General features: G+C 73.4%; 53 protein-coding genes (1 of these 53 only partly in view). 21 read left to right on the forward strand and 32 right to left on the reverse strand.

Going from position 1 to position 57003, the window contains the following annotated elements; genetic code table 11:
* The 3 genes from C569_RS30970 to C569_RS0124215 form a co-directional block, all read left to right on the forward strand.
* The coding region (locus C569_RS30970; RefSeq protein ID WP_018788325.1) for a glycosyltransferase family 4 protein at positions 1 to 1212 on the forward strand (1212 nt) is incomplete at its 5' end.
* Between the two features lie 70 nt (positions 1213 to 1282).
* On the forward strand, positions 1283 to 3640 hold the full coding sequence (locus C569_RS0124210; protein ID WP_026268586.1) for a serine/threonine-protein kinase: 2358 nt from the start codon (positions 1283 to 1285) through the stop codon (positions 3638 to 3640).
* A gap of 117 nt (positions 3641 to 3757) precedes the next feature.
* Positions 3758 to 4567 carry a metal-dependent hydrolase gene (locus C569_RS0124215; protein ID WP_018788327.1) on the forward strand — a complete coding sequence of 270 codons (810 nt, stop codon included), beginning with the start codon at positions 3758 to 3760 and terminating at the stop codon, positions 4565 to 4567.
* A gap of 1 nt (position 4568) precedes the next feature.
* On the opposite strand, the gene C569_RS0124220 is transcribed toward C569_RS0124215, so the two are convergent.
* Complete coding sequence (locus C569_RS0124220) at positions 4569 to 4904, reverse strand: hypothetical protein (RefSeq protein ID WP_018788328.1); 336 nt, start codon at positions 4902 to 4904, stop codon at positions 4569 to 4571.
* A 390-nt stretch (positions 4905 to 5294) separates the two neighbouring features.
* Here C569_RS0124220 and C569_RS0124225 point away from each other — a divergent pair, with 390 nt between their 5' ends.
* The 7 genes from C569_RS0124225 to C569_RS0124255 are packed head-to-tail and all read left to right on the forward strand — an operon-like array spanning position 5295 to position 12700.
* Entirely contained in the window at positions 5295 to 6341 is a 1047-nt protein-coding gene (locus C569_RS0124225; RefSeq protein ID WP_026268587.1) for a LacI family DNA-binding transcriptional regulator, read from the forward strand.
* Between the two features lie 40 nt (positions 6342 to 6381).
* A complete protein-coding gene (locus tag C569_RS0124230; protein ID WP_018788330.1) occupies positions 6382 to 7977 on the forward strand; it encodes an FAD-dependent oxidoreductase in 1596 nt (531 codons plus the stop codon).
* 21 nt (positions 7978 to 7998) lie between these two features.
* Complete coding sequence (locus C569_RS0124235) at positions 7999 to 9282, forward strand: ABC transporter substrate-binding protein (RefSeq protein WP_026268588.1); 1284 nt, start codon at positions 7999 to 8001, stop codon at positions 9280 to 9282.
* A gap of 11 nt (positions 9283 to 9293) precedes the next feature.
* Complete coding sequence (locus tag C569_RS0124240; protein WP_018788332.1) at positions 9294 to 10241, forward strand: carbohydrate ABC transporter permease; 948 nt, start codon at positions 9294 to 9296, stop codon at positions 10239 to 10241.
* Positions 10231 to 11073 (forward strand): carbohydrate ABC transporter permease, encoded by an 843-nt coding sequence (locus C569_RS0124245; protein WP_018788333.1) that lies wholly within the window; start codon positions 10231 to 10233, stop codon positions 11071 to 11073. The genes C569_RS0124240 and C569_RS0124245 overlap by 11 nt, the downstream gene beginning before the upstream one ends.
* A complete protein-coding gene (locus C569_RS0124250; RefSeq protein WP_018788334.1) occupies positions 11070 to 11990 on the forward strand; it encodes an ROK family protein in 921 nt (306 codons plus the stop codon). The genes C569_RS0124245 and C569_RS0124250 overlap by 4 nt, the downstream gene beginning before the upstream one ends.
* The gene (locus C569_RS0124255; protein ID WP_018788335.1) at positions 11987 to 12700 is read left to right on the forward strand and encodes an N-acetylmannosamine-6-phosphate 2-epimerase; all 714 of its coding nucleotides are present in this window, start codon (positions 11987 to 11989) and stop codon (positions 12698 to 12700) included. The genes C569_RS0124250 and C569_RS0124255 overlap by 4 nt, the downstream gene beginning before the upstream one ends.
* A gap of 151 nt (positions 12701 to 12851) precedes the next feature.
* Here the strand turns inward: C569_RS0124255 and C569_RS35120 are convergent, their stop codons facing one another.
* The 10 genes from C569_RS35120 to C569_RS0124305 all read right to left on the reverse strand — a co-directional run bounded on the left by C569_RS35120 (position 12852) and on the right by C569_RS0124305 (position 21638).
* Entirely contained in the window at positions 12852 to 13127 is a 276-nt protein-coding gene (locus C569_RS35120; RefSeq protein ID WP_369754035.1) for a VOC family protein, read from the reverse strand.
* Complete coding sequence (locus C569_RS30975) at positions 13034 to 13567, reverse strand: VOC family protein (protein ID WP_369754021.1); 534 nt, start codon at positions 13565 to 13567, stop codon at positions 13034 to 13036. Before C569_RS30975 ends, C569_RS35120 begins: the two co-directional genes overlap by 94 nt.
* 94 nt (positions 13568 to 13661) lie before the next feature.
* Positions 13662 to 13994, reverse strand: a complete 333-nt coding sequence (locus C569_RS0124270) for a TfoX/Sxy family protein (protein WP_018788337.1) — start codon at positions 13992 to 13994, stop codon at positions 13662 to 13664.
* 39 nt (positions 13995 to 14033) lie between these two features.
* Entirely contained in the window at positions 14034 to 14627 is a 594-nt protein-coding gene (locus tag C569_RS0124275) for an NTP transferase domain-containing protein (RefSeq protein ID WP_018788338.1), read from the reverse strand.
* A 140-nt stretch (positions 14628 to 14767) separates the two neighbouring features.
* Complete coding sequence (locus C569_RS0124280) at positions 14768 to 16441, reverse strand: bifunctional 3'-5' exonuclease/DNA polymerase (protein WP_018788339.1); 1674 nt, start codon at positions 16439 to 16441, stop codon at positions 14768 to 14770.
* A gap of 133 nt (positions 16442 to 16574) precedes the next feature.
* Positions 16575 to 17375 (reverse strand): carbohydrate ABC transporter permease, encoded by an 801-nt coding sequence (locus tag C569_RS0124285; RefSeq protein ID WP_231394883.1) that lies wholly within the window; start codon positions 17373 to 17375, stop codon positions 16575 to 16577.
* Between the two features lie 169 nt (positions 17376 to 17544).
* Positions 17545 to 18486 carry a carbohydrate ABC transporter permease gene (locus C569_RS0124290; RefSeq protein WP_018788341.1) on the reverse strand — a complete coding sequence of 314 codons (942 nt, stop codon included), beginning with the start codon at positions 18484 to 18486 and terminating at the stop codon, positions 17545 to 17547.
* 22 nt (positions 18487 to 18508) lie between these two features.
* Positions 18509 to 19921 (reverse strand): N-acetylglucosamine/diacetylchitobiose ABC transporter substrate-binding protein, encoded by a 1413-nt coding sequence (gene ngcE / locus C569_RS0124295; protein ID WP_018788342.1) that lies wholly within the window; start codon positions 19919 to 19921, stop codon positions 18509 to 18511.
* A gap of 23 nt (positions 19922 to 19944) precedes the next feature.
* Positions 19945 to 20694 carry an SIS domain-containing protein gene (locus C569_RS0124300; protein WP_018788343.1) on the reverse strand — a complete coding sequence of 250 codons (750 nt, stop codon included), beginning with the start codon at positions 20692 to 20694 and terminating at the stop codon, positions 19945 to 19947.
* Positions 20691 to 21638 (reverse strand): MurR/RpiR family transcriptional regulator, encoded by a 948-nt coding sequence (locus tag C569_RS0124305; protein WP_018788344.1) that lies wholly within the window; start codon positions 21636 to 21638, stop codon positions 20691 to 20693. Before C569_RS0124305 ends, C569_RS0124300 begins: the two co-directional genes overlap by 4 nt.
* A gap of 156 nt (positions 21639 to 21794) precedes the next feature.
* Here C569_RS0124305 and C569_RS0124310 point away from each other — a divergent pair, with 156 nt between their 5' ends.
* Positions 21795 to 22784, forward strand: coding sequence for an N-acetylglucosamine kinase (locus tag C569_RS0124310; RefSeq protein ID WP_018788345.1), 990 nt, complete (start codon positions 21795 to 21797; stop codon positions 22782 to 22784).
* Positions 22785 to 23138: 354 nt separating this feature from the next.
* On the opposite strand, the gene C569_RS0124315 is transcribed toward C569_RS0124310, so the two are convergent.
* Positions 23139 to 24434: an aspartate aminotransferase family protein gene (locus C569_RS0124315; protein ID WP_018788347.1), complete on the reverse strand. Its 1296-nt coding sequence runs from the start codon at positions 24432 to 24434 to the stop codon at positions 23139 to 23141.
* A 137-nt stretch (positions 24435 to 24571) separates the two neighbouring features.
* Between C569_RS0124315 and C569_RS0124320 the strand changes: the two genes are divergently transcribed.
* Positions 24572 to 25534 (forward strand): hypothetical protein, encoded by a 963-nt coding sequence (locus tag C569_RS0124320; RefSeq protein ID WP_018788348.1) that lies wholly within the window; start codon positions 24572 to 24574, stop codon positions 25532 to 25534.
* A 26-nt stretch (positions 25535 to 25560) separates the two neighbouring features.
* Here C569_RS0124320 and murD read toward each other — a convergent pair whose 3' ends face one another.
* A complete protein-coding gene (gene murD, locus C569_RS0124325; protein ID WP_018788349.1) occupies positions 25561 to 26907 on the reverse strand; it encodes a UDP-N-acetylmuramoyl-L-alanine--D-glutamate ligase in 1347 nt (448 codons plus the stop codon).
* Between the two features lie 87 nt (positions 26908 to 26994).
* On the opposite strand from murD, the gene C569_RS0124330 reads away from it, so the two are divergent.
* On the forward strand, positions 26995 to 28344 hold the full coding sequence (locus tag C569_RS0124330; protein ID WP_018788350.1) for a hypothetical protein: 1350 nt from the start codon (positions 26995 to 26997) through the stop codon (positions 28342 to 28344).
* Positions 28345 to 28372: 28 nt separating this feature from the next.
* Here the strand turns inward: C569_RS0124330 and C569_RS0124335 are convergent, their stop codons facing one another.
* From C569_RS0124335 to C569_RS0124345, 3 genes are all read right to left on the reverse strand, one after another.
* A complete protein-coding gene (locus C569_RS0124335; RefSeq protein WP_026268589.1) occupies positions 28373 to 30178 on the reverse strand; it encodes a PucR family transcriptional regulator in 1806 nt (601 codons plus the stop codon).
* 124 nt (positions 30179 to 30302) lie between these two features.
* On the reverse strand, positions 30303 to 31754 hold the full coding sequence (gene argG, locus C569_RS0124340; protein ID WP_018788352.1) for an argininosuccinate synthase: 1452 nt from the start codon (positions 31752 to 31754) through the stop codon (positions 30303 to 30305).
* A 44-nt stretch (positions 31755 to 31798) separates the two neighbouring features.
* Complete coding sequence (locus C569_RS0124345) at positions 31799 to 32728, reverse strand: TrmH family RNA methyltransferase (RefSeq protein WP_369754024.1); 930 nt, start codon at positions 32726 to 32728, stop codon at positions 31799 to 31801.
* Between C569_RS0124345 and C569_RS0124350 the strand changes: the two genes are divergently transcribed.
* The gene (locus C569_RS0124350) at positions 32714 to 34546 is read left to right on the forward strand and encodes a thiamine pyrophosphate-requiring protein (RefSeq protein ID WP_018788354.1); all 1833 of its coding nucleotides are present in this window, start codon (positions 32714 to 32716) and stop codon (positions 34544 to 34546) included. The genes C569_RS0124345 and C569_RS0124350 overlap by 15 nt on opposite strands.
* A gap of 4 nt (positions 34547 to 34550) precedes the next feature.
* Here the strand turns inward: C569_RS0124350 and C569_RS0124355 are convergent, their stop codons facing one another.
* The 5 genes from C569_RS0124355 to C569_RS0124375 form a co-directional block, all read right to left on the reverse strand.
* Complete coding sequence (locus C569_RS0124355) at positions 34551 to 35111, reverse strand: dihydrofolate reductase family protein (protein WP_018788355.1); 561 nt, start codon at positions 35109 to 35111, stop codon at positions 34551 to 34553.
* 149 nt (positions 35112 to 35260) lie between these two features.
* A complete protein-coding gene (locus tag C569_RS0124360) occupies positions 35261 to 37453 on the reverse strand; it encodes a transglycosylase domain-containing protein (protein ID WP_018788356.1) in 2193 nt (730 codons plus the stop codon).
* A gap of 91 nt (positions 37454 to 37544) precedes the next feature.
* A complete protein-coding gene (locus C569_RS0124365) occupies positions 37545 to 38348 on the reverse strand; it encodes a hypothetical protein (RefSeq protein WP_018788357.1) in 804 nt (267 codons plus the stop codon).
* Positions 38349 to 38477: 129 nt separating this feature from the next.
* The gene (locus C569_RS0124370; protein WP_018788358.1) at positions 38478 to 39584 is read right to left on the reverse strand and encodes an SPFH domain-containing protein; all 1107 of its coding nucleotides are present in this window, start codon (positions 39582 to 39584) and stop codon (positions 38478 to 38480) included.
* Positions 39585 to 39589: 5 nt separating this feature from the next.
* Complete coding sequence (locus tag C569_RS0124375) at positions 39590 to 40063, reverse strand: NfeD family protein (RefSeq protein WP_018788359.1); 474 nt, start codon at positions 40061 to 40063, stop codon at positions 39590 to 39592.
* A 98-nt stretch (positions 40064 to 40161) separates the two neighbouring features.
* Between C569_RS0124375 and C569_RS0124380 the strand changes: the two genes are divergently transcribed.
* On the forward strand, positions 40162 to 41472 hold the full coding sequence (locus C569_RS0124380; protein ID WP_018788360.1) for a serine hydrolase: 1311 nt from the start codon (positions 40162 to 40164) through the stop codon (positions 41470 to 41472).
* Positions 41473 to 41571: 99 nt separating this feature from the next.
* Here the strand turns inward: C569_RS0124380 and C569_RS0124385 are convergent, their stop codons facing one another.
* Positions 41572 to 42384 carry a DUF3097 domain-containing protein gene (locus tag C569_RS0124385; RefSeq protein ID WP_036346812.1) on the reverse strand — a complete coding sequence of 271 codons (813 nt, stop codon included), beginning with the start codon at positions 42382 to 42384 and terminating at the stop codon, positions 41572 to 41574.
* Between the two features lie 161 nt (positions 42385 to 42545).
* Between C569_RS0124385 and C569_RS0124390 the strand changes: the two genes are divergently transcribed.
* Positions 42546 to 43340: a hypothetical protein gene (locus C569_RS0124390; protein WP_018788362.1), complete on the forward strand. Its 795-nt coding sequence runs from the start codon at positions 42546 to 42548 to the stop codon at positions 43338 to 43340.
* Positions 43341 to 43361: 21 nt separating this feature from the next.
* Here C569_RS0124390 and C569_RS0124395 read toward each other — a convergent pair whose 3' ends face one another.
* The 7 genes from C569_RS0124395 to C569_RS0124430 form a co-directional block, all read right to left on the reverse strand.
* The gene (locus C569_RS0124395) at positions 43362 to 44141 is read right to left on the reverse strand and encodes an HAD-IIA family hydrolase (protein WP_018788363.1); all 780 of its coding nucleotides are present in this window, start codon (positions 44139 to 44141) and stop codon (positions 43362 to 43364) included.
* A gap of 33 nt (positions 44142 to 44174) precedes the next feature.
* A complete protein-coding gene (locus tag C569_RS0124400; RefSeq protein ID WP_018788364.1) occupies positions 44175 to 45206 on the reverse strand; it encodes a ferrochelatase in 1032 nt (343 codons plus the stop codon).
* Positions 45207 to 45341: 135 nt separating this feature from the next.
* Positions 45342 to 46109 (reverse strand): enoyl-ACP reductase FabI, encoded by a 768-nt coding sequence (fabI, locus tag C569_RS0124405; protein ID WP_018788365.1) that lies wholly within the window; start codon positions 46107 to 46109, stop codon positions 45342 to 45344.
* A gap of 23 nt (positions 46110 to 46132) precedes the next feature.
* On the reverse strand, positions 46133 to 46888 hold the full coding sequence (gene fabG, locus C569_RS0124410; RefSeq protein WP_018788366.1) for a 3-oxoacyl-ACP reductase FabG: 756 nt from the start codon (positions 46886 to 46888) through the stop codon (positions 46133 to 46135).
* A gap of 557 nt (positions 46889 to 47445) precedes the next feature.
* Positions 47446 to 48396 carry a VWA domain-containing protein gene (locus C569_RS0124420; RefSeq protein WP_018788367.1) on the reverse strand — a complete coding sequence of 317 codons (951 nt, stop codon included), beginning with the start codon at positions 48394 to 48396 and terminating at the stop codon, positions 47446 to 47448.
* Entirely contained in the window at positions 48393 to 49340 is a 948-nt protein-coding gene (locus tag C569_RS0124425; RefSeq protein ID WP_018788368.1) for a DUF58 domain-containing protein, read from the reverse strand. The genes C569_RS0124420 and C569_RS0124425 overlap by 4 nt, the downstream gene beginning before the upstream one ends.
* Positions 49319 to 50422 (reverse strand): MoxR family ATPase, encoded by a 1104-nt coding sequence (locus C569_RS0124430; protein WP_018788369.1) that lies wholly within the window; start codon positions 50420 to 50422, stop codon positions 49319 to 49321. Before C569_RS0124430 ends, C569_RS0124425 begins: the two co-directional genes overlap by 22 nt.
* A gap of 254 nt (positions 50423 to 50676) precedes the next feature.
* On the opposite strand from C569_RS0124430, the gene C569_RS0124435 reads away from it, so the two are divergent.
* The 3 genes from C569_RS0124435 (at position 50677) to C569_RS30980 (ending at position 53208) form a co-directional block, all read left to right on the forward strand.
* Positions 50677 to 50886, forward strand: coding sequence for a hypothetical protein (locus tag C569_RS0124435; protein ID WP_018788370.1), 210 nt, complete (start codon positions 50677 to 50679; stop codon positions 50884 to 50886).
* 73 nt (positions 50887 to 50959) lie between these two features.
* The gene (locus C569_RS0124440) at positions 50960 to 51487 is read left to right on the forward strand and encodes a PH domain-containing protein (protein ID WP_018788371.1); all 528 of its coding nucleotides are present in this window, start codon (positions 50960 to 50962) and stop codon (positions 51485 to 51487) included.
* Between the two features lie 356 nt (positions 51488 to 51843).
* Positions 51844 to 53208 carry a PH domain-containing protein gene (locus C569_RS30980; protein ID WP_051090531.1) on the forward strand — a complete coding sequence of 455 codons (1365 nt, stop codon included), beginning with the start codon at positions 51844 to 51846 and terminating at the stop codon, positions 53206 to 53208.
* 98 nt (positions 53209 to 53306) lie between these two features.
* Here C569_RS30980 and C569_RS0124450 read toward each other — a convergent pair whose 3' ends face one another.
* Positions 53307 to 54377 carry a phosphatase PAP2 family protein gene (locus C569_RS0124450; protein WP_018788373.1) on the reverse strand — a complete coding sequence of 357 codons (1071 nt, stop codon included), beginning with the start codon at positions 54375 to 54377 and terminating at the stop codon, positions 53307 to 53309.
* Between the two features lie 100 nt (positions 54378 to 54477).
* Between C569_RS0124450 and C569_RS0124455 the strand changes: the two genes are divergently transcribed.
* A complete protein-coding gene (locus tag C569_RS0124455; RefSeq protein ID WP_018788374.1) occupies positions 54478 to 54882 on the forward strand; it encodes a thioesterase family protein in 405 nt (134 codons plus the stop codon).
* Complete coding sequence (locus tag C569_RS0124460) at positions 54879 to 55706, forward strand: MBL fold metallo-hydrolase (protein WP_018788375.1); 828 nt, start codon at positions 54879 to 54881, stop codon at positions 55704 to 55706. Before C569_RS0124455 ends, C569_RS0124460 begins: the two co-directional genes overlap by 4 nt.
* A gap of 13 nt (positions 55707 to 55719) precedes the next feature.
* On the opposite strand, the gene C569_RS0124465 is transcribed toward C569_RS0124460, so the two are convergent.
* Together C569_RS0124465 and C569_RS0124470 are read right to left on the reverse strand one after the other, a co-directional pair.
* A complete protein-coding gene (locus C569_RS0124465; protein ID WP_018788376.1) occupies positions 55720 to 56622 on the reverse strand; it encodes an aminoglycoside phosphotransferase family protein in 903 nt (300 codons plus the stop codon).
* 7 nt (positions 56623 to 56629) lie between these two features.
* Positions 56630 to 57003: the 3' portion of a MarR family winged helix-turn-helix transcriptional regulator gene (locus C569_RS0124470; protein WP_018788377.1), read on the reverse strand. The gene runs 133 nt beyond the window's last position; only the last 374 of its 507 coding nucleotides appear in the window; its start codon lies beyond the right edge, outside the window; its stop codon occupies positions 56630 to 56632.

Raw genomic sequence — 57003 nt, forward strand, 5'->3', positions numbered from 1 at the left:
GCCCTGTCGGTCGCCCTGGCCGCCGCCGGACACGAGGTCACAGTCGTCACCCGCCACGCCGAGGGCGCCCCCCTCGAGGAGTACGCCGACGGCGTCCGCATCGTCCGCGCCGCCGAGGACCCCGTCACGTTCCCCCTCGCCACCTCATCCCTGCTGGCCTGGACCATGGCGTTCAACCACACCCTCACCCGGGCCGCACTACGCGCCACCGAAACCGGCACCTACGACGTCATCCACGCCCACGACTGGCTCGTCGCACACACCGCGATGACACTGCGCGAACACCTGGACGTGCCACTGGTCACCACCATCCACGCCACCGAGGCAGGCCGGCACCAGGGCTGGCTGCCGGAAGAGATGAACCGCACCATCCACGGCGTCGAACACTGGCTCGCCAGCGAGTCCGGCCGCGTGATCGCCTGCTCCGGCTACATGCGCGACCAGGTGGCCCGGCTGTTCGGCGTACCGGCCGGGCGCATCGACGTGGTCGCCAACGGCGTCGACGACCGGGCCTGGCGGGCGCGGCCGCACGCCGTCGCCTCCGCCCGGGCACGCTTCGCCGCGGGCGGGCCGCTCGTCGGGTACGCCGGCCGCCTGGTCTACGAGAAGGGCGTGCAGCACCTGGTGCACGCCGTGCCGCACCTGGCGAAGCGGCACCCCGGCCTGCGGGTGGTGATCGCCGGGGACGGGCCGTACCGCGACGAGTTGGTGGACCAGGCGCGGCGGCTGCACCTCGGGGACACGATCCGGTTCGCCGGTTTCATGGACGCCACCCAGCTGCCCGCGGTGCTCGCCGCCACCGACGCCACGGTGATCCCCAGCCTCTACGAGCCGTTCGGCATGATCGCACTGGAGGCGGCGGCGGCCGGTGCGCCGCTGGCGGTGGCGCGTACCGGCGGGCTGGCCGAGATCGTCGAGCCCGGCGTCACCGGGGTGACGTTCCCGCACGGCGACCCGGACGCGCTGGCCGGCGCCGTCGACCGGCTGCTCGGCGACGAGGTCTTCGCCCGGCGGGTGGCGCGCACGGCCCGGACCATGGTCAGCCGGCGGTACACCTGGTCCGCGATCGCCGCCCGGACCGCCGGCAGCTACGCCGCCGCCCGCCGCGACCACGACGCGTTCCAGGCCCGCCGGGCCGCCGCCCTGCTGGCCGGCGACCGGTCCCCGATCCCGGTCCCGGAGGGCAACCTGCTCGCCGGCGCGGCGAGTTAGCGCTGACATGCGATAGGTACCGTCCGATCCGTTGGCTATTGTGGACCACTGACCAGCGGTGAGGAGTGCGGTGCGGGAGGTAGTGATCGCGGGGCGGTACCGCCTGCTCGAACTGGTCGGCCGCGGCGGGATGGGCCAGGTCTGGCGGGCGCGCGACGAGGAGCTGCAACGCGAGGTCGCGGTGAAGCAGGTCGTGCCGCCGAACTGGCTCGCCGAGAACGAGCAGGACGAGCTGCGCGCCCGTACGCTGCGCGAGGCACGAACCTCCGCGCGGCTCAACCACCCCAACGTGGTCCGGGTCTACGACGTGGTCCGGGTCCAGGGCGAACCCTGGCTGATCATGGAGTACGTCCCGTCCCGCTCGCTCCAGGAGATCATCGAGACCGACGGGCCGCTGCCGCCCGGCCGGGCTGCCGAGATCGGCCTGTCGGTGCTCGCCGCGCTGCGCGCCGCGCACGACGCCGGGGTGCTGCACCGGGACGTGAAGCCCGCGAACGTGCTGCTGGCCCGCGACGGACGGGTGCTGCTCACCGACTTCGGACTGGCCGTGTTCCAGGGCGGCGACGGCGCGATGACCCGGCCCGGCCTGGTCCTCGGCTCCCCCCAGTACGTGGCACCGGAGCGGGCCGCCGAGGGTGTGTCGAGCGTCGAGGCGGACATGTGGTCGCTGGGCGCCACGCTGCACGCCGCGGTGGAGGGCCGCTCGCCGTACGCCCGCAGCACCGCGATGGCCACGCTCGCCGCGCTCGCCACCCGGCCGCCCGACCCGGCCCCGCACGCCGGTCCGCTGATGCCGGTGCTGGCCGGACTGCTGCGGCGCGATCCGCGTGACCGGCTCGGGCACCGCGAGACGGCCCGCCTGCTCGGCGTCGCAGCGGTGTCGGAGGCCGACGCGGAGGCCGCCGGTTCCGCGGGGCGGGCCACCGCCGTGTCGTCCGGCCGGCCGGTCGGGGGGCGCGACGCCGACGTGCCGGCGGGTGACGAGCCGGGGTCACCGGCGGCTGCGGGCGGCGTCTACCCGGACCTGATGCCGCCGGCCGCCGCGGCCCGCGCGTGGAGCCGGGCGGCGAAGCGCAACGAGTGGGCCCCGCCCGCCGAGGGCGACCGCGCGCCACCGTCCGGGGACACGGCCGGCGCCGCCGGTCCGGTCCGTCTGCCCGGCCCAGCCGGTCCTTCCGGTACGGCCGGCCGTTCCGTACCGGCCATCCGCGCGGAGGCTGGGAGTCGATCGTCCCCGGCCGGCCGCTCGGAGGCGGTCGGGCGCGTGGACGCAGGCCGCCCCTCGTCCCCCGCGGGCCGGTCGGATGCGACCCGCCGTCCGGACGCGGCCGGCGACTCGGGTGCTGTCATCGGTGGCCCGCCACCGGGCGGCGGCCCGAAGGCAGGCGGCGGCGCGACCGCCGCCGGCGGCCCGGCCGGGATCAGTGGCTCGGGTCCGGCCGGTGGCTCGGGTACGGCCGGTGGCTCGGGTACGGCCGGTGGCTCGGGTCCGGTCAGCCTCGGTCCGACTGTCCTCACCAGCTTCGTCGACCCGGGCAGCCCGGCCGGCCCCGAGTCGGCCCCCCGCGCCGACGCCCTCAGCCCGGTGCACATCATCGGCGCCGCGCCGGTCACCAAGCCTCCCCCGGTCGCCCACAGCGGGCCGGTCGACGGCGGCGCGGTGCACCCCGCGCCGCCCCGGCCCGCCGGGGTCCCCCGTCCTGCCGATCCCCTGCTCACCTCCGGCGACGGCAACCCGCTGCAGCGCTGGGGGCTGATCCTGGGAGCCGTTCTGCTGGCCGTGGCGACGGGTGTGGGCACCGCGCTGGCGATCACCGGTGCTCGCGACGAGACGCCGCAGCCGGGCGGTTCCACCGAGGCCGTCGCCCGCCCTGGGGACCGCCCGCCCGGGCCGGGCGCGCCACCTCCGCCGTTCCCCTGCGTCCGGCCCGACGTGGCCGGCACACCGGTCCGCAAGGGGCCGCCCCCGGACGACCCGCCGGTGACCGTCCCGACCGGCTGGGTCTGGCCCGCCGACACCGGCGGCTTCCGCATCGCCCTGCCCGCCGGCTGGCTGCAACTGCGCTCCGGCGACACCACCTGCTTCCAGGACCCCGCGACGCGGCGGATCCTGGGCGTCGAGCCGTACCCGGGCGGTGATCCGGTGGGCCGGCTGAAGTCGTCCGAGCGGGACCTGACCTCGTCCGGCCGGCTGCTGGAATACCAGCAGGTCCGGCTGGAGTCCGACGGTCCGGGCGCGGTGTGGGAGTGCCGCTGGACCGCAGACCACGGGGAGCGGATGCGTGCGCTGCGCGTCCTGCCCGGTGAGCGGGCCGGCTGGACGCTCGGCTGGACCACCTCCGACGCCGACTGGCCCGCCGCCTCGAAGCAGTTCGCCGTCATCCGCGCGAGCCTCGGGCAGGTCCGGCCCACCCGTACCGCGGGCTGAACCGGGCCGTGCGGCAGCCCTTCCCCAGTGGACCGTCCGGCTGATGCCCCGCTGTCGTACGGGCTGACTACAGTGGCGTAGTTTGTGGATCAAGATCTTCGGGAAGGGCGAGCCGAGATGATGGGACCGTCCCACGCGCTCTCGGGCGCGGCGGCGTGGCTGACCGGCTCCTGGGCGATGGCCCAGTTCGCGGACTACCACCAGACACCGCTGGCCCTGGCGGTGGGCACCGCGGTCTGCGCCGGTGGGGCGCTCTTCCCCGACCTCGACCTGTCCGGGAAGGTCACCCGCAACCAGGGCGGCGCGACCGTGGCCCGCACGTTCGGTGTGGTCAGCCTGTTCGTCGCCGAGGTGATGGAGAAGATCTCGCTCGGCGTCTACTACGCCACCAAGCTCAGCAAGGATCCCCGCCGCAGCAACGGGCACCGCACGCTGACCCACACCATCCCGTTCACCGTGCTCGTCGGGTGGGGCACCACCGCGCTCTGCGCCCACTACGGCAAGTGGGCGGTGGTCGGCATCCTCTTCTTCATGATCGGCCTGGCGCTGCGCGGGCTGTTCGACAAGTGGGCCGAGCGGGCCGGCTGGGTGGTGGTCACGCTGGTGTCCGCCGCCGCGGCCTGGTTCACGTTCGCGAACCTGCCCGGCGACCGGGGCTATCCGATGATCGGGCTCGCGGTCGGCGTGGGCTGTTTCGTGCACATCCTCGGCGACATGATCACCCGGGCCGGGGTGCCGATCCTGTGGCCCATCCCGATCAGACGCCGGATGTGGACGATGGTCGGCCTGCCCAACAAGATCGCCCTGCGCACCGGCAGCAAGACCGAGACGGTGGTGCTGCGCACCGCGATGACGGTCCTGGCCGTGCTGGCCGCGGTGGGCCTGGTCGCGCCCTCGGTGCTGCAACGCTTCGACATCCAGGTGTAGGTCAGCCCGCCTCCGCGCGCACCGCACGGGTGCCGGCCACCCGGTGCCGGATCAGCCGGGCCGGCCACCCCACGCCGCGGGCGGTGGACGCGTACGCCACGGTCGGCGGGAGGACCAGCAGCGCGGCGATCCCGGCCACCAGCGGCACCCGGGTGCCCGGTACGTCAGTGGCGGCCGCCACCGTGGCGGCGTATCCGGTGGCCAGCGGGCCGCCCGGGTCGGCGCGGGTGACCAGCGCGTACGCCAGCAGGCCGAGGTAGCCGACGCCCGCCTCCGCGACGACGACGAGCCAGGCGGCAGCGGCTCCCGCGAGATGACGAGCGACAGTGGTGCCCACGTTGTCCCCTCCCCGTGTGGACGACGCCACGACCGTCCTGTCGGAACGGTAGCGCCTCGCGTCGTCGGGGCGGCGGCGGGCAGAGCCGAGACCGGGCGTCACTGTCCGTAGGGAACTAGGTGTCGGCACTGGCCGGGGCAGGCGAGCCACTACCCGCTAATGCGCATTAGCGCCGCGACTCGCCTACTGTCGCGCGCCCCTGGTCGCCTTGTCAAGATCCCGCGAGCAATGACTAGCAAGGACTGGCGCAATCGGCGGCTAATGCGCATTACTCCAGGGGGTTCATCGAACGGAAATCTTCCGTCCACCCCTTGACAGGAGGTCGGGGAAGAAGCGAGGCTCCTTGCCAACCGATCGCTAATACGCATTAGCGGCAGCGGAAGGACGGACGTGACCCCTCCCCCCAGGCGAGTCACCCAGCGTGACATCGCACGAATGGCCGGCGTCAGCCAGGCGACCGTCTCACTGGTGCTCAACAACCGCACCGACGCCGACGTCCGGATCGCGCCGGAGACACGGGACCGGGTGTTGCAGGTCATCGCCGAGACGGGATACGCCGCCGACCCGGCCGCCCGCCGCCTCGCCTCCGGGTTCAACCGGATCATCGGCGTCTTCACCTACGAGCCGGCCTTCCCCAGCGGCAGCCGGGACTTCTTCCACCCCTTCCTGCTCGGCATCGAGGAGTACGCCGAACGGGTCGGCTGCGACCTGCTGCTGTTCACCAGCGCCCCGGTGGTGGACGGCCGGCGGCGCATCTTCCACCAGGACAACCGGCTGCGCCTGGCCGACGGATGCATCCTGCTCGGCCGGGAGATCGACGGCGCGGAACTGCTCCGGCTCAACCGCGACAGATTCCCCTACGTCGCCGTCGGGCGCCGCGACGACGCCGGCGGGCCGGTGCCCTACGTCGGCGCCGACTACGCCAGCGCGGTCCACCGGCTGGCGGAACGGGCGCTGGACCTGGGGCACCGGCGCCTGACGTACGTCGGCATGGGCACCGCGGCCGAGTCCTCGCACGACCGGCGCAGCGGCTTCCACGCCGGCACGGCCGGTGCGGAGAGCGCCCGCCAGATCACCGCGACGGCCCTTACCGCCGACGCCACCGTGGACGACCTGCGGGCCGACGGCAGCACCGTCGTCTTCGTGGAGGACTTCGCCACCGCTGTCGCGTTGGAGTCGGCCGCCCGGCGCAGCGGGCTGACGGTGCCCGGGGGCCTGTCCGTCGTGACCCTCGGCGACCCGACCGTCCCGGTGCCCACCGACATCACGTTCACCGGGTTCCGCATCCCGCGCGAGGAGATGGGCCGCCAGGCCGTCGAGGTGCTCACCGGCGTCATCGACGGCAGCGCCGGCGGCCTCCAGCAACGGCTTCTGCCCTGCGAACTCGTCGAGGGCGACACCCTCGGCGTCCCTGGATCGGCGGTCGACCGGCGCTGACGCGCCCGGCCGCGCAACTGGAAGGAAGCAAGTGGTACTAATGCGTGCGGACGTCCTCGTCGTCGGGGGCGGACTGGGCGGTGTCGCCGCGGCGCTGGCCGCGGCCCGTGCCGGGCGGTCCGTCATCCTGAGCGAGGAGTTCGACTGGCTCGGCGGGCAACTCACCAGCCAGGCGGTCCCGCCGGACGAGCACTCCTGGATCGAGCAGTTCGGCGCCACCGCGAGCTACCGGGAACTGCGCGACGGCATCCGTGACTACTACCGCCGCCACTACCCGCTGACCGAGCGGTCCCGGGCGTGGACCGACCTTAACCCCGGCGCCGGCTGGGTGAGCCGGCTCTGCCACGAGCCCCGGGTCGCGGTCGCCGTCCTGGAGCAGATGCTCGCGCCGTACCGGGGGTCCGGGCGGCTGACGGTGCTCCAGCCGTACCGGCCGGTCGCGGCCGAGACCGACGGCGACCGGGTCACCGGCGTCACGCTCGCCCACCGGGACCGCGACGAGCGGATCGAGGTCGAGGCGCCGTACGTCCTGGACGCCACCGAGACCGGCGAACTGCTGCCGCTGACCGGCACCGAGTACGTGACCGGATTCGAGTCGCAGGCGCAAACCGGTGAGCCGAGCGCGCCCGCCGAGGCGCAGCCGCTGAACATGCAGGCGGTGTCCGTCTGCTTCGCGCTGGACCACGTCGACGGCGACCACACCATCGACCGGCCCGCCGGTTACGACTTCTGGCGCGACTACAAGCCGGACTTCTGGGGCGACCGGCTGCTGTCCTGGCGGTCGCCGCACCCGCGCACGCTGGAGATCGTCGAGCGCAGTTTCACGCCGAACCCGGACGACGACCCGCTGGGCGTCAACGCCGACCAGCGACTCAACCCGGGCGACGGCAACCTGTGGACGTTCCGACGCATCGCGGCGCGGCGCAACTTCACCGACGGGGCGTACGGCAGCGACATCACCCTCGTCAACTGGCCGATGATCGACTACTTCGAGGGTCCGGTCATCGACGTACCCAACGCGTCCTGGCACCTGTCCCAGGCGCGCGAGCTGTCGTACTCCGTCCTGTACTGGCTCCAGACCGAGGCGCCGCGCCCCGACGGCGGCACCGGCTTCCCCGGGCTGCGGCTGCGCGGCGACGTGACCGGCAGCACCGACGGGCTGGCGCAGGCGCCCTACATCCGGGAGTCGCGCCGCATCCGCGCCGAGTACACGGTGGTCGAGCAGGACCTCTCCCTGGCGGTACGCGGCGAGCACGGCGCGGTGAACTACCGCGACTCGATCGGCGTGGGCATGTACCGCATCGACCTGCACCCGTCGACCGGCGGCGACAACTACATCGACGTCGGCTCCTGCCCGTTCGAGATCCCGCTCGGCGCGCTCATCCCGCAGCGGATGGAGAACCTGCTGCCTGCCGGCAAGAACATCGGCACCACGCACATCACAAACGGCAGCTACCGGCTGCACCCGGTCGAGTGGAACGTCGGTGAGGTCGCCGGCCTGCTGGCCGACTTCTGCCTTGCGCGGGGCGAGTCCCCGCGCGCGGTCCGCGGCAACCCCCGCCTGCTGGCCGAATTCACGGACCGCATCTCGGCCGCCGGCGTGGAACGCCGCTGGCCGCAGATCGCGGGCTACTGAACCCCCGGTGAGGAGAAGAAAGTGAGATACGGAAGACTGTCCGGCCTGCTCGCGGCGACCATGACCGGTGTGCTCGCCCTGACCGCGTGCGGCGGTGGCGGCGATGCAGAGAACGACGGTCCGGCGAGCCTGCGGATGACCGTCTGGTCGGCCAACGAGGCGCACCTGAAGCTGTTCAACGAGATCGCCGACGAGTACCGCAAGAACAACCCGGACGTCGCGGAGATCAAGTTCGATCCGCTGCCGTTCGAGAACTACACCACGACGCTGACCACGCAGATCGCCGGCGGCAACGCGCCGGACCTCGCATGGATCTTCGAGAACTCGGCTCCGGACTTCGTCGCCTCCGGCGCGCTGAGCCCGCTCGACGACACGCTCAAGGAGACCGACGGCTACCAGTACGACGACCTCTCCCCCGCCACGCTGAAGCTCTGGCGCAACGACGGCGAGCTCTTCGCGTACCCGTTCTCGACCTCGCCGTTCGGCGTGTTCGTCAACAACGACATGCTCAAGCAGGCCGGGCAGAAGACCCCGGCCGAGCTGATCGCGGCCGGGCAGTGGAACTGGGACACCGCGCTCGCCGTGGCCGGCGCGGCAGCGGCGGAGTCGGGCAAGGCCGGGCTCGTGGTCCGCGACTTCGACTACAAGGGCTGGGACAACCTGGCCACGTTCTGGACCGGCTGGGGCGCCCAGGCGTGGAGCGAGGACGGCCGCAGCTGCGGGTTCAACAGCCCGGAGATGGTCGAGGCGATGACCACGTTGCACAAGGCGATCTTCACCGGCAAGGCGCTGCCCGGCCCGGGTACGACCGCCGACTTCTTCGCCGGTGACGCGGCCATGACCGTCACCCAGATCTCCCGTGCCTCGCTGCTGAAGGAGAACGGCTTCGACTGGGATCTGGTCCCGCTGCCGGCCGGCCCGAAGGGCCCGTACGCGGTGGTCGGCCAGGCCGGCCTCGGCGTGATGAAGAAGAGCCCGCACGCCGAGCAGGCCGCCGACTTCCTGGCCTTCTTCACCAACCCCGCCAACTCGGCGAAGCTGGCCCAGTTCTTCCCGCCGCCACGGCAGTCCCAGCTGACCGCCGAGACGCTGGCGAAGACGAACCCGAAGCTCAAGCCGGAGCAGCTGCAGAAGGTCGTCATCGACGGCATCACGAACGGCACGGTCAAGCCCAGCCACGCCGGGCAGGCCGAGCTGAGCCAGCAGGTGCGCGCCGCGCTCGACCCGCTGTGGAAGGCGGACGCGGACGTCAAGGGCGTACTCGACGGCGTCTGCTCCAAGATCCAGCCGCTGCTGGCGAAGTAGGGCCGAGGATCATGACCCAGACGGACACCAGGGTGGGCCCGGCCGCTGCCGGGCCCACCCCGGGCCGGGCCCGGCCGTTCTGGACCACCCGCCGCCGGGACCAGCTCACCGGATACCTGTTCATCACCCCGCAGTTGCTCGGCAGCGCGGTCTTCGTGATCCTGCCGCTGGTCCTCGTGGTCTGGTACAGCCTGCACGAGTGGAACGTGCTGGCCGGCAGCTTCGACTTCATCGGCGCCGACAACTACGCCGCGCTCGCCGACGACCCCAACCTGGGCCCGGTGCTGCGGTCGACGGGCCTGTTCTCGATCGGCCTGGTGGTGCTCAACCTCGGCCTGGCGTTGCTGCTGGCCGTCCTGCTCAACCAGAAGCTGCGCGGGACCATCGTCTTCCGCACCCTGTTCTTCTCCCCCGTGGTGGTCTCGCTCGTCGCGTGGACCATCGTCTGGGGCTTCCTGCTGCAGGACAACGGCGGCGTCAACGGTCTGCTCGACACGCTCGGCGTGGACGGCCCCAACTGGTTGCGCGGCGAGGGCACGGCGATGCTGTCGGTGATCGTCGTGCAGGTGTTCAAGAACGTCGGCCTGAACATGGTGCTGTTCCTGGCCGCCCTCCAGGGCGTGCCCACCGACCTGTACGAGGCCGCCGAGGTGGACGGCGCGAGCCGGATGCGCCAGTTCTGGCGCATCACCGTGCCCCTGATCAGCCCGACGATCATGCTCACGTCGATCATCACGGTGGTCGGCTCGTTGCAGGTCTTCGCGCAGATCGCGGTGCTGACCCAGGGCGGGCCCGGCACCTCGACCACGGTGCTCGTCTACTACCTCTACCAGCAGGCCTTCCAGTTCCATCACTTCGGCTACGGCGCGACGCTGTCGATCCTGCTGTTCGTCATCGTGCTCGCGCTGACCGTGCTGCAGTGGCAGATGCGCAAGAGGTGGGTCTTCCATGAGTCGTGACCTGTCCCGGCGGACCAAGCTGGTGCTCTACGGGGTGCTGATGGTCCTGGCCGTTCCGTTCGTGTTCCCCACCTGGTGGATGGTCACCTCGTCGCTGAAGCCGGTGGCGGACATCTTCTCCTTCCCGCCGCAGTTGCTGCCGACCGACCCACGGCTGGACGCGTACCAGCGGGTGTTCGAGCTGCAGCCGTTCGGGCAGCAGTACCTCAACAGCCTCTACATCGCGCTGCTGGTCACCGTCGGCACGCTGGCCGTGGCGTCGCTGGCCGGGTACGCGTTCGCTCGCATCCGGTTCCGGGGGCAGAACGTGCTGTTCCTGGTCGTCCTCGCGGGCCTGCTCATCCCGAGCGAGGTGACGATCGTGCCGCTGTTCCAGATGTTCTTCAAGCTCGACCTGATCGACACGCACTGGCCGCTGATCCTGGTGCCGATCTTCGGGGCGCCGAGCGTGCTGGCGACGTTCATCATGCGGCAGTTCTTCATCAGCCTCCCCGGTGAGCTGGAGGAGGCGGCCCGGGTGGACGGGCTGGGACGCTTCGCCACCTTCTGGAAGATCGCGCTGCCGCTGTCCCGGCCCGCGCTCGGCGCGGTGGCCATCTTCACGTTCCTGCACAGCTGGAATCTCTACCTGGAACCGATCGTGTTCCTGTCCTCGCCGGACAAGTTCACCCTGCCGCAGGCGCTCACCCAGTTCGTCGACGCGTACGGCGGTCCGATGTGGGATGTCCAGCTCGCGGCGGCGTCGATGACCGCGCTGCCGGTGCTGGCGGTGTTCGTCATCGCGCAGAAGCAGTTCGTCGAGGGTCTCGCACACACCGGCCTGAAGGGATGACCGCGCCGGTCGTCGGGATCGACATCGGCGGAACCAAGACCGCCGCCGCCCTCGTCGATCCCGGCGCGCGGGTGCTCGGCCGCCGCGAGGCGCCCACCCCCGCGCGCGCCGGGCCGGCCGCGGTACTGGACACCGCCGCCGGCCTGGCCGCCGGCCTGCTCGCCGCAGCCGGCCCCGGGCCGGTCGGGGTGGGCACCGCGGGCACCGTCGACCCGGTCACCGGCGCCATCCGGTACGCGACCGGCAGCCTGCCCGGATGGGCCGGCACCCCGGTGGCCGACGAGCTGGCCGCGCGGCTGGCCCGGCCGGTACGCGTCACGAACGACGTCGCCGCGGCGGCGCTCGGTGAGTGCTGGGCCGGCGCCGGACGGGGCCTGGGGCACGTGCTGCTCGCTGCCGTCGGCACCGGGCTGGGTGGCGCTGTCGTCCGCGACGGACGGATCGCCGGTGGCGCCCGGGGCGCGGCCGGTCAGCTCGGGCACCTGCCGGCACCGGGGGCGAACCGGCTGCGCTGCGGCTGCGGCCGGTACGGGCACCTGGAGGCGATCGCCTCCGGCACCGGCCTGGCCGCCGCGTACGCGCTCACCGGCGGAGAGCCGGTCACCGGCCGGGAGGTGGCGCGGCGCGCGGCGGCCGGTGACGCGACCGCCCGGCAGGTCGTCGAGCGGGCCGGTACTGCGCTCGGCGCGTCCCTGGCCGGGCTGGTCGCCCTGCTCGACCCCGAGGCGGTGGTGGTCGCCGGTGGCGCCGCCGGCACCCTGCTCCCCGCCGCGACGACCGCCTACCGGGCGGAACTACCAGGCGGCTGGGCGCACGTGCCACTGCTTCCGGCGGCCCTGGGCGCCGACGCGGTAGTGGTCGGCGCCGCCCGGCTCGCCACCGCACCGATCCACAACGACGGAGGAACAAGCACGTGAGTGTCCTGGACGAACTCGCAGGCGGGCTGGTCGTGTCCTGCCAGCCCCTGCCCGACGACCCGGACGACCCGATGCGCGACCCGTACGTCCAGGCCCACGTGGCGGCCGCCGTGGTGCGCGGCGGCGCGGTGGCGGTCCGGGTCAACGGCCCCGACGACGTGCGGGCGGTACGCGCCGCCGTCGGCGTGCCGGTGATCGGGCTGTACAAGCACGGCACGCAGGGCGTGTTCATCACCCCGACCGCCGGGCACGCCCTCGAAGCGGCGCGCGCCGGGTCGCACGTCGTCGCGGCGGACGCCACCGACCGTCCACGGCCCGACGGCCGGAGCTTCGCCGACACCGTCCGCGCGGTCCACGAGCAGACCGGCGCGCTGGTCCTGGCCGACGTCTCCACTGTGGCCGAGGGCGTCGCCGCCGTCGAGGCCGGCGCGGATGCGGTCGCCACCACACTGTCCGGCTACACCCCGGCCAGCCCACAGATCGACGGGCCCGACCTCGGGCTCGTGGCGCGACTCGCCGCGCTGCTACCCGTGCCGGTGATCGCCGAAGGGCGCTACCGGACCACGGAGCAGATCAGCCGGGCCTTCGAGGCGGGCGCCCACGCGGTGGTGACGGGCAACGCCGTCACCTCACCGCTGTGGATCACCCGCCGACTGGTACCGGCCACCCCTCGGGCGGCGAGCGCGCCGGAGAAGAAGGAGCATCGATGAGGAGAGGACGCAAGACGTTCACCGCGACGCTGGACCGGGTCACCGCGGTACGGGTCGAGGTTTCGTGGGACCGGCTGTTCGAGGTCACGCTGGAGCCGAGCCTGCGGCTGCGTTGACCGGTGCGGGTGCGGTCCCGGGGGCCGCACCCGCCTCAGCGGGGCGTCAGCAGGCAGAACCCGGTGCCGTCCGGGTCGGCGAGCACCACGTCGTCGGCGGTGTGCCGGCCCGCACCGGCCCAGGTCGCGCCGAGCGCGAGCAGCCGGTCGATCTCCGCGTCCCGGTCACCGGCCGCGACCAGGTCCAGGTGCAGGCGGTCCCGGCCTCCGTCGGGCATCAGCGGCGGGCCGCTCCAGGTGACCTTCGCGCCTCCGCGCGGCGACTGGATCGCGGTCTCCTCGCCCTGGTCCCAGACCAGCGGCCAGCCCAGCGCCTCGCTCCAGAAGCAGCCGGCCGCCCGCGTACCGTCGCAGTTGACAGCGCCGACCGGGCCGCAGCCGGCGAGGAATTGTTGCCCGCCCCGATGACGCAGAACTCGTTGCCCTCCGGGTCGGCGAGCACCACCTGGTCGTCGTCCGGGCCCTGACCGATGTCGATGTGCCGTCCGCCCAGCGCCAGCGCCCGGGAGACGGTGTCCCGCTGGGCCTGCGGCGACGCGCTGGTCAGGTCGAAGTGGATCCGGTTCTGCACCGTCTTCGGCGCGTCGCTGGGCAGGAACCGGATACGGAAGTCGCTGTGGACGTCGCCGCCCAGCGCCACGCCCTCGTGCGGGTCGTCGATGACCTCCCGGCTCAGCACGCCGGACCAGAACCGCGCGAGCCGGCGTGGGTCGCCCGCGTCGAGGCTGACCGCGTAGACGTGAACCGCCATCCGCCCGTCTCCGATCCCCGCCGCCGACCGTCGGCAGGTCCGGAGCGTAGGCCGGGCGGGTCCGGCCGCGCAGCCGGATTTCCTCGCTGTCGCGTTACCTCGCCGGTAGGGTGCGCGCGAAGCGGACGCCCCGGTCGACCCAGCGGGCCAGGTCCGGGTCGCGCTCGCAGGCATCGGGCGACACGGTGACCCAGCCCCGCATCTCCCGGCCCCACATGACCGTCGCCTCGACGCCGGGCTCGGCCAGCACGCGGCCGGCCTCGGCCGGGTCGACCCGGACCATCAGGCCGCCCGCGCCGCGCACGACCACCGCCATGTTGCCGCGCAGCATCATCGCCAGACCATCGACCATGCGTCGTTCGGTGGTGCCGGGCTCGCGCCCGAGGCGTTCCCGGGCCCGGTTCGCCAGGTCCTCGTCGTAGGCCATGACGGAATCGTGGCATCCGGGTCCGACAGCGGGCGCGCGTCAGGCGCCGACGCGCTGTTCGGGGATGGACAGGCCGTAGAGCGCCATCAGCTCCGGGCTGTCGATCCGGCTGCCGTCGGCCACCGAGTCGCAGGCGATGTCGACGATCTGGTCCTTGTGCGCCAGCAGGTACGGCCGCGCCCCCACGTCCGCGCTGGCCAGGGTGGCGATGCCGGACCAGTGGCGGCGGCCGAACAGCATCGGGTAGCCGCGCAGCCCGTCGTAGGTGGCGCAGACCAGCACGTCCGGGTACGGCAGTGCGGTCACCCGGCGGACCGCTGTCGCGGTGAGCCCGGGCATGTCCACCGGCACCACGACGACCGCCTCGATGTCGTCGTCGGTCAGCGCGGCGAGCCCGGCCCGGATAGAGGAGCCGACGCCGGTGCCCCAGGCACGGTTGACCACGACTGTGGCGCCGCTCAGGTCGGTACTCCGTCGCACCTGCTCGGCCGCCGCGCCCAGGACGACCACGACCTGTGCGCAGCCCGCCTCGGCCATCGTGTCGATCATCTGGCTGACCAGCGGCTTCTCCCCCTGGTGCAGCAGCGCTTCGGGTCCGCCGATGCGGCGGCCGCCACCGGCGGCGATGATCATTGCAGCGATCCGGTTCAGCGGTGCCCCCTCGATCAGGGGACGGACCGGGCACAGCCGCCCGGTCCGTCCCGTCGTACGCACACCGGGCCCAACGAGCGCGACCGAGAGCGGGTAGCGGGGCAAAACGGAAAATTGCGTGACTATGCCGCGTCCGCGTAGCAGTCCACTGCGGACAGGTCGAGCGGGAACCGCACCGGCGTGTCGCCGAACAGCAGCCGGGTGGCCCGCGCGCCGGCGGCGGTGATCGCCTCGGCGACGGCCGCTGCCTGCCCGGCCGGGCAGTGCACCATCACCTCGTCGTGCTGGAAGAACACCAGCTCCGCCTCCGTACCGGCCAGCTCGGTCCGCAGCGTGGCCAGCAGCGTGGAGGCCCACTCGGCGGCGGTGGCCTGGATGACGAAGTTGCGGGTGAAGCGCCCCCGCGAGCGGGCCGCCCGAGCCGACGGGCTGTGCGGATCGGCCCCGCCGTCCGGCATCGGCTCCTCGCCCTCGGCGAACCCCGCCGACCCGGGCGGGCAGGTGCGGCCCAGCCACGACCGGACCAGCCCGCCCGCCTCACCGGTGCGCGCCGCCGCCTCCACGTAGCCGAACGCGGTCGGATAGTTCTTCCGCAGCACCGCAAGCGCCGGCACCGCCGCCCCGCCGGTCTGCCCGTACATCGCCCCGAGCAGGGCCACCTTGGCCTTCGCCCGGTCGCCGGCGAACGCATCCCGGGCCAGCGCCGCGTACAGGTCACCGGCGCCGCCCGCCGCGGCAAGCCGCTCGTCGCCGGAGACCGCCGCGAGCACGCGCGGTTCGAGCTGACCCGCGTCGGCCACCACGAACGTCCAGCCCGGGTCCGCCACCACCGCCCGCCGGATCACCTTCGGGATCTGCAGCGCCCCGCCCCCGCGCGTCGCCCAGCGGCCCGAGACCACACCGCCTGGTACGTACTCCGGGTGGAACCGGCCGCCCGAGACCCAGGCGTCGCGCCAGGCCCAGCCGTGCGCCGTCCAGATCCGGTACAGCTCCTTGTATTCCAGGACCAGCGGCGCCGCCGGGTGCTCCACCCCGCGCAGCACCCAGGCGCGCGTGTTGGGCAGATCCACGCCCACGCGGGCGAACGCCCGCAACAGCTCCGCGGGCGAGTCGGCGTGCACCTGGCGTACGCCGAACGCGTCAGCGATCCGGGCCTGCAACTCGGCCAGCCGGCGCGGCGGCCCGCCGACCGGCGACGGCTCGCCGAGCAGGTCGGCCAGAATCGCGTCGTGCACGTCGGCACGCCACGGCAGCCCGGCCGCACCCATCTCGGCGGCCACCAGCGCGCCCGCCGACTCGGCGGCCACCAGCAGCCGGAACCGGCCGAATTGGGTGGTCGCGGCGATCCGGGCGAGCTGGTCGGCGTACACCCGGGTCAACGCCGTGATGCCCGGACCGGGCGGGCCGGACGGCGGCGCGAACAGCGCGGCCTGGGTGTGGCCCGGCGGCTCGGGCGGGCGGGGCGCCGGGTCCGGCGGGACCGGCGCGTCCGTCACGCGGGCCCAGGCGGCGGGTAGCGCGCGGGGCTCACCCCACCGGCCCGCGTGCCCGAGCAGCAGCGCCTCGGTCAGCTCGACGTCGTGACAGCGGTCGAGGCGCACCCCGGCACGCAGCAGCGCCGGGTAGACGCCCGCCCAGGCGGCCCACAGCCAGCGGGGGTGCCCGGCGGCCTCCCGGGCGGCCACCGCGGCGGCCAGGTCGGCCACCTCCTCGGCCGGGCCGGACGGGGTGCCGTCGGCGTGCAGCGATTGCAGCACGCCGCCGCCCCGCTCGTCCGCCTCCACCGCCACCAGCACGGACTCGATTCTGCCCGGTGCCCCTGACACGCTCCGCGTGGAAGGAAGGGCCCCCTGTTAACGCCTGCGGTAGAGGAAGGGCCCCTTGTTAACGCCCAGCGTTAACAAGGGGCCCTTCCTTACGTCCGGGGGGTTACTTGCTGACTCCGGCGGTGAGGCCGGACTGCACCTGACGCTGGAAGACGATGTACACGATCAGCACCGGAAGCATCGCCATGGTGACGCCGGCGAACAGTCCGGACCAGTCGGACTTGTAGCCCTGGTTGACCGACAGCTCGATCAGCCCCTGGGCGATCACCTGGTTCTTCGGCTCGCCGGAGACCGACTGCATGAGCAGCGTCGGCAGGTACCACTGGTTCCACTGACCGAGCACGTTGAAGATGCCGATGCTGATCAGGCCCGGCTTGGCCATCGGCAGCATCACGCTGAAGAACGTGCGGGTGTGCGAGGCACCGTCGACCTGGGCGGCCTCGGCGATCGAGTCGGGCAGCGTCCGGAAGAACGAGTGCATGAAGAAGATCGTGAACGACAGCGACCAGGCCACGTAGACCAGGATCAGCATGAGGTGCTTGTTCGGGCCGAGCAGCGGGAGGCTCACCCCGGTGTTGTAGACGCCCTTGAACAGCGGTACCGCGGCCAGGTAGATCGGCAGCGTCAGCCCGGACAGGAACATCCAGTAGATCAGGCGGTTGCCGCGGAACCCGTAGCGCGCCAGGGCGTACGCGGCCATCGAGCCCAGCAGCATCGTCAGCGTCACGCTGAACACGAGCACGAGCAGCGTGTTCAGGAAGAAGCTGTCGATCCCGGCGGTCCAGGCGCGGGCGAAGTTGTCCCACTGCAAGGCGTCGGGGAGCAGCGACAGCGGCTCGCGGATCACCTCGGAGTCGGTCTTGAGCGCCGACATCACCACCCACAGCAGCGGGTAGACCACCATGATCGCCCAGACCGCGAGGAACAGGTGTGAGAAGCCGTTGAAGATCCGGCCGCCGAAGCCGTTGCCGACGTCCTTCGCGCTCCGATCCGTCGGCGGCCGGTCCGGCGGCGCCGTGTCGGACCGGGCCGGGCCGGAGGTGTGGGTCACCGTGCTCATCGTCCAGACCTCCTCAGAACTCGATCCGCTCACGGCGGGTGATCCTCAGCTGGAGCGCGGCCAGCAGGATGGTGAAGATGGCCAGCGCGACGGCGATCGCGCAGGCGTAACCGAACTGGCCCTTCTGGAACGCGTTGAACTGGATCACCGAGGCGAAGATCTCGCTGGCGTGGTTCGGTCCGCCCTGACTCGGCGTCATGACGAAGACCAGCGCGTACATGTCCAGCGCGATGAAGCCCAGATAGACCCAGGCGACCGAGACGCTGTCCCGCAGCAGCGGCAGCGTCACCCTGAAGAACGTGTGGAACCGGCCCGCGCCGTCGAGGATCGCGGCCTCGTAGATGTCCTTCGGGATCGACTGCATCGCGGCGGAGAACAGCACCATGTAGAAGCCGGCGCCGCTCCACACCGCGATGAACAGCAGCCACCAGAGCACCGCCGGCACGCCGAGGAACGGCTCCGGGTCGGCGGTGAAGGCGATCGGGTTGTCCGCGTCGACCAGCCCGATCTTGATGAGCAGGCCGTTGATCAGGCCCTGCCCGTCGGTGCGGTAGATCTGCTGCCACATGACGGCGATGACCACCAGCGACAGCACCTGCGGGAAGAAGAAGATGACCTTGTACATCCCGGAGCCGAACACCCCGCGGATGCCGGCCCTGTCCTCGCGTCCGCCCACGTTGAGCAGGAACGCGAGGAACAGGGCCAGCGCGATCGTGAACAGCGGCACGGTGACCAGGAAGAACACGTTGTGCCAGAACGCCTTCCGGATCAGCTCGTCGGAGAACAACCGGACGTAGTTGTCCAGCCCGACGAAGCGCTGGGAATCGGAGTACCCGCCCCAGTCGGTCAGCGAGTATCCCGCCGCCTGGGCGAACGGCCACACCACGTAGAACAGGTACAGCGCGACGGGCAGGGCCAGGAAGCCCGTGACGAAACGCGCGACTCCGTGCCGCATTGGACTCACTTCCTCGCGGTGATCAGGCGGTGCGGGTCTGCTTCTTGATCGACGAGTCCTTGGCGACCTTGTCGGCGGCCGCCTGCATCTTGTCGACGAACTGCTGCGCGGTCAGGCGGCCGGCCATCAGCTCCTCGGAGAGGTTCTGGCTCTCCTTGTCCAGGTCGGCGTAGAAGTCCGGGAACTTCACCGAGATCAGGTCCGAGCTGCCGTTCTTCATCAGCGAGTTCGCCGACGCCAGCGCGCTGTCCTGGACGTTGTCACCGGAGCCCTTGGTGGAGGCCAGCGACTTGGTCAGCTCGGCGAACTTCGCCGAACCGGCCTTGGACAGGATGGCCCGCAGGAACTCCTTCGCGGCCTCCTTGTTAGGCGCCTTGCTCGGCACCACGAAGCCCTCGCCGGAGGAGGCGAAGACGTCCTTGGCCGCCTTGTCCCCGCTCTTGCTCCAGTAGTCGGAGATGGTCATCTCGAAGCCCGGCGGGATGGTCGCGGCCATCTCGTTCTTCAGCCAGGTACCGACCTGGATGAAGGCCGCCTTGCCGTCCAGGAACGCCTGCTGCGACTGGGTGTGGTCGAGCTTGCCCGGCAGCAGCAGCCTGTCCTTGACCAGCTTCTCCCACGGCTCCAGCGCCGCGACGATGCCGTCGGCCTTCCAGGCACCGTCCTTCAGGTTGTCGATGTCGACGACGGCCTGCTTGCCGACCGCCTTCCAGATGCTGGCGAACAGCGCCCAGCGCGGGTAGTAGCCGTGCACCGCGTCGTGCACGTACGGCGCCATGCCCTTGGCCTTGATCTTCGGCGCGAGCGCGAAGAAATCGTCCCAGGTGGTCGGCGCCGTCCACCCCTCCTTGGAGAACAGCGCGGCGTTGTACCAGTTGCCCCAGACCGTGTACGCGACGTTGACCACGTAGAACTTGCCGTTCTGCGTACCGTCGGCGACGGTACCCGGCAGCAGGCTGTCGGCGACCGTCCCCTCGCTGTCCCAGGCCGGCGCGGTGAGCAGGTCGTCCAGCGACTCGATCGCGCCCTCGTTGATCAGCGTGCTGCGGTCCATCATGTCGGCGCCCGAGTTCATCACCAGGTCGCTCGGCTGCGTCGCCATCTTGGGTTGCTCTTCGGTCTTGATCTTCTGGGTCGAAGACATGTTGACCGTGACGTTCGGGTGCTTGGCGTTGAAGATGACCTTGTCTTCCTTGGCCCACTGGTCGCCCAGGCCACCGTTGAAGACGACCACCTTGACCGCGCTGCCGTCCTTGACGCCGAACGGGTTGTCCTTGCTCTTGGCCGCGCCGCCGCCGTCGGACTTGCTCGGCTCGCTGCCGGCGCACGCGCTCAGCAGACCCGCCGCCGGTGCGGCCAGCAGACCGGCCGCTGCAGCCCGCCGCAGCAGGGTCCGCCGGCTGACGTCGCCGAACTTCTCGGGGGAAACCGACATCTTGTCTCTCCTTGTGGGTCGGGTCAGGCGGTCCGCCGGAGACGCCCGGCGTACCGCGACTCGAGGGCGAGGTTGTGCTCGTCCCCACCGGGGACGTTGGCGGAGAGGTAGACAGGGGGTACCTCTCCGGCCTGGTGGAACCGTCGTACGACCTCGGCGGTCAGCAGCTGCGCCAGCAGCGCCGCGGTGACCGACGAGACCGCACAGACCGCGCCGCCGCCCTCGAGCGGCAGCAGTGCGTCGCCGTACGGCGCGCCGTTGTCCAGCACGACGTCGGCGAGGTCGGCGAGCCGGTGCCCGGAGGGGTGCCGAGGAGCTACCCGGGCGGTGTGCTCGACCGAGGTGACCGCGATCAGCGGATGGCCGCCGCGCTTGACCAGCGTCGCCAGCTCGACCACCGAGCCGTTGATGCCGGACTGCGAGGCGACCACGAACACGTCCTCCGGCTGTGGCGCCGCCAGGGCGTAGAGCTGGTGCGCCACGGCCGGGTCGCGTTCCAGCTTCGGGTCGGCGAGCACGTCGCGGGGCGCGTCGCCGTGCAGCACGAGGTCGTGCAGGGAGAGCCGGTTGGCCGGGACCAGGCCGCCGGCCCGGGCGACCAGCTCGGCGGCGAACGCCTCCGAGTGGCCGGCGCCGAACGCCTGGAGGACGCCGCCCGCGCGCAGGCCGGAGGCGATCAGGTCGGCCGCCCGGTCCACCGCCACGGCCTGGCTGTCCACCAGCCGGTCGAGCACCGGGCGGACCGCGTCGGCGTACCGCTGGGCACTGATCATGAGAGGGCCCCCTTGGCGGCCTTGTGCCCGTCGACGGCCTGGGCGGTACGCCGGAAGGCCGCGTGGGCGCGGTCGTGGGTGCGCTGCGCCACCGCGATGTAGAGCAGGTCGAGCACGACGAGCTGGGGGTGCCGGGCGGAGAGCGCGTCCGGCCGGAACGTGGTGGCCTGGCTGGCGGTGACCAGGACGATGTCGGCCAGCTCGGCCAGCGGCGAGCGGGGGAAGCCGGTCAGCGCGACCGTGGTGGCCCCGCGGCTGCCGGCCTCGGCGAGCAGCTCGATCGTCTCCCGGGTCTGCCCGGTGTGCGAGATGCCGAGCGCGACGTCCCCGGCGCCGAGCAGCGCGGCGCTGGCCAGTCCCTCGTGCACGTCGCTCCAGGCCCACGCGGCGACGCCGATGCGGTGCAGGCTGAACTGCATCTCCTCGCCGACGAGCGCGCTGCCGCTGGCGCCGAAGATGTTCACCCGGCTGGCCCCGGCGATGGCGACCGCAGCCCGTTCCACCTCGGTCAGGTCCAGCAGCGCGGCGGTGTCGTGCATGGCCCGCGTGTCGGCGGCCATGATCTGGTCGAGCACCCGGGACAGCGGGTCGCCGGGCTGGATTTCCCGTCCGATGTCGACGGTCCAGCCGGCCGAGCGGGCCCGCCCGGTCTCGGCGGCGATGCCGAGCCGCAGGTCCGCGTACCCCTCGAAGCCCATGGCCCGGCAGAACCGGGTGATGGTCGCCGGCGACGTGCCGCTGCGCTCGGCCAGCTCGACGATGGTCGCCCGGGCGGCTGCCTCCGGGTCGCTGAGCACGTGCTCGGCGACCCGGCGCAGCGCGCCGGTCAACTCCCCCGTACCGGCCCGCACCCGGGCCAGCACCCCGTCGGCGCCCAGCCGGTCGGCCGGAACGGCATCGACCACCGCGGTCGCCGCGGAAGTCTCCACCTCGTGCTCGGCCATCGGCGGAAGCCTTTCGGAAAGAGTGTTAACTGTTAGTGGTAAAAGTTCTTACTGAAGGCCCCTCCGTGTCAAGGGCATGGGCGAAGTTTTCAAACTGTTACCTGGCGCACCGGCGCGATCTTGCGCCTGGCGACGCGGCCGACCAGCATGAGAACTATGTCGGACACCGTCGTGCTCGGCCTCGATGTCGGGGGCACGTCCACCCGCGCGACCGCGCTGAGCCTCGACGGCACGCGCCTGGGCGCCGGTCGGGCCGGCGGCGGCAACCCCACCAGCCACGGCGCCGAGCGGGCCGCCGCCGAACTGCTCGCCGCCCTGCGCGCGGCGCTCGCCGACGTCGACCCGGGTCGGGTACGCACCGGCGTCATCGGCCTCGCCGGGGCCGGCCGCCTCCTGGCCGACCCGCACGGCCGCGACGCGTTCGACAGCGCGTGGGCGCAGGCGGGGCTGCGGTGCCCGTACGCGGTGCACGGCGACGCGCTCGTCGCCTACGCCTCCGGCACCGCCGCCCCGGACGGCACGGTGCTCGTCGCCGGCACCGGCGCGATCGCCGCCCAGGTAAGCGATCTGCGGCTGGACCGCACCGCCGACGGCCACGGCTGGCTGCTCGGCGACGCGGGCTCCGGGTTCTGGCTCGGCCGGGAGGCGGTTCGCCGGTTGCTGACCGACCTGGACCGCGCGGACACCCCCGGTGAGCTGGGACGCCTGGTGCTGGCGGAGCTGACCGGCACGACCGAGGTGCACGCTCGGCCGCGCGCCACCGCGGGAGCCGTGGTGCAGGCGGTGACGCGTCGGCAGCCGGTGGAACTGGCCCGGCTCGCCCCGCTCGTGGTGTCGGCGGCCCGCGAGGGGGAACCGACGGCAGTCTCGCTGATCGCCGAGGCCGCTGCGCTGCTGGCGGAGAGCGTCTGCCGCATCCGCCCGCCCGGCGCGACCGATCCGGTGGTGCTCGGCGGCGGGCTGCTCACCGGCGACACCCCGCTGGCCGGGGCGGTCCGCGCGGAACTGGCCGAACGGTGGCCGGGCGCACCGTTGCACGGCGCCGGAGACGGGGCGGCCGCCGCGGCCTGGCTGGCCGCCCGGGACCTGCCCGAGGTGACCGACCCGGCGGCCTTGCACGCCCGCCTGGTCCCCCCACCCACCTGACCCGACCGCCGCGCCGCCCCGGCCGCGCCGCTCGCCCGCCCTGCGCAGTGCTGCGGCGCTCGGCCGTTGGGTGGAACGCCATGGGTGTCAGAACGCCGGTTTGACACCCATGACGTTCCACCCGCCGCTGCCGGGCGCTGTTGGCGTGCGCTCGGGCTCACCCCGGGTCAGCTCGACCCTTCCCACTGCCCCGTGAGCAGCCCGGCGGCGGGGGTGGCCAGCAGACCGGCGGCGGTGAGCACCCTGTCGCCTGTCTTCACAAGACTCATTTCTAATGAAGAATTTCTACGACAGCGCGACGGGGACCACAAGACCTCACGACCGATCCGTTATCCGTACCGGCCAGGTCGACGCTCACGCCCGGATCGAGGCGCGGATCGCCTCGACCGTGATCGCCAGGCCCTCCCGGGCCTCGTCCTCGGTGAGCGTCAGCGGCGGGCCCATCCGGATCACGTTGCCGTAGAGGCCGCCCCTACCCACCAGCAGGCCACCGGCCCGGCACGCCTCGAAGACGCGGGTGGTCAGCGCCGCGTCCGGTTCCACGGTTCCCGGGTGGACGAACTCGACGGCGAGCATCAGGCCCTTGCCGCGTACCTCGGCGACCTGGTCCAGCCCGGCGGTGGCCGCGCGCAGGCCGTCGCCCAGGATCGCGCCGACCCGGGCGGCGTTGCCCTGGAGGTCGTGGTCGAGCAGGTAGTCGAGCACCGCGTTGCCGGCGGCGGTGGAGACCGGGTTGCCGCCGAACGTGGAGAAGCTGATCGCCGGCACCGACTCCAGCACCTCGGCCCGGCCGACCACCCCGGCCAGGGCGAAGCCGTTTCCGACGCCCTTGGCGAAGGTGAGCAGATCCGGCGTCACGCCGTGCGCCTGGTAGCCCCAGAAGTGCTCACCGGTACGGCCCCACCCGGTCTGCACCTCGTCGCTGATCAGCAGGATGCCGTGCTCGTCGAGCACCTTCTTCCAGGCGGCGAAGAGCCCGTCCGGGCCGTGCACGAAGCCACCCACGCCCTGCACCGGCTCGGCGATCAGGCAGGCCACGTCGCCGGCGGTCTGGGTGGCGAGCACCTCGCACAGGTCCTCGACCGCCGCGTCGACCCGGTCGGCGGCGTCGAGCCGGGCCAGCAGCCCGCGCAGCCGTTCGCCGGAGTGCAGCCAGGCCACCTGCAACGGGTTGAGCGCGCTGGCCGACCAGCCGCGGTTGCCGGTGACCCCCATCGTCGCGTACGACCGGCCGTGATAGCTGTTGCGGACCGCGAGGATCTGGTGTGAGCGCCGGTGGTTCGTGGCGACCAGCAGCGCGGCCTCGTTCGCCTCGGTGCCGGAGTTGGTGAAGAAGACGCGGGCGTCCGCAATGCCGGAGAGCCGGGCGACCCTCTCGGCCAGCTCGACCTGCCCGCGGATCAGGTAGAGCGTGGAGGTGTGCACGAGGCCCGTCCGCAGTTGCCGTTCGACCGCCTCCCGGATCTCCGGGATGTCGTGACCGACCATCGTGGTCAGCACCCCGCCGAAGAAGTCCAGATAGGTCCGGCCGGCCGCGTCGGTGACCCGGCGGCCGGAACCTGCGACCAGTTCCAGCGGTTCGGCGTAGTAGAGCGGCATCCAGGACGGGAGCACGGCCCGGTGCCGGGCCAGCAGGTCGTCGGAGGTCATCGGCGCACCCTTCAGCGGAGGTGGATCCCCGCACGTTCCCACCACGGCCGGGGCGGGGACAAGACCCGCCGTGAGCCGCGTCCCGCCAGGTCCGGCCGGCGCCCGGCGGTAACATCCGCCCCGTGCGGACGGATCAGGTGCGGCTGCCGGACGGCGCGGCGGGGACGACGCGGGAGCGACTCCTGGCCGGGATCAGGTCCTGGGTGGAGTCGCCGCCGGTGCGGCGCCTCGTGGCGCACTTCGGCGGCGACTGGCCCGGCGGCGACCTGGCGGCGATACTGGCCGGGCTGGACGCGTTCTCCGCCCGCCGCTGGGACTTCCGGCAGGGGCGGGAACGCCCGGACGCCCGGGAGCCGGCCTTCGACCCGGCCACCGCCGGGCTGGTGCGCAGCGCCGCCGCCGCGCTGGGCCTGGTCCGCGCCGTCGCGCCGGCCCGATCCGGGTACGCGCACCTGCTGGTGCTCGGCGGACTGGCGCACGCCTGCCTGCGGCGTACCGCGTACGCGGCGGCGCTGACCCGCGCGGCGGCCGAGGTGACCGGCGAGGTGGCCGTGCTGGGCAGTTTCCGGCCGCTCTCCACGGCCGAGTGCCGCACGCTCGACGCGGCCGGCCTGCCCGGCTGCGCCACCGAGGTGGACGTCCTCGACGCCGGGGTGCGGCTGGCGTTCGGGGTGGACGAGCCGGACGACGAGCGTGGCGACCCGGCCGGCCATCCGCACCGGGCCTGGTCCTCGCGCACCTACCGGCCGGACGGGCTGCCCCCGGTACGGGTGCTCGCCGCGCCGTCCGGCGAACCGGACCGCCGTCGCGCGCACACCGCCGACACGCAGCGGTTCTGGGCCGAGCACGTGCGGCTGCGCGCGGACGATCCGGTGCTGATGGTGACCGCCCCGATCTACGTACCGTTCCAGCACTGCGACGCGCTGCGGACGCTCGCCGTGCCGTACGGCTGCGGCATCGAGACGGTCGGGGTGGACCCGGCCGCGCGCGCCGCTGTCGCCGTACCGGAGCCCACCCTGACGCCGGGCCGCTACCTCCAGGAGATCCGGTCGGCGCTGCGGTCGATGCGCGCGCTGCACGCGACGCTGACGGCCGGCTGAAACCGGCGTGCGGTGCCGAAGCTCACTCAGCGGGCGGTATCCGCGACCGCCTGCGCGAACACCTCGGAGCGGTGCTCGAAGTTGCGGAACCGGCCGTAGCTCGGCGCGGCCGGGGACAGCAGCACCACCCCGCCGGCCGGGGTGAGCTTGCGGGACAGCCCGACGGCGGCGACCAGGTCGTCGGCCAGCTCGGTACGCACCGACGGCAGCCCGGACAGCGCCTCCACGATGCGAGGGCCGCTGTCCGGCACGCCGATCACGGTGATCTCCCGGCCGGCCAGGTGCGCGCGCAGCGGGCTGTAGTCCAGCCCCCGGTCGGCGCCGCCGACGATCACGGTCAGCGGCCGTCCCTCGTACGCGTCGATCGCGTGGATGGCCGCGTACGGGCTGGTGGCGAGCGTGTCGTCGACGAACGTGAGCCCGGACGGGTCGGCGATCTCGGTGAGCCGGTGCGCCAGACCCTGGAACTCGGCGACCGCCACGGCGAGGCTGTCCCTGCGCGTCACCACGTCGACGCCGAGCGCGTCCAGCACGGCGAGCGCGACGCAGAGGTTGCTCTCGTTGTGCCGCCCGACCAGCGGCAGCACGGCGCGCGGGAACAGCGGCGTGTCCCGCAGGTGGAACCACTGCGTGCCGTCCGGCCCGGTGGCCACGTGCGTGGTGTCCGGCGAGCCGGCCCGGACCGCCGCCCGGTCGCCCAGCTCCGCCGCCAGGCGCGGGTCGGCACCGTTGACCACGACGGCGTGCGGGCCGTGGGCGATCAGGTTCAGCTTGTCCCGGTAGTACTCCCGCTCGCCGCCGTGCGCGTCCAGGTGCTCGGGGAACAGCGCGGTCACCACCGCCACCCGGGGCGAGTCGGTCAGGTCGGAGCACTGGTAGCTGGACAGCTCCAGCACGTACAGCTCCGCCTCGGGCAGGTCCAGCAGCGGCACCCCGATGTTGCCGCCGAACACGTTCGGCCGGTCCATCGCGGTGAGCAGGTGACTGATCAGGCTGGACGTGGTGCTCTTGCCCTTGCTGCCGGTCACCCCGACGGTCCGGTCCGCGTGGTCGGCCATCCACAGCGCGCTGCCCTGCGTGACCGGCACCGACCGGCGGCGCAGTTCCACCATCCACGGGTGGGTGTTCGGCACACCCGGCGAGCGGACCACCACGTCGGCGGCGGCGAGGCGCTCGAAGCCCTCCTCGCCGGTGACCAGTGGCGCCGCGGCGGCGAGCGGACCGTCCCAGGGCAGCGTGAGGAAGTTCGCGCTGTCGTCGACCACCACCAGGCCGGCCGGCCCGTGCGCGGCGATCGCTGTCACCGCGGCCCGGCCCTCGCGGCCGGCGCCCCAGACGGCGACATGACGTCCGCGCAGATCAGACAGGCGCACGGGCACTCCTCGGACTCGGTCGACGCACGGCGGGCAGGGTCCGGCCCAGCCGGACACGGACGGACGAACCAGGGCCTAGTATGGCGTGTGCCCAACGAGCAGCTGCGGCGGATGGACGCCTTCACCTTCCCGTCCTACTCGATCGACTTCGCCACCGGCGAGGTCCTGTTCGACTACGCCCTGACCGGTCCCGACGGCGAACAGCGGTTCACCGAGGTGATCACGCTTCCGCTGCCGGCTGAGCCGGTCCCCGACGCCACCGCGGCCACCCTGGCCCGGGTGCTGGAGCTGCTGCACGTGGTCGCCGGTGTCAGCTACTACAAGGCCGCCGCGCCGTCCCGGCTGGTGCTGCCCGCACCGCTGGGCGCCGCCGCCGTCGAGCTGGTCACCGCGGTCTACACCAAGGGCCTCGCCGAGTACGCGTACCGCAACGAGCTGCCGCACGTGCTGGAACTGCGTCCCGAGGTGCCGTCCGGCACCGTGGACCCGGCGGCGCCGGTGGACAACTCCGACCGCCGTCCGCTGTCGGCGGTGGGTGGCGGCAAGGACTCCATCGTCACGCTGGAGGCGCTGCGCCGCGCCGGCCTCGACCCGGTGCCGTTCTCGGTCAACCCGAACCACGTGATCGTGTCGGTGAACGAGGCGTCCGACCTGGTGCCGCTGGCCGCCCGCCGACGGCTGGACCCGGTGCTGTTCGAGCTGAACGCCGCCGGCGCGCGCAACGGGCACATCCCGGTCACCGCGATCAACTCGCTGATCGCCGTGGCCACCGCCGTCCTGCACGGGCTCGGCCCGGTGGTGATGTCCAACGAGCGCTCCGCGTCCGACCCGAACCTGATCTGGAACGGCCACGAGATCAACCACCAGTGGTCGAAGGGTGTCGAGGCCGAAGGGCTGCTGCGCGCGGCGCTGGCCGAGCACGCCGGGCTCACCGAGCCGTACTTCTCGTTGCTGCGCTCCCTGTCCGAGCTGCACATCGCCCGGCTGTTCGCCGAGATCGACCGGTACGACGCGGTGGTGACCAGCTGCAACGCCGCGTTCAAGCTGCGCGACGCGAGCGAGCGCTGGTGCCGCGACTGCCCGAAGTGCCGGTTCGTGTTCCTGGCGATGGCGCCGTTCATGCCGCGGGCGCGGCTGACCGGCATCTTCGGCGGTGACCTGCTGGCCGACGAGTCCCAGATCCCCGGCTACCGGGAGCTGCTCGGCATCGACGGCCACAAGCCGTTCGAGTGCGTGGGCGAGGTGGAGGAGTCGGTGGTTGCGCTGAGCCTGCTCGCCCAGCAGGAGCAGTGGCGGGACGCCCCTGTGGTACGCGCCCTGGTGGCGGCGCTGCCCGACACCGCCTGGCAGGCGGCGGCGACCTCCGACGTGTTCACCCCCGGCGGCGACAACCACGTCCCCGCCCTCTACGCCAAAGCCCTCACCGCCCTGACCTGACCACCTCCCCCGCCCGCCCCGGCTCCCATCAGGGGGTGCGGATGGCGTCCAGGGCCAGCAGGGCCACGTGCAGGGACAGGCACCTGTCGACCGAGTCGAGGTCGGCGTCGAGGATGCGGCCGATCCGGGCCAGCCGCTCGTAGAACGCCGGCCGGGACAGGTGCGCGGCGGCGGCACCGGCCGACTTGTTCCGCCCCTGCTCCAGGTAGGCCCGCAGCGTGCCGAGCAACTGCTCCCGCGGGTGCTGGGCGTCATAGGCGAGCAGCGGCCCGAGTTCACGCTCGACGAACGTCTGCAACCGGGGCTCGTCGCGCAACAGGTGCAGCAGCCCGGCCAGGCCCACGTGCGGCAACCGGTAGCAGGGCAGATCCCGGGGATCCCGCCGGGCCGCCTCGGCGACCTGCCGCGCCTCGATCAGCGACCGGCGCGCCTCGCGCAGGCTGCCGACGCCGGACCCGGCCGCCACCACGATCGCGGCCCGGGGCGGCGCGTCGGCCGGTCGCGCGCTCACCGACGCCACGGCCCGTCCGGCGGGACGGTCAGGCGGCTCCGACAGGCGGGACGCCGACGGGCGGGCGGGGGCGGCGTCGAGGCGTACCCGGCGCAACGCCGCGGCGAACGCGGCCAGCGCCTTCTCCTCGGCGGCCGGGTCGGGAAGCGCGAGCAGCGCGCCCACGGCCTGGTCGTCGAGCGGGCTGGTCAGCGCGGTGAGCTTGGCGTCGCGGACGGCCTGGCTGACCGCTTCGGCGAGGTCCCGCAGCCGGGCCGGTCCGGCTTCCGGGCCCTCGGCGTCGGCCTCGCGGTGTCCGCCGCGCCGGGCGGCGGGCTCGTCGTCGGGGGCGCCCGCGTCACCGGACGGCTCGTCGGCGCGGTACCGGACCACCACACCGACCAGGTGCCGGCGGTCCAGGACGACGCCGAGCGCCTTGGCGCGCAGCGCCACCTCGTCCACCGGGCGGGTGTGGTCGATCAGGGCGGTCAGCAGCGTACGGTGGATCTGCCGTTCCAGGCCCTCGGCGTCGCGGCGGATCAGCCGGCCCAGGGCGAGCGTGGAGGCGGCCCGTTCGACCAGGATGGTCAGCCGGGTCGGCGGGGTGGACTCGGTCGCCGGCCAGCGCAGCAGCAGCCGTCCCCAGTCCTGTCCCCGCGCGCCCACGGTGGTGACGAGCCATCCGCTGTCCGGGTCGTACGCGGTGCGCCCGGCGGGGCGGATCTGCCGCGAGTGCCGCTCCCAGCCGTCCAGTAGCAGTTGGGCGTTCTCCCCCGCCGGGTCGTACGCGAGCACCTGCCGGGACAGGTTCTCCAGCACCATCGGGCAGCCGGCCAGCTCGGCGGCCTGCCGCAGCACCTCGCCGGGTTCGGCGCCCTCCACCGACAGCTCGGTGAACCGCTGGTGGATCTCCTCGGTGGCGCGCAGCTCGGTGAGCTGGGCGTCCACGATCAGCGCGTGCACCGCCTCGGTGATGCGGACGAACGGGGTTCCCCGGCGCAGCTCGATCAGAGGCAGGCCGCGGCGTTCGGCGGCGGCGACCATCACCCGGGGCACTCCGCTGACGTAGCGGCGGCCCAGTTCGACCGCCAGCCCGGAGACGCCGACGTCGGCCAGTGCGCCGATGAACTCGCGGAGCCCGGCGTCGTCGCCCGGCAGGCCGATGCCGGTGGTGAGGACCAGTTCCCCGCCGCCGAGCAGGGTGGCGATGTCGGGCACCTCGGCGATGTGCACCCAGCGCACCGGCCGGTCCAGCCCGGCGGTCCCGGCGACCAGGCGCGGCGCGCCGTTGCGCACGGGCACCAGGTCCAGCACCTCACGCACGGTAGGGAACACGGGCGACACGCTACCCTGCGTCACCACCGTTGCCGAAGCCCGGACCGCCCGCGCCACGGGGCCGGCGGACGAGCCGCGGACCGCCGCCCGGAGGGGGCCGGCGGTCCGCGGACGTCCAGGCGGGAGGCGACTGTCAGTCGACGCCGAACTCCATCGCGGCCCGGTCGAGTGCCTCGTCCTCGGCGGTGGGTACGCCCCGCGACGCGATGGCCTCCGCGCCGCCCTGCGGCATGGCGCCGATGAGCCCGGTCGAGGCCGCCTGGGCGGCGCCGACGACCCGCTGCGGTACGCCGCCGCCGACCATGCCGACGGAGGCGTACTGCTCCAGCTTGGCCCGGGAGTCGGCGATGTCGAGGTTGCGCATGGTGAGCTGGCCGATCCGGTCGGCCGGGCCGAACGCCGAGTCCTGGGTGCGCTCCATCGACAGCTTGTCCGGGTGGTAGCTGAACGCCGGGCCGGTGGTGTCGAGGATCGAGTAGTCCTCGCCCCGGCGCAGCCGCAGCGTGACCTCGCCGGTGACCGCCGTGCCAACCCAGCGCTGCAGCGACTCGCGCAGCATCAGCGCCTGCGGGTCCAGCCAGCGGCCCTCGTACATGAGGCGGCCGAGGCGGCGGCCCTCGTTGTGGTAGTTCGCGAGCGTGTCCTCGTTGTGGATGGCGTTGACGAGCCGCTCGTAGGCGGCGTGCAGCAGCGCCATGCCGGGGGCCTCGTAGATGCCCCGGCTCTTGGCCTCGATGATCCGGTTCTCGATCTGGTCGGACATGCCCAGGCCGTGCCGACCGCCAATGGCGTTCGCCTCCAGCACCAGGTCGACGGCGCTGCCGAACTCCTTGCCGTTGATCGTCACCGGGCGGCCCTGGTCGAAGCCGATGGTGACGTCCTCGGCGGGGATCTCCACGGACGGGTCCCAGAACTTGACGCCCATGATCGGCTCGACCGTCTCGATGCCGGTGTCCAGGTGTTCGAGCGTCTTGGCCTCGTGGGTGGCGCCCCAGATGTTGGCGTCGGTGGAGTACGCCTTCTCGGTGCTGTCCCGGTAGGGCAGGCCGCGTTCGAGCAGCCACTGCGACATCTCGGTGCGGCCGCCCAGCTCGGTGACGAAGTCGGTGTCCAGCCACGGCTTGTAGATCCGCAGCTGCGGGTTGGCCAGCAGGCCGTACCGGTAGAACCGCTCGATGTCGTTGCCCTTGAACGTCGAGCCGTCGCCCCAGATCTGCACGTCGTCGGCGATCATCGCGCGGACGAGCAGCGTGCCGGTGACGGCGCGGCCCAGCGGCGTGGTGTTGAAGTAGGCCCGTCCGCCGGAGCGGATGTGGAAGGCGCCGCAGGTCAGCGCCGCCAGCCCTTCCTCGACCAGCGCGGCGCGGCAGTCGACGAGGCGGGCGACCTCGGCGCCGTAGCTGAGCGCGCGGCCGGGCACCGAGGCGATGTCGGGCTCGTCGTACTGGCCGATGTCGGCGGTGTAGGCGCAGGGGACGGCGCCCTTGTCGCGCATCCACGCGACGGCCACCGAGGTGTCGAGGCCGCCGGAGAAGGCGATGCCGACACGTTCGCCGATGGGCAGGGAGGTGAGAACCTTGGACACAAGAAAGATTATGCACGGCATCGCATGGTCATGCAAGCCGCTCGTCAGATCAAATCCTCGCGCCCCAGCTCCCAGAACGCCACCGCCGCGGCGGCGGCCACGTTCAGCGAGTCCACGCCGCGCCGCATCGGGATCACCACCCGCACGTCGCTGGCCGCCTGCGCCGCCGCGGTCAGGCCCGGCCCCTCCGCACCCAGCAGCAACGCCGCCCGCTCCCGCTGCGCCGGGGCCAGCCGCTGCATCGGTACGGCATCCGGCGCGGGCGTCATCGCGAGCACGGTGAACCCGGCCGCCCGAACCTGGTCCAGCCCTTCCGGCCAGCGGTCGAGCTTGGCGTACGGCACCGCGAACACCTCGCCCATGCTGACCCGTACGCTGCGCCGGTACAGCGGGTCGGCGCAGGTGGGCGACAGCAGCACCGCGTCGAGGCCGAGCGCGGCCGCGCCCCGGAAGATCGCCCCCAGATTGGTGTGGTTGTTGACGTCCTCCAGGATCACCACCCGCCGGGCCGCCGCCAGCACCTCGTCGGCGGAGCGCAGCGGCTTGCGGTGGAACGACGCGAGCACGCCCCGGTGCACGTGGAAGCCGGTGGCGCGCTGCAGCACGTCGGGCGTGGCCGCGTACACCGGCGCGTCACCGGTGTCCAGGTCGGCGAGCTGGTCGACCCGCTTGGCGTCGACCAGGTACGACCGCGCCGGGTAGCCGGCCCGCAGCGCCCGCCGCAGCACCAGCTCCCCCTCGGCGATGAACAGCCCGTGCGGCGGTTCCCAGCGGGTACGCAGCTCCACGTCGGTGAGCGTGCGGTAGTCGGCGATCCGGTCGTCGTCGGGGTCGGTGATCTCGTGGACGGGCACCAGGCGATTCTGCCCGGCCCGCCCGGCCGCTCCGGCGCGGGCCGGGTTTCCGCCGCCCCGCGCGGGGAACGGAGCCGGAAGGCCGACGGCGACGGAGGGACCACCATGGGCGCGGATCACGACGGCAACCTCCCCCGCGACGCCACAGTCGCCGACTACCTGGTGGCCCGGCTCGCCGAGTGGGGCGTGCACCGCTACTACGGCTATCCCGGCGACGGGATCAACGGCATGACCTCGGCGTTGCAACGCGCCGAGGGGCGGGCCCGGTTCATCCAGGTCCGGCACGAGGAAACCGCCGGTTTCGCGGCCGGCGCCCACGTCAAGTACGGCGGCGGCCCGCTCGGCTGCGTGGTGGTGACCAGCGGTCCGGGCGCGATCCACGCGCTGAACGGCCTCTACGACGCCAAGCTCGACCACCAGCCGGTGGTGGCGCTGCTCGGGCACACCGCGCTGCCCGCCGAGGGCAGCGGCTACTACCAGGAGGTGGACCTGCTCTCGCTCTACAAGGACGTGGCGTCGGCCTTCCTGGCCCAGCTCGACGACCCGTCCCAGGCCCGGCACCTGGTCGACCGCGCCTGCCGCACGGCGCTGGCCCGGCGTACGGTGACCGCCCTGGTCCTGCCGTCGGACGTGCAGGACCTGCCGGCGGTGCCGCACCCGCCGCACGCCCACGGCTACTACCACACCAGCGCGGTGCCGAGCAGCGAGCCGACCGTGCCGCCGGAGGCCGACGTGCGCCGCGCCGCCGAGGTGCTGCGCGGTGGCGAGCGGGTGGCGATGCTCGTCGGGCAGGGCGCGCTGGGCGCCGAGGACGAGGTTCGCCGGATCGCCGACCGGCTCGGCGCCGGGGTCGCCACCGCGCTGCTCGGCTTCACCGCCGTCGACCACCGCCAGCCCTGGGTGACGGGCGCGATCGGCCTGCTCGGCAGCCGCCCGAGCTGGCAGCTCATGCGCGAGTGCGACCGGCTGCTGATCGTCGGCAGCCAGATGCCGTACTCGGAGTTCTACCCGCCGGAGGGCCAGGCCCGGGCGGTGCAGATCGACATCGACGGCACCCGGATGGGGTTGCGCTACCCGACCGAGGTGAACCTGACCGGCGACGCCGGGCCGACGCTGCGCGCCCTGCTCGATGAGCTGGGCCCGGGGCCGGGCCCGACCGCCTGGCGGGCCACCCTCGCCGACGCCACCGGCAAGTGGCGGGCCTCGCAACGGGAGGTCGCCGCCCAGCCCGCCGAGCCGGTCAACCCGCAGTCGCTGTTCACCACGCTCGACGACGCGCTGCCGGACGACGCCATGCTCGCGGTGGACTGCGGCACCGCCACCGCCTGGTACGCCCGGCACGTCCGGGTCCGCCCCGGCATGCTGGCCAGCCTCTCCGGCACGCTGCTCTCCATGGGCGGCGGCATGCCGTACGCGCTGGCGGCGAAGTTCGCCCACCCCGATCGGCCGGTGATCGCGTTGCTCGGCGACGGCGCGATGCAGATGAACGGCGTCAACGAGCTGATCACGGTGGCGAAGTACTGGCGGGAGTGGCCCGACCCCCGGTTCGTGGTGCTGGTGCTCAACAACCGGGACCTGGCGTTCGTCAGCTGGGAACAGCGCTCCGGCGAGGGCACGCCGATGTTCCCGGACAGCCAGGACCTGCCGGACGTGGCGTACCACAGGTGGGCCGAGGTGCTGGGCCTCGGCGGTGAGCTGGTCGACTCCCCGGACCGGGTGGACGGCCTGTGGCAGCGGGTGCTCGACGCGGACCGCCCGGTGGTGGTCAACGCGGTGGTGGACCCGGCCGAGCTGATGCTGCCGCCGCACTTCACCGTCGAGCAGGCCCGCAAGACCGCCGCCGCGGTGCTGCGCGGCGACAGCGACCGGGCCGGCATCGTGCGGCGCGGCGTACCGGCCGCGCTCGCCACGTACCGGCCCCGCCGCCGGGGCCGCTGAGGCGTCAGGCCCGCGCGTACCGCAGCAGCACCGACCGTCCGTCGAACGTGCGCGTCTCGACCAGCCGCAGCTGCTGCCGGGCCAGGTCGGGCAGCACCTGCCGGCCGCCGCCGAGCACCACCGGGTGCACGATCACCTCGTAGGTGTCGACGAGCCCGAGCGCGGCCAGCGCCGTCGCCGCGCCGGTGCCGCCGGTGACCAGCAGGCCGCCGGGGAACCGCTCGCGGATCCCGGCGAACTCCTTCGCCAGGTCGCCGCCGCCGACCACCAGGGCGCCGTGGGAGGCCTCGGCGAGCGTGCGGGACACCACGACCTTCGGGGTACGCCGCCAGATCGGCGCGAACGCCAGGTCGTGCGGATGGTCGGAGATCGACTCGGCCTGCGGCCAGTACGAGGACATCAGCTCCCACACCCGCCGTCCGTAGACGAAGGCGTCGGCCCGCTCGGCCAGGCCGATCGAGTACGCGGACAGCTCCTCCCCCATCTCCGGCCAGTCGAACTCGCCGTTCGGCCCCTCGATGAAACCGTCGACCGACGTGTGCACCCCGTAGACGACAGTGCCCATGCGCTGCTCCTCCGCATCGCGGCGCGTCCCGGCCGGACGCGCTCACCGCTGGGTCGGAGCCGCCGTCCCGGATCCGACAGTTCGTTGTCCGGGTGCGGCGTTAAGAAGGGGCCCTTCCTCTACCTGAGGCGTTAAGAAGGGGCCCTTCCTTAACCGCGCCCGCGCAGCCAGCGGAGCACGTCGGAGGGCAGCTCGCTCTCCTCGCGCTGCTCCGGCTCGGTCCGGCGGGGCGGCTGCGGGCGCTGCGGGTCGCCGACCAGCGCCCGGCTCGGCGCGGTGAACTCGGCCACCGGCTCGCCGGTGAGCGCCGTCTTGATGGTCCGGGCCACCGCGTCGATCACTTTCGCCTGCACGGCGGAGCCGACCAGGTCGGTGACGTCGTCCGGGTTGGCGGCGATGCCGGCGACCGCGATCTGCGGGGTGTACCCGACGAACGTCTCGGTGGCGTTGCGCTCCGAGCTGCCGGTCTTGCCGGCCACCGGACGGCCGACGATCGAGTCGACGGCGGTGGCGGTGCCGCCGTTGCACTGCCCGAACGCCGACTGCTGGCCGACCGGGCACCGGGCCGCGTCGGTGGCGGCGCGGGCCACGTCCGGTTCGAGCACCCGCTTGCAGGACGGCTGCGCCACGTCGACGGCGTCGCCGTCGGGCGCGGTCACCGAGACCACCGGCAGCGGCGTGCAGTACGTGCCCTCGGCTGCCACCGTCGCGTACGCGTTCGCCAGGTCCAGCGGGGTCGTGGCGGCCACGCCGAGCGTGAACGCGCCCCAGTTCGCGGCGTCGTCGCGGGCGAACGCGGCGTCGGAGTCGGCCCGGAAGGTGATGCCGAGACGCTGGGCCATCTCCACCACCTTGTCCTCGCCGACCTGCTCGGCCAGCCAGACGAAGTACGTGTTGACGGAGCGGCCGAAGCCGTCCCACATCATCCGGTAGCCGTCCATCCACTGCGGGTTGGCGTTCGCCGGGCACCACGTGCCGCCGCAGTTGCCCTCGTCGTCCGAGGCGTACCGGGTGGGCAGCCGGCTGGGGGCGTCGAAGCCGGTGGCCAGCGGCTTGCCGGCCTCCAGCGCGGCCAGCATGGTGAACATCTTGAACGTCGAGCCGGCCTGGTAGCCGTCGACGCTGGCGCCGCCGGAGATCAGCGGGTTGACCGTGTTCGGGTGGTTGGCCTGCCCGTCCGGGTTGTCGTCGAGGCTGTAGTGCCGGTTCACCGCCATGGCGAGCACCCGGCCGGTGCCGGGCTCGACCGCCGCGATCGGCAACGCCCGCTTGTTGCCGTACCCGTAGACCTCGGTGGCCTGCTCCTGCGCGGTCTGCTGGATCTTCGGATCGAGCGTGGTGACGACCCGGTAGCCGCCCCGGCGCAGCGCCTGCTCCCGCTCCTCGGGCGTGCTGCCGAAGGCCGGCTGGGTGAGCCACCAGCGGCGCAGGTAGTCACAGAAGAAGCCCCAGCCGTCGTGGTCCCGGGCGGTGGCGGTGCAGCCGTTGGGCTGGGCGGTCGGGCGCAGCGTGAGCGCCTCGGCCTTCGCCGCGGCGGCCTGTTGCGCGGTGATCGCGCCGGTCTCGGCCATCGCGTCGAGCACGTACCCGCGCCGGGCCAGCGCCTGGTCCTTGTCGCCGTCGATCGGGCTGTACGCGTCGGGCGACTGGACCAGACCGGCGAGCAGCGCCGCCTCGCCCAGCGTCAGGTCCGCCGGGGCCTTGCCGAAGTAGCGCTGGCTCGCGGCGGCGACGCCGTACGCGCCGGAGCCGAAGTACGCGATGTTGAGGTAGCGGTTGAGGATCTCGTCCTTGGACAGCGACTGCTCCAGCGCGTTCGCGTACCGGATCTCCTGGAGCTTGCGCCCGACGGTCTGCTCGGTGGCGGCCTGCCGCTCCTCGGGGGTGCGGTTCGGGTCGGTCTTGAGCACGTTGCGGACGTACTGCATGGTCAGCGTGGAGCCGCCCTGCTCGGTGCCGCCTCCCTTGACGTTCGCCACCAGCGCGCGGGCGATGCCGCGCAGGTCCGTGCCGCCGTGCGAGTAGAACCGCCGGTCCTCGGCCGCGATGATCGCCTGCCGCATCACCGGGGCGATCTCGTCCAGCGACACGTCGGTGCGGTTCACGTCGTAGAACGTGGTGATCAGCGTCTTGCCGTCGTTGGCGTAGAGGTAGGAGCGCTGCGGCTGCACCGGGGTGCGCAGCGCGTCGGGCAGGTCCGCGTACGCGCCGAGCGCGGCCCGGGCGGCGAACCCGCCGAGCAGGCCGCCGGGAAGCGCGGCGAGCGCGAGGACGAGCCCGGCGAGCAGGCCGGCCAGCAGCACGGTGAACAGCCGCGACAGCGGCGACCTGGGAGACGGCATGGACGCAAGGATTGCCACTGAAGCCGCCTGACGGCCACCTCGTCAGGCAACTGTCAGTTACTTCACGGCAACCGCCCAGCTGAGGAAACGGTCAGCCGGCCCCGAGTGGGCCCTTCGGTGACGCGGGCGGCAGGGGTGCGGCGGCGACGCTGGCGGCGGCCGCGTCCCGGGCGATCGTCTCGGGCACCAGGCGGCCACTGCGGTAGCCGATGCCGATGCCGGCGACCAGCACGAAGAGCGCGCCGAACGTCTGCAGCGAGCCGATCAGCGCGCCCCCGAGGCCGAGCAGTGGGGCGGCGATCATCAGCATCGTCCCGTCGCCGTAGGAGAACATGCCGGACCGGGCGACCGACCAGCCGGTCAGGAACCAGCCCGCGCTGTAGAGGGTGGCGCCGAACAGCACGATGCCGCGGGCGGTCACGCCGAACACCGGCGTCTGCTCGGCCAGCCCGGCGAACGGCAGCATCAGCACCATCCCGCCGATGCTCGCGAGCAGCCCGGCCAGCGCGACGCGGCGGCAGCGGGTGGCGGCGAGCAGGCCGGTGAGGGCGAGCAGGGCGAGCAGGCCGAGCCACACCGAGGCGACCCAGCCGACCAGGTAGAGCGGCCGGCCGTCGGCCGGGTACGGGTCGTTGCCCACCCCGCCGTCGCTGGCCATCGCCACCACGCCGTAGAGGACCGCGTACGCCGGAAGCAGCCAGACCGCCGCGCGGGCGAACCGGCGGATCGACCAGGCCCAGGTGGCGTCGGTCGCGGGCGCTCCCCGGCCGGGTTCGGAGACGAACGGCAGGACCCCGAAACCCCCGCCGGCACGCCGGGATCCGATCGGCCCGGCGGGGTCGTGCGCGCCGGGGACCGGGGTACGGGAGAACAGCCGGTTCGCCGAGTCCTTCATGCCTCACCTCGTTCGCGCCGCGGGCGGCCCGGGACGCGCAACGGCGCTCCGGCCCTGCTCACCACCCGTCCTCAAGACCGATGGTGGCAGGCGCCGGAGCGCCGTATGAGGGATTCTCGGATTTGCCGGTCAGCCCCGCTCGCGCTGGTCCGCCGGGTCGTTCACCAGGCTGGCCGGTGACACCGGCTCCGGCGCGGGCAGCCCCTTCGGGTTGTTCCCGCCGGTGGCCTGCGCCTCCGCCACGCGTACCTCGTCGTGGATCTCCCGGGCCGCGGTGGCCGCGGCCTGGGCGGCCTCGGCGGCCTCCCGCTCGACCTCGCCGGCGCTCTTGGACGCCTCCGGCGACGGCTGGTCGCCGGCCATGTTGGCCAGCCCGCCCAGCGCGCCACCCATGCCCTCCAGGGCCTTGGTCAGCTCGGTCGGGACGATCCAGACCTTGTTGGCCGAGCCGTTGGCGATCTGCGGCAGCGCCTGGAGGTACTGGTAGGCCAGCACCTTCTGGCTCGGGTTGGCGGTGTGGATCGCGTCGAAGACGGTACGGATCGCCTTGGCCTGGCCCTCCGCCTGGAGGATCCGGGCCTGCCGGTCACCGTCGGCGCGCAGCACGGCGGCCTGCTTCTCGCCCTCGGCGGTGAGGATCTGCGACTGCTTGTGCCCCTCGGCGTTGAGGATCGCGGCACGACGGTCCCGCTCGGCGCGCATCTGCTTCTCCATCGAGTCGCGGATGCTCGGCGGCGGCTCGATCGCCTTGATCTCGACCCGGGTCACCTTGATGCCCCAGCGGCCGGTGGTCTCGTCCAGCACGCCGGACAGGTGCCGGTTGATCTCCTCGCGGCTGGTCAGCGCGCGCTCCAGGTCGAGCGAGCCGATCACGTTACGCAGCGTGGTGACGGTGAGCTGCTCGATGGCCTGGAGGAAGTTGGAGATCTCGTAGGTGGCGCGAACCGAGTCGACCACCTTGAAGTAGAGGACCGTGTCGATCGAGACGACCAGGTTGTCCGAGGTGATCACCGGCTGGGGCGGGAAGCTGACCACCTGCTCGCGCATGTCGACCTTGGTGCGCACCGCGTCGACGAACGGCACCAGCAGGTTGAGGCCCGGGTTCAGGGTGCGCTTGTACCGTCCCAGCCGCTCCACCACGTCCTGACGCTGCTGCGGCACGATCCGCACCGCCTTGAACAGCGTCACCACAGCGATCAACGCCACCGCGATCATCAGGATCGCCAGAAACTCCATACCGTTCACCTTTTCGCTTCGGGCAGCTCGCCCGGGGTGGAAATGTCGTCCTGCCACACCAGGGCGGTAGCGCCCCGGACCTTGATCACCTGCACGTGCTCACCCTCGGCGTACGTGCGCGTCACGTCGTACGAGCGGGCCGTCCACAGCTCACCACCGATTTTGACCATGCCCCGGTCGGCGTCGACCGGCTCCAGGACCACAGCCGTGGCCCCCTCCAGCGCCTCGACCCCGAACGGCTGCTCACCGGTCTCCAGCGACGGCCGGGCGTGCCGCCGGACCACCGGACGGACCACCGCCACCGACAGCGCCGACACCACCGCGAAGACCACCGCCTGGAGCGCCACCGGCGCACCGAGCGCGGCGGCGCCGGCGGCGGCGAACGCCCCGACCCCGAACATGATCAGGAAAAGCGTCGTCGTGAAGATCTCGGCGACCGCCAATACCACACCCAGAACGATCCAGAACACGGCGTCCACGAGAACAATCCTGACACGTCGGCGCAACTGTCATCGAACTGTCATGATCGCTAGGCTCGGCACGGCGTACCGCGCCGCCCGCCGACGAGGAGGACGACATGCCCCTGCTGCCCGAGACCGCGCGTCAGGTGGACCTGCTGGTCGCCCGGGCCCAGGCCGAAGGGCGCGGTCCCTCGCTCGCCCTCGGCGTGGTCCGCGACGCCCGGCCGGCGCACCTGGCGGTCGCCGGGGAGACGCCCCGCCCGGACGGCGACCTCCAGTACCGGGTCGGCTCGATCACCAAGACCATGACCGCGGTGCTGGTGATGCAGCAGCGCGACGCCGGCCGGCTGGCGCTCGACGACCCGTTGGACGCCCACCTGCCCGGCACCCCGGTCGGCGCGGTCACCGTGCGCCAGCTACTCGGCCACGTCAGCGGCCTGCAACGCGAGCCGGACGGCGACTGGTGGGAGCGCGCCGAGGGCACGGACCTGGCCACGCTGCTGGCCGGGCTGACCCCGGACAAGATCGCCCACCCGCCGCACTTCGTCTACCACTACTCGAACCTGGCGTACGGGCTGCTCGGCGCCGTGCTGGAACGGACCACCGGCACCCCGTGGGCGGACCTGCTGACCGAGCGGCTGCTGACGCCGCTGGGCATGCGCCGCACCACGTACCACCCGGCCCAGCCGTACGCCCGCGGCTACGTCGTGCACCCCTGGGACGAGACGCTGCGGGAGGAGCCGCGTACCGACACCGGCGCGATGGCACCGGCCGGGCAGCTCTGGTCGACCGTCGAGGACCTGGGCCGCTGGGCGGCGTTCCTGGCCGACCCGGACCCGGCGCTGCTCTCCCCCGCCACGCTCACCGAGATGTGCGCGCCCATGGTGATCAACGACCTGGACTCGTGGACCGGCGGGCACGGCCTCGGCATCGAACTCTACCGGGTCGGCGACCGGGTGTACGCCGGCCACGGCGGCTCCATGCCGGGGTACGTCGCCGGCCTGGCCGTGCACCGGCCCACCCGCACCGCCGTGGTCACCTTCGCCAACTCGTACGGGCTGCGCGGCCACCACATCGGCGCGCTCGGGCGGGAGGCGCTCACGCTGGTGCTGGACGCCGAACCGGCCGCGCCCGCACCCTGGCGCCCGGCCGACCCGCCCGCCGCCGACGTGGCCGCGCTGACCGGCCGCTGGTGGTGGATGGGCGGCGAGTACGAGTTCCGCGTCGACGCCTCCGGTGACCTGGTCGGCGGCCTGGCGGGCAAGCCGTTGCTCCGGTTCACTCCCGAGGGACCGGACCGGTGGCGGGGCCGCTCCGGCTCCCAGGACGGCGAGATCCTGACGGTGATCCGCGACGGCTCCGGCACCCCGGCAGCCCTCGACATGGCCACCTTCGTCCTGACCCGCTCCCCCGACCAGACCTCCTGACCCCCTTCGCCCCGCCCCGAAGGAAGCCTCGGGGCGGGCAGGGTGGGCGGAGCCGGCGCACGGCGGGGCCGGGGGCGACCACTACCGCGGCCCAACCAGTCAGACCGGCTCGGTGACGAAATCGATCAGCCGCTCCATCGCGTTGATCAGCGGCGTCTCCACGTCGGCGAAGCTGTCCACCCGGGACAGGATGCGCCGCCACATGTCGGCCGGCTCGGCCACCCCCAGCGCCGCGCAGACGCCCTCCTTCCAGGGCTGCCCGGGAGGCACCACAGGCCACGCCGCGATCCCGAGCGCCGCCGGGCGTACCGCCTGCCACACGTCGACGTACGGGTGCCCGGTGACCAGCACGTGCGGCGAGGTGACCCGGGCCACGATGCGGCTCTCCTTCGAACCGGGCACGAGATGGTCGACGAGCACGCCGAGCCGGCGACCCGGGCCGGGCGCGAACGCGCGAACCTCGTCGGCGAGCGCGTCGATACCGTCCAGCGGTTCCACCACCACGCCCTCGATGCGCAGGTCGTCGCCCCAGATCCGCTCGACCAGCGCGGCGTCGTGCACGCCTTCGACCCAGATCCGGCTGGCCTTGGCGACCTGCGCCCGTACGCCGTCCACAGCGATCGAGCCGGACGCGGTACGGCGGCGCGCGGCGGGCACCGGGGCGCGGGCCGGCCGCCGCAGCGTGACCGGCTGGCCGTCGAGCAGGAACGCGGCGGGCAGCAGCGGGAAGTTGCGTCGCCGCCCGTGCCGGTCCTCCAGCACGACCGCGCCGGAGTCGAAGCCGACCACGGCGCCGCAGAACCCGGAGTCGGCGTCTTCGACCACCAGGTCGGGTTCGGCGTCGACCTCGGGGGTCACCTTCCGTCGTCGCCAGTCGCCGGTCAGCACGTCCCCGTCGTATCGCCTCGCCATGCCGCTGACGCTAACCAGCGCCCCGGCGTGTCGCCCGGCGACGCGCCGACCGGGCCGTCATCCGTCGGCACGAACCGGTGCGAAGGGGGTAGTTGGGGCCAGGTCGCGCCGCCGGAGCGGCAGCCGAGACAGCAGCGGCGCGGAGCACGTACCCTTTCCGCATGTCCTCCCCCGCAACGGGCGCGGCCACGCTGGCTCCGCGCCGGTCGAGCCGGTTCGTCGCCTGGGTGCGTGCCTGGCGAGCCGGTCTCGTGCCGTTCGACGAGGTGGCCGACGCCGTCGCCGGCGACGAGGAGCACCTCGTCGCCGACGCCCCCGGCACCTGGACCGACGTGTCGCTGCGGGAGGCGCTGCCCAGCCTCGCCAGGCACTCACCCGACGACATCCGCCTGGTCCTCCCGGCGCCCGGCGACCCGCGCGGCCTGCCCGGTCCGGGCGCGTTCGCCGGGGCGGCGCTGGTGGCGGGCGAGGCGGTGGTGGCGAGCGGGATGGGGCTGGTGCCCGAGGTCCGTACCCACACCTCCGGTTCCGGGATGACCTGGGAGACCGTGCTCTGGCGGGTCCATCCGCTGCCGGCGGACGCGCCGAAGGCGTCACTGGCCACGCCGGGTGCGGCGGAGGCCGAGGCCGAACTCGCCGCCGTGCTGGCCGAGACCACCGCGACGCTGACCCGGCTGGACGTCGCGCAGTGGCGGCCGGAGCTGGCCGGTGCGCTCGCCGCGCTGCGCCGCCCGGACGGCGCCACCGACCTGCCGCCCGGCTTCGATCCACGGGCCCGCCGCCTGTTCGCCCGCGCCGCGGTGCTGGACCGGGTGCTCGCGCTGGCCGGGGAGAGCGCGCCGGGCGGCGCGGTGAACACCTACGAGGCGCAGCAGCGGGACGCGGCGCTGCGCCCGCTCACCACCGCGTGTCGGCAGGCCCTGGTGGCCGCCTGCAACGCGCCGCTGCGACTCTAGCGGGCCCGGCAGCGCCCCGGCTCAGACCTCATCGATCAGGTCGGCCACCGAGTCGACGATCCGCGACGGACGGTACGGGTACCGCTCCGCCTCGGTCCGGCTGCTGATCCCGGTGAGCACGAGGATCGTCTCCGGCCCGGCCTCCAAACCGCACAGGATGTCGGTGTCCATCCGGTCGCCGATCATCGCGGTCGACTCGGAGTGCGCGTCGATGGTGTTCAGCGCCGAGCGCATCATCATCGGGTTGGGCTTGCCGACGAAGTACGGGTCGACACCGGTCGCCTTCGAGATCATCGCCGCCACCGAACCGGCCGCCGGCAACGCGCCCTCCATCGACGGGCCGGTGGCGTCCGGGTTGGTGCAGATGAACCGGGCGCCGTCGTTGATCAGCCGGATCGCCTTGGTGATCGCCTCGAAGCTGTAGGTCCGCGTCTCCCCCAGCACCACGTAGTCCGGGGCGAAGTCGCTGAGCACGTACCCCACCGCGTGCAGCGCCGTGGTCAGGCCGGCCTCACCGATGACGTACGCGGTCCCGCCCGGCCGCTGGTCGGCCAGGAACTGGGCGGTCGCCAGCGCCGAGGACCAGATCGCCTCCTCCGGCACGTCCAGCCCCATCCGGGCCAGCCGGGCCTGGAGGTCGCGCGGGGTGTAGATGGAGTTGTTCGTCAGCACCAGGAACGGCTTGCCGGAGGCGCGCAGCTTCTTGACGAACTCCGGGGCGCCGGGCACCGGCTGACCCTCGTGCACCAGCACGCCGTCCATGTCGGTGAGCCAGCTCTGCACCGGCTTGCGGTCAAGCATCGTGTCGTCCCCAGGGGTGTCGTCGGGTCGGGCTCAGGGCCGGCGGGCCGGGGGCACGCAGCACACCGCCGGGCAGGTGTCCCAGGCCGGCAGCTCGCCGAGCCGGCGGCGCAGCCGCTCGCCGTCCGGGGCGGTGCGCTCTGCGACCAGCTCGCGGACCATCGCCACGAACCGCGGGTCGACCCCGGGTGTGCCGGCGCGGACGAAGTCCAGGCCGAGCTGCTTGGCCGTCTCCAGCGCCTCGGTGTCCAGGTCCCACACCACCTCCAGGTGGTCGGAGACGAAGCCGATCGGGCTGACCACCACGCTGGTGACGCCCTGCTCGGGCAGGGTGGCCAGGTGGTCGTTGACGTCCGGCTCCAGCCACGGCACCTGCGGCGGCCCGGACCGGCTCTGCCACACCAGGTCGTACGCCAGGTCGGGCGCGGCCGCGGCGTGCACCAGCCGGGCGGCCTCCTCCATCTGGGCGGTGTAGCGGCCGCCGTGCGGGCCGGCGGTGGCGGCCGCCGACATCGGCACCGAGTGCGCGGTGAAGACCAGCCGGGTGCTGTCCCGCTTCGCCGGGTCGAGCTGGGCCAGCGCGGCACGGACCGCGTCGGCGTGCGGCTCGATGAAGCCGGGGTGGTCCCAGAACTGGCGCAGCTTCTCGATCAGCGGGGCGTCCGGGCCGACCGCGGCGCGGGCCGAGGCGATGTCCTCCTGGTACTGGCGGCAGGACGAGTAGCCACCGTACGCGCTGGTGACGAAAGCCAGCGCCCGGGTGATCCCGTCGTCGCGCATCCGCGCGACGGTGTCGGCGAGCATCGGATCCCAGTTGCGGTTGCCCCAGTAAACCGGCAGGTCGACACCGTTGGCGGCGAAGTCCTCGCGGATCGCCGCGAGCAGGTCGCGGCACTGCTGGTTGATCGGCGACACCCCGCCGAAGTGCATGTAGTGCTCGGCGACCTCGGCCAGCCGCTCCGGGGGCACCCCCCGCCCCCGGGTCACGTTCTGCAGGAACGGGAGAACGTCCTCGGGCCGTTCCGGGCCACCGAAGGAGACCAGCACCAACGCGTCGTACGCCATGGGGCCATTGTTCCTCGCCCGCCGTCACGGCGTGGCGACGCCCCCCTGGTCGGCGCGGTGACCCCCTGGCCGCGGCGTGTTAACAAGGGCCCCTTCCGCTGCACGAGGCGTTAAGAAGGGGCCCTTCCTTACATCTCAGGCGCCGATGGCGTGGTAGCCGCCGTCGACGTGGACGATCTCGCCGGTGGTGGCCGGGAACCAGTCGGACAGCAGCGCCAGGCAGGCCCGGGCGGCGGGCTCGGAGTCGGTCAGGTTCCAGCCCAGCGGGGCCCGCTCGGTCCAGGCGGTCTCGAACTGCTCGAAGCCGGGGATGGACTTGGCCGCGATGGTCCGCAGCGGGCCGGCCGCGACGAGGTTGCTGCGGATGCCCTGCTCGCCCAGGTGCAGCGCCAGGTAGCGGGAGGCGGACTCCAGCCCGGCCTTGGCCACGCCCATCCAGTCGTAGACCGGCCACGCCTTGGTGGCGTCGAACGTGAGACCCACCACGGCACCGCCGGCGGACATCAGCGGCAGCGCCGCCATGGCGAGGGACTTGTACGAGTAGGTGGAGACCTGGAGCGCGGTCGCCACGTCCGCCCAGGGGGCGTCGAGGAAACCGCCGCCGAGGCAGCTCTGCGGGGCGAACCCGATCGAGTGCACGACACCGTCCAGGCCGTCGACGTGCTCGCGTACCTTGTCGGCCAGCCCGGCCAGGTGCTCCTCGTTCGTGACGTCCAACTCGATCACGGGTGCCGGCTCGGGCAGCCGCTTGGCGATCCGCTCCACCAGGGAGAGCCGACCGAAGCCGGTGAGCACGACCTGCGCGCCGTTCTCCTGGGCGAGCTTCGCCACCGAGAAGGCGATCGACGCGTCGGTGATGACGCCGGTGACCAGCAGCCGCTTACCGGCGAGAAGTCCGGACATTGCGTGTCTCCTCCGTGCTCTGCTCAGTGACCCATGCCGAGGCCGCCGTCGACCGGGATGACGGCGCCGGTGACGTATCCGGCCGCGTCCGAGGCGAGCCAGGTGACGACGCCCGCGACCTCGTCCGGGGTGGCCATCCGGCCGGCCGGGATCGACTTGCGGATCTCCGCCTTGCGCTCCTCGGACAGGCCCGCGGTCATGTCGGTGTCGATGAAGCCGGGCGCCACCACGTTCGCGGTGATGTTGCGGGTGCCCAGCTCGCGGGTGATCGAGCGGGCCACGCCGACCAGACCGGCCTTGCTGGCGGCGTAGTTGACCTGACCCGCGCCGCCGGCCAGACCGACCACCGAGGAAATGAAGATCATCCGACCCCAGCGGCCGCGGAGCATCTTCGTCGAGGCCCGCTTGGCGACCCGGAACGAACCGGTCAGGTTGGTGTCGAGAACGCGGGCGAACTGCTCCTCGGACATCCGCATGATCAGCGTGTCGTCGGTGATCCCGGCGTTGGCGACCAGCACCTCCACCGGGCCGAGCTCGGCCTCGATGGCGGTGAACGCGGCATCGACCGACTCGGCGTCGGTAACGTCGCACCGCACCCCGAACAGGCCGTTCTGACGGTCGGCTCCGCCTGCGCCGAACCCCGGCTCGGCTGCGCCGGCACCGGGGACTCCGCCACTGCGGTACGTGACGGCCACCCGGTCGCCCTGCTTGGCGAACGCCTGCGCGATGGCCAGGCCGATCCCCCGGTTCCCGCCGGTCACCAGCACGGTTCGGGCCACGGATCCCCCTCTGCTCCAGTGATCTCTCGGTCGCTCGGAGCCTAGGGGTTACCGACAGGTAAGCGCTAACCCGCGCAGGTCACAGCGCCACCGCGGCCGGGCTCCGCGGGACCGGCAGCCGCGCGTGCGACACGCACACCCCCCGGGTGTACGATCATCGCGTCTGCGGGCCGCTCCGTGCCCGCTCCGGGCTCCGCCGACCGCAGGAGGTGATCGCTGTGCGAGATAGCGATCCTCCCAGTCGTGGCCGGGCCCACCGTCAGCCCCGCTGAGCCACCGCTCGGTCGACGCGGCTGACCCGCTTCCCGCCCTCCGCACCGCATCCGCTCTCCGGCTGACACGCCGGGCGTGGCCTGCCGCGCGGCGGAGCACCCGGTCACGACTTCGTGCGCGTACGTCCCGACCCCCCACGGCCCCGCACGGGCCGACCGTCGCCACGGAGCACACCCATGAGCCGTTACGTCGCCCCGCTGGGCTTCACCCTCGCCGCCGTCTGGGTGGCGGTCCTGTTCGTGCTGGCCGGCGGCGGTCACTGACCACCGCCGGCCGGTTCCGGCTCAGACCAGCCGGGACGTCCAGAGCAGACTCAGCGCGCCCGCGCACAGCGCCAGCAGCAGCGCGATCCCCGCGTACCACTGGGTGATCTCACGCGGCTCGGTGCGGTAGCCGATCGAGCTGCCCATGTCCTGGTAGACCTGCTTCAGCTCGCTGGCCGACGCGGCCTCGTAGAAGAAGCCCTGGGTGGTCTCCGCGAGCTGGGACAGCGCGGTGCGGTCCACCGGCACCCGCTGGAGCTGCCCGCCGATGTCCACCTGCCCCGAGTCGGTGCCGAACGCGATGGTGGACACCGGCACGTTCGCCGCCTGCGCCGCCGCGGCTGCCTCCTCCACCGAGCGGCCCGACGTGCGGTAGCCGTCGGACAGCAGCACGATCCGGGCCGGCGGGATACCGGCAGCACCGTCGGCCGGCACCGAGCGGATCGCCTCCAGGCAGGTGAAGACCGCCTCGCCGGTGGCGGTCGCCTCGGCCAGCACCAGACCGTCGATCGCTGTGGTGACGGCGGCCCGGTCCTTGGTCGGCGACACCAGCACGTTCGCCGCCTTGGCGAACGAGACGAGCCCCAGGTTGTAGCTCTCCGGCAGCTCGCCGACGAACTGCTTGGCCGCCTCCTGCGCCGCCTCCAGGCGGTTCGGTGACACGTCGTCGGCCTGCATCGACAACGACACGTCGATGGCGAGCATCACGGTGGCCCGTTCCAGCGGCTCCCGGGTGTCGATCGCCGGCCGGGCCAGCCCGGTCGCCAGCACCAGCAGGCAGAGCAGGAACGCGGTGGCCGCGATGTGCCGCCGCCAGCCCAGTCCCTTCGGCGCGACGGTACGCAGCAGGTCGACGTTCGTGAACCGCAGCGCGTACTGCCGGCGGTGCAGTTGCCGCCAGACGTACGCGGCGGCGAGAGCGAGCACCGGCAGCACGGCGAGCAGCCACCACGGTTGCAGAAAACGGATCATCGCGTCGTCCCTCTGGTGCGGGCGTGCCGCTGCGCGGCGACGAAACGCACCATGTCCAGCAGCCAGTCTCGGTCGGTACGCAGGCGCAGGTGGGCCGCGCCCGCGGCGCGCAGCTCGGCGGCGATCGCACCACGCTGGGCGGCCGCCGCCTCGGCGTACCGGCGGCGCAGGCCCGGGTCGGCGGTCTGCACCTCGTGCAGTTCACCGCTCTCCGGGTCGACCACCGGCAGCACCCCCACGTCGGGCAGTTCCAGTTCCCGCGGATCGACCACCTCGACGGCCAGCACGTCGTGGCGGACCCGCAGCTTACGCAGCGGCCGGCCCCACTGCTGCGGCGGTGCGAGGAAGTCGGAGATCACCACCGCCACGCCGCGCCGCCGGGGCGGCCGGTTGAGCATGTCGACGAGCGCGCCGAGGTCGCTGCGGCCGGGCCGGATCTCGGCGCCGGCGACCGCCCGCAGCAGCCCCTGGGCCTCCTTGCGGCCGGAGCGGGCGGGCAGCCGCAGCATCGTCCCCGGCCCGCCGGTGCCGACGACCGCGCCGATCCGGTTGCCGCCCCGCACGGTCAGGTGGGCCAGCGCGGCGACCGCGGCGACCGCCACGTCCCGCTTGAGCCACCGCCCGGAGCCGAAGTCGAGGCTGGCCGACATGTCGACGGCCAGCCAGGTCTCCAGTTCGCGGTCGGCCACGGTACGCCGCACGTGCGGCATCGTGGTGCGGGCGGTGACCGGCCAGTCCATCCGGCGTACGTCGTCGCCGGGCCGGTACTCCCGGGACTCCCCCGCCTCGCTGCCCGGTCCGGGCAGCAGCCCGGCGTAGTCGCCCTGCAGCAGCCCGTCCAGCTTGCGGGTGACCATGAGCTGGAGCCGGGCCAGCACCGCCCCCGAGCGGTCGCCAGCGGCGCTGAGCGGGGCGGGCGGGATCACGGCCGCTGCCCGGGCCATCCGTTGTGCGGGACCGCCGGGGGTGGGGTGGCCTGCTGGCGGGGCGCGACGGCGGGCAGCGGGATGGTCGACATCACCCGGTGCACGATGTGGTCGGCCGGTACGTCGTCGGCGAGCGCGTCGTAGCTGAGCACCAGCCGGTGGCGCAGGATGTCCGGCGCGATGTCCTGCACGTCCTGCGGCAGTGCGTAGTCCCGGCCGCGTAGCAGCGCCAGCGCGCGGGTGGCCCGGACCAGGCCGAGCGACGCGCGCGGGCTGGCCCCGTACTGGATGAGCTGGGCGACGTCGGGCATGCCGTGCTCGGCCGGCGCCCGGGTGGCGAGCACCAGCCGGACCGCGTAGTCGACGAGCGCGTTGTGCACGAACACCTGGTCGGCCTTGTGCTGGAGGGCGACCAGGTCCGGGGTGTCGAACACCCGGGCCGGCTCGGGCGGGGCCACACCCATCCGGTAGACGATCTCGCGCTCCTCGGCGTCGGTCGGGTAGCCCACGACGATCTTCATGAGGAACCGGTCCCGCTGCGCCTCCGGCAGCGGGTAGACGCCCTCCTGCTCGATCGGGTTCTGGGTCGCCATGACCAGGAACGGGTCCGGCACCCGGTGACTCTCGCCGCCGATGGAGACCTGCCGCTCGCTCATCACCTCCAGCAGCGCCGACTGCACCTTGGCCGGCGCGCGGTTGATCTCGTCGGCGAGCAGGAAGTTGACGAAGACCGGGCCCAGCTCGACGTCGAACTTCTCGCTGGACTGCCGGTAGATCCGGGTGCCCATGATGTCGGCGGGCACCAGGTCGGGGGTGAACTGGACCCGGGCGAACGAGCCGCCGACGACGCGGGCCAGGGTCTCCACGGCCAGCGTCTTGGCCACGCCCGGAACGCCCTCCAGCAGGCAGTGACCGCGCGCCAGCAGCGCGACGAACATCCGCTCGACCATCCGGTCCTGGCCGACGATCACCCGCTTGGTCTCGAACAGCGCCCGCTCCAGCAGCGTGGCGTCCTGCGCCGGGGTGGTGCCCACCGGGGGCGGTGCGTCCGGCGCCACCTCGGTCGGGTTCGGCACGTCGGGTGTGGTCGGCTGGGCCACCGGTCCTCCACAGCAGGGTCGTCGTCGCGGCGTGGTGCGTATCAAGACTGTCATGCCTTGCTGAGAGCCGAGGGTGGGAGAGGCACGATTTTCGCCGCGCGGTCCGGCCACGCCGTTCCGCCGCGCAGGAAACGCTGAACACGGGTGGACAACAAGGGGTACGCGGTGTGTACGATTCACCCCGTCGCCGGGCGGCTCCCCCCGTGGCCGCCCGGCGCTAAAACTCCCGGCGTGCGGCCTCTAAACTCGCCCCGGTGACGACTCCCACCACCCCGGACGAGACGCTGATCTGCTCGGCGCGGGGGTGTCGCGCACCCGCCGCGTACCAGCTCCGCTGGCACAATCCCCGCCTGCACGCGCCCGACCGGCGCAAGACCTGGCTGGCCTGCCCGGACCACCGCGGCTCGCTCGGTGACTTCCTCGACGCACGCGGCTTCCTCCGCGAGGTGGTCCCGCTTCCCTGATCGCCTACGCTCGAAGCGTGAGCGAGCAGACGAACCGAGCCCGTACCGGCGGCGAGCACGGCGGGTCCTCCCGGTGAGCGGTGACGGCCCCGCCGGCCTCCCGCCCGCCTCGCGCAGCGCGTTGGAGCCCTGGCCCGACACGGTGCGCTGGCAGCCGATCTCCCGTGACCTGATCTGGGTGGAGCTGATCCGGCTCGGCATCGGGCTGGCGGTGGCGCTCGTGGTGCTCGGCGTGGCCTGGGCGCTGGCCGGGCACTGGCTGCTCGGCGCCGCCGTGGGCGGGGCGCTGCTGCTGGGCGTCTGGCGGGCGATCACCATCGTGCGGGCGGTCCGCGCCTGGGGGTACGCCGAGCGCGACGACGACCTGCTCGTGCGGCACGGCCTGCTGGTGCGGCGGCTGTCCATCGTGCCGTACTCGCGGATGCAGTTCGTCGACGTGAGCGCGGGTCCGCTGGAGCGCGCCTTCGACCTCGCGACCGTGCAGCTGCACACGGCCGCCGCCGCGAGTGACGCCCGTGTGCCGGGGCTGCGTCCGGCCGAGGCGTCCCGGCTGCGCGACCGGCTGACCGCGCTGGGCGAGGACCGGGCGGAGGGCCTGTGAGCGATCGGAGCGACTCCGGCGCCCCGCCGCCCTCCGAGGACCGGCCCGGCCCGGCGCAGTCTCCTGCTCCGGAACAGTCACCGGTTCAGGGGCAGCCCGGACCGGGACAGCCCGGACCGGGGCAGCCGGCGAACGGGCATCCGTGGCCGCCGGCGCCGGGTTACGGCCCGCCCGCCGCGCCGCCCGTCCCCGGCCCGCTCGGATACGTGCCGGCACCCGGATACGGGCCGCCGTCCGGAGACGGGCCATCTCCCGGGTACGCACCGCCATCCGGATACGGGCCACCCGGCTCGACGGCACCCGGATACGGGCCGCCGCCCGGCCCCGACGCGGCGCCCGGGCCGTGGCCCGCGCCGCTGCCGCCGTACCCGGGTCCGTGGGGTCCGGCGGCCGGGCCACCCCCCGGTGGTGCGGAACCCCGGCAGCGGCTGCATCCGCTCAGCCCGGCGCTGCACGGCGCGAAGTCGCTGGTCGTGGTGATCGCCGGGCTCTCCTGGTCGACGCTGTCGCGGGTCGGGTTCGGCTGGTTCGCGGTGCTGGTCACGGTCTTCGTGCTCGGCGCCACCGTGCTGTCGGTGGTGAGCTGGTGGAACACCGGCTACCACCTGGTGGGCCGCGAGCTGCGCGTGTACGAGGGTCTGCTGTGGCGGCGCACCCGGGCCATCCCGCTGGAGCGGTTGCAGGCGGTGGAGGTGGTCCGGCCCCTGCTGGCCCAGCTCACCGGCCTGGCCGAGCTGCGGCTGGAGGTGGTCGGCGGGGGCAAGACCGAGGCGCCGCTGGCCTACCTCAGCGTGGCCGAGGCCACCGCGCTGCGGCAGCGGCTGCTCGCGGTCGCCGGTCGTTGCGCCCCGGGGCCGGCTCCGTCGGCCGAGCCCGGCGCGCCGGCCGCGCCCGTGCCGGAAGGTCGCCGGGTGCACGCCGTGCGCAACCAGGACCTGCTGGTCAGCCAGTTGCTCACGCCGCAGGCGTTCCTGCTGCCGGTCGGCCTGGTGTTCGTCGGCGCACAGTTCCTGTCCGAGGGCTCGTGGTCGTTCATCGCGGTGGCCAGCACGCTCACCGCGATGGCCGGCGTGGTTCTGCAACCGATCCGTCGCGTGCTCGACGACTGGAGCTTCCGGCTCGACCGGGACGACGGCACGCTGCGCGTGCACAACGGGCTGCTGGAGACGCGGATGCAGACCGTGCCGCTGCACCGGGTGCAGACCGTACGGGCGACCTGGCCGCTGCTGTGGCGGATGAAGGGGTGGCTGCGGCTGCGGCTGGAGGTGGCCGGCTACTCGGCCGGTGAGGTCGCGGACCGCAACCGCCCGGACCGGCTGCTACCGGTCGGCGACGCGGAGACCGGCGTGCTGGTCGTGGCGGAGGTGCTGCCCGGCGTACGGCTGGACGCGCTGCCCGCCACTGCGCCCCCGTCCCGGGCCCGGTGGCTGCGCCCGCTGAGCCGCAAGGTCGTCGGTGCCGGTCTCGACGAGCAGGTCTTCGTGGCCCGGTCCGGGCTGCTGACCAGGCAGGTGACGCTGGTGCCGTACGCCCGGATCCAGAGCGTGCGCGTCACCCGCGGTCCGGTGCAACGACTGCTGCGGCTGGCCACCGTGCACGCGGACACCGCCGGTGGGGCCGGGGCGGCGGCCGTCCACCGGGACCTGGCCGACGCGTGGGAGCTGGCCGCGGAGCTGACCGAGCGGTCGCGGGCCGCACGCCGGACCGACGACGACAGCTGACCGCCGGACCGAACCGGGGCAGGTCGGGCCAGGCCGGAACACGGCCGTGGTGACGGTGACGGCACGGTCCGCCGGGAATCGGCGGACCGTGCCGGGGCCTACCGGCGCTCGGCGGGCACCGCCTCCCGGTCGCCGGCCGCCCGGTCCGGGGTGTCGCCGGCGGTGCCGCCGTCGGCGGGCGGGGAACCGGCCGCGACGGCGGGCTCGCCGGGCCGCCGGGCCTGCCGCGCCGCCCACCAGCGCTCGGCCAGGCCGACCACCAGGAACGTCATGCCCACGTACGCCCAGCCGACCAGCACGTCGATCAGGTAGTGCTCGCCGCTGTACATCAGCGTGAACGTCATGGCCAGCGGATACGAGAGCATCAGCGGCCACCAGCGCTTACGTGCCGACCGCATGAAGAACAGCACCACGAACAGCGCGAACGCGGTGTGCAGCGACGGCATCGCGGCCACCGGGTTGGAGGCGATCTGCCCGGCGTTGAGCAGGTTGCCCGCGCCGTGCATGCCGACTTCCTTCCAGCCCCGGGTGGAGATCCGCGCGACCTCGGTCAGCAGGCCGTTCTGCGCCGCCCACCACGGCGGCGCGGCCGGGTAGGCGAAGTAGGTGACCAGTCCGGCCGCGCACAGGAAGCCCCAGCGGGCCATGTACGCGATCCAGCGCCGGCGGTTACGCATCCACAGCACGGCCGCGGCAGCGAACGTCGCCACGAAGTGCGAGAAGTAGATCCAGCTCACCAGCACGTCCCACCAGCGCACCTCGGCCGGGTCGTACAGGCGCTCCTGGAGCCAGATCGTCGGCACCTCGCCGCCGGTGAGCCAGCCGGTGAGGAAGCGGTCGGCGACGATCAGTTCCATCGCGTGCGGGGTGGCGCCGTTGTCGGCGAACCCCCGGGACAGGTTGTACGCGGCGAGCAGCAGCACCACCGGGATCCAGTCCCGGGCGAACCGCAGGTGGCTGCGCCACGGGCGGGCCGAGTTCCACGCGATCGTGCCCGCCCAGATCCACAGGAACGCGTACGCCGGGTCGGTGGGCAGCCCGATGGCGAGCCACGCGACGACGAACGCGACGCCCCACACGGTCATCGCGATCACACGGCGGCGCCCGCCGTCGGGCGACTCGGTGGTCGCGGCGGGGGCGGGGGTCGGAGATTGTGTCTGCTCGGCCATCGCGGACAAGGTTAACGGCGGGCAACCAGCGGGCATGCGGGCGGGCGGTGGCGGCCCGGACGCCGGACGGCCGCGGGCCGGCTGCACTAGGCTCGGCCGCATGCAGGAGCAGCCGGAGCCGCCCTTCGCGCCGGGCCTGACCGCCCGGGTCGAGCTGACAGTGACCGACGCCGACACCGCGCAGGCGGTCGGCTCCGGGGACGTGCCGGTGCTCGGCACCCCCCGGGTGCTGGCGCTGGCCGAGGCGGCGACGGTGGCCGCCACCGCGACCCGGATGCCGTCCGGGTCCACCACCGTCGGCGTGCGGGTCGAGCTTGAGCACCGCGCGGCCACCCCGGTGGGGCGTACCGTGACGGCCCACGCCGAGCTGGTGAAGGTCGACGGGAAGCGGCTCGTCTTCGACGTCACAGTCACCGACGGCCCCACCGTTGCGGCGCAGGGTCGCGTCGAACGGGCGCTGGTCGACCGGCAGCGCTTCGTCGAGCGGGCCGTGCGCCAGTCATGACCGCCGGGTTCGCGGAGGTCGCCGCCGGGGTGCACGTACGACGCGAGCCGGTGCTCGCGGTGAACGTCGTGCTGGTGGTCGGTGACGGCGCGGCGCTGCTCGTCGACACCCTCTCCACCGCCGGTCAGGCCCGGGAGCTGGCGGAGGCGGCGCGGGCGGTCACGCCGTACCCGTGGACGATCGTGAACACGCACCACCACTTCGACCACTGCTTCGGCAACGCCACGCTGGCCGGGCCGGAGACCGCGATCTACGCGCAGGCCCAGGCCGCGGCGGCGCTGCGGGACCGGTCCGACGCGGTGCGCCGGGCCGCGTACGAGGAGATGCGCGCCGGGCATCCGGCGCTGGCCGAGGAGCTGGCGCGCACCGAGCTGCGGGCACCGACGCACGAGGTACGCGAGGAGACGGTGCTCGACGTGGGCGGCCGGCGGGTGGTGCTGCGCCATCCCGGGCACGGGCACACCGACAGCGACCTGGTGGTGCACGTGCCGGACGCGGACGTGGTGGTCGCGGGTGACCTGGTGGAGCAGAGCGGGCCACCGGCGTTCGAGGAGTCGCACCCCCTGCGGTGGCCGGACGCGCTGGCCGACCTGCTGCGGATGACCACGCCCGCGACGGTGGTGGTGCCCGGTCACGGCGAGCCGGTCGGTGTGGACTTCGTCCGCGAACAGCACGCGCAGCTCGCGCGGCAGGCGTGGCTGATCCGCGCCGGGCACACCGGCAGCGCACCGCCGGAGCGGGTGGCGGCCGAGTCGCCGTTCGGCGCCCGGCCGGGCCTGATCGCCGCCCGCCGCGGCTACGCGGAGCTGGACGGAACGGCCTGACCGGCGGCCGGGCTCAGCCGGGGTCGGCCAGGATCTCGCGGAGGCGGTTGCGGCACTCGGCGACGAACGCCGGGAACGTGTCCCAGTAGTACGAGACGCCGCTGGCCGCCACGCCGAGCGCCCAGGCGCGGGCCCGCGCCCAGGTCACGTCGTCCGCACCGAGCGCCTCCCGGTAGGCGTGCCGGGCCGGCGGCGGGAGGTCCCAGATCGGCGCGTGTTCGGCGTCGGGGTGGCCGACGGTCAGGCCGCCGAAGTCGATGACCGCGCACAGCCGCCCGGCGCGCACCAGCAGGTTGGTGGGCTTGAGGTCGCCGTGCAGCCAGACGTGCGGGCCCGCGGGTTCGGGCAGGGTGAGGGCGTCCCGCCAGAGCCGGACCAGGGTGTCGACGTCCGTCTCGTCGCCCATGTGCCTCCGGCAGTCCTCCAGTGCCGCCGAGATCCAGGTGTCGCAGGGGTGGAGGCTGCCACCGCGGTACCCGTTCAGCGCGCCCGCGCGGGTCGCACCGAGCAGGTCGGCCGCGTGCAGACGTCGGACGAACACGGCCAGGTCGGCGCCGAGGGCGGCCCAGTCCGCGACCGTGCCGGGCCGTACCTCGTCGCCCGGAATCCACCGCTGCACCGACCACGGCAGCGGAAAGGCGTCGGCCGGGACGCCGGCGTACACCGGTTCGGGCACCCGGTACGGCAGCAGCGGCGCGAGCCGGGGCAGCCACTGCTGTTCCTTGCGCAGGGCACCGGCCTTCTCCGCGGTGCGGGGCAGCCGGACGAGCAGGTCGTCGCCGAGCCGGTACATCGTGTTGTCGGTCCCGGCGCCGGCCGGCGTCAGCGGCAGCGCGGCCCACTCGGGGCGTTGGCCGGTCAGCAACGCCCGGACGATCTCCTCATCCACGGGTACCTCGTCCTGGTGCAACGCCATCCGGTGATCATGCGGGGCGGGACGCCGCGGCGGCCACCGGGTTTCCGGCGGGCCGCCCGGGCGGTTCCGGCCGGGCGGCCCGCAGGGCGCCGAGCAGCGCGTCGAGGTGCGGGGCGGCGGCCAGGATCGCCGCCCGTGCGGCCGGGTCCAGCTCGGTCAGTGCCTCGTCGAGCAGCGCGGCACGGTTGGTCTCGTAGTCGGCCATCCGCGCCCGGGCGGCGTCGGTCACGCGCAGCCGCAGCACGCGGCGGTCGCCGGGGTCGCGGTCCCGGGCCAGGAGCCCGGCGTCGGTGAGGTCGCGGACCAGTGTGCTCACCGTGTTGGGGGCGGTGCGGAGGCGCCGGGCCACCTCCTTACCGCTGATCCCCGGTGTCTCCCGGA

It is taken from the genome of Micromonospora sp. CNB394, assembly GCF_000374985.1.
GTDB lineage: Bacteria > Actinomycetota > Actinomycetes > Mycobacteriales > Micromonosporaceae > Micromonospora > Micromonospora marina.

Bases quoted from the DNA above. Each gene is read 5' to 3' on its own strand.
- C569_RS0124400 (WP_018788364.1), bottom strand. From the start codon at position 45,206: ATGGCGTACGACGCGTTGGTGCTGGTCTCCTTCGGTGGCCCGGAACGG.
- C569_RS0124230 (WP_018788330.1), top strand. From the start codon at position 6,382: ATGCGTGCGGACGTCCTCGTCGTCGGGGGCGGACTGGGCGGTGTCGCC.
- ngcE (WP_018788342.1), bottom strand. From the start codon at position 19,921: ATGTCGGTTTCCCCCGAGAAGTTCGGCGACGTCAGCCGGCGGACCCTG.
- C569_RS0124355 (WP_018788355.1), bottom strand. From the start codon at position 35,111: ATGGGCACTGTCGTCTACGGGGTGCACACGTCGGTCGACGGTTTCATC.
- C569_RS0124250 (WP_018788334.1), top strand. From the start codon at position 11,070: ATGACCGCGCCGGTCGTCGGGATCGACATCGGCGGAACCAAGACCGCC.
- fabI (WP_018788365.1), bottom strand. From the start codon at position 46,109: ATGTCCGGACTTCTCGCCGGTAAGCGGCTGCTGGTCACCGGCGTCATC.
- C569_RS0124380 (WP_018788360.1), top strand. From the start codon at position 40,162: ATGCCCCTGCTGCCCGAGACCGCGCGTCAGGTGGACCTGCTGGTCGCC.
- C569_RS0124460 (WP_018788375.1), top strand. From the start codon at position 54,879: ATGACCGCCGGGTTCGCGGAGGTCGCCGCCGGGGTGCACGTACGACGC.
- C569_RS0124450 (WP_018788373.1), bottom strand. From the start codon at position 54,377: ATGGCCGAGCAGACACAATCTCCGACCCCCGCCCCCGCCGCGACCACC.
- C569_RS0124290 (WP_018788341.1), bottom strand. From the start codon at position 18,486: ATGCGGCACGGAGTCGCGCGTTTCGTCACGGGCTTCCTGGCCCTGCCC.
- C569_RS0124215 (WP_018788327.1), top strand. From the start codon at position 3,758: ATGATGGGACCGTCCCACGCGCTCTCGGGCGCGGCGGCGTGGCTGACC.
- C569_RS0124270 (WP_018788337.1), bottom strand. From the start codon at position 13,994: ATGGCCTACGACGAGGACCTGGCGAACCGGGCCCGGGAACGCCTCGGG.
- C569_RS0124365 (WP_018788357.1), bottom strand. From the start codon at position 38,348: ATGAAGGACTCGGCGAACCGGCTGTTCTCCCGTACCCCGGTCCCCGGC.
- C569_RS0124285 (WP_231394883.1), bottom strand. From the start codon at position 17,375: ATGGTGGTCTACCCGCTGCTGTGGGTGGTGATGTCGGCGCTCAAGACC.
- C569_RS0124275 (WP_018788338.1), bottom strand. From the start codon at position 14,627: ATGATCATCGCCGCCGGTGGCGGCCGCCGCATCGGCGGACCCGAAGCG.
- C569_RS0124305 (WP_018788344.1), bottom strand. From the start codon at position 21,638: ATGGCCGAGCACGAGGTGGAGACTTCCGCGGCGACCGCGGTGGTCGAT.
- C569_RS0124240 (WP_018788332.1), top strand. From the start codon at position 9,294: ATGACCCAGACGGACACCAGGGTGGGCCCGGCCGCTGCCGGGCCCACC.
- C569_RS0124350 (WP_018788354.1), top strand. From the start codon at position 32,714: ATGGGCGCGGATCACGACGGCAACCTCCCCCGCGACGCCACAGTCGCC.
- C569_RS0124245 (WP_018788333.1), top strand. From the start codon at position 10,231: ATGAGTCGTGACCTGTCCCGGCGGACCAAGCTGGTGCTCTACGGGGTG.
- C569_RS0124395 (WP_018788363.1), bottom strand. From the start codon at position 44,141: ATGCTTGACCGCAAGCCGGTGCAGAGCTGGCTCACCGACATGGACGGC.
- C569_RS0124425 (WP_018788368.1), bottom strand. From the start codon at position 49,340: ATGGCCCGGGCAGCGGCCGTGATCCCGCCCGCCCCGCTCAGCGCCGCT.
- C569_RS0124310 (WP_018788345.1), top strand. From the start codon at position 21,795: ATGTCGGACACCGTCGTGCTCGGCCTCGATGTCGGGGGCACGTCCACC.
- C569_RS0124300 (WP_018788343.1), bottom strand. From the start codon at position 20,694: ATGATCAGTGCCCAGCGGTACGCCGACGCGGTCCGCCCGGTGCTCGAC.
- C569_RS0124315 (WP_018788347.1), bottom strand. From the start codon at position 24,434: ATGACCTCCGACGACCTGCTGGCCCGGCACCGGGCCGTGCTCCCGTCC.
- C569_RS0124370 (WP_018788358.1), bottom strand. From the start codon at position 39,584: ATGGAGTTTCTGGCGATCCTGATGATCGCGGTGGCGTTGATCGCTGTG.
- C569_RS0124385 (WP_036346812.1), bottom strand. From the start codon at position 42,384: ATGGCGAGGCGATACGACGGGGACGTGCTGACCGGCGACTGGCGACGA.
- C569_RS0124420 (WP_018788367.1), bottom strand. From the start codon at position 48,396: ATGATCCGTTTTCTGCAACCGTGGTGGCTGCTCGCCGTGCTGCCGGTG.
- C569_RS0124360 (WP_018788356.1), bottom strand. From the start codon at position 37,453: ATGCCGTCTCCCAGGTCGCCGCTGTCGCGGCTGTTCACCGTGCTGCTG.
- C569_RS30975 (WP_369754021.1), bottom strand. From the start codon at position 13,567: ATGGCGGTTCACGTCTACGCGGTCAGCCTCGACGCGGGCGACCCACGC.
- C569_RS0124390 (WP_018788362.1), top strand. From the start codon at position 42,546: ATGTCCTCCCCCGCAACGGGCGCGGCCACGCTGGCTCCGCGCCGGTCG.
- C569_RS0124455 (WP_018788374.1), top strand. From the start codon at position 54,478: ATGCAGGAGCAGCCGGAGCCGCCCTTCGCGCCGGGCCTGACCGCCCGG.
- C569_RS0124465 (WP_018788376.1), bottom strand. From the start codon at position 56,622: ATGGCGTTGCACCAGGACGAGGTACCCGTGGATGAGGAGATCGTCCGG.